The 54753-nt window shown below is 63.2% G+C and carries 48 protein-coding genes and 1 pseudogene; 39 read left to right on the top strand and 10 right to left on the bottom strand.

The annotated features are described in order from the left end of the window. From ftsY to hutH, 10 genes are all read left to right on the top strand, one after another. The coding region (ftsY, locus tag G4923_RS12830) for a signal recognition particle-docking protein FtsY (protein WP_163137295.1) at positions 1 to 1257 on the top strand (1257 nt) is incomplete at its 5' end. 345 nt (positions 1258 to 1602) lie between these two features. Then, a complete protein-coding gene (gene ftsE / locus G4923_RS12825) occupies positions 1603 to 2274 on the top strand; it encodes a cell division ATP-binding protein FtsE (protein ID WP_163137294.1) in 672 nt (223 codons plus the stop codon). A gap of 97 nt (positions 2275 to 2371) precedes the next feature. Continuing rightward, complete coding sequence (gene ftsX / locus G4923_RS12820) at positions 2372 to 3325, top strand: permease-like cell division protein FtsX (protein ID WP_005323432.1); 954 nt, start codon at positions 2372 to 2374, stop codon at positions 3323 to 3325. A gap of 464 nt (positions 3326 to 3789) precedes the next feature. Further along, positions 3790 to 4644 (top strand): RNA polymerase sigma factor RpoH, encoded by an 855-nt coding sequence (gene rpoH / locus G4923_RS12815; RefSeq protein WP_025325421.1) that lies wholly within the window; start codon positions 3790 to 3792, stop codon positions 4642 to 4644. 186 nt (positions 4645 to 4830) lie between these two features. After that, positions 4831 to 5490, top strand: coding sequence for a carbonate dehydratase (can, locus tag G4923_RS12810; RefSeq protein WP_025325422.1), 660 nt, complete (start codon positions 4831 to 4833; stop codon positions 5488 to 5490). An 11-nt stretch (positions 5491 to 5501) separates the two neighbouring features. Beyond that, positions 5502 to 6206 carry a histidine utilization repressor gene (hutC, locus tag G4923_RS12805; RefSeq protein WP_106887812.1) on the top strand — a complete coding sequence of 235 codons (705 nt, stop codon included), beginning with the start codon at positions 5502 to 5504 and terminating at the stop codon, positions 6204 to 6206. A 155-nt stretch (positions 6207 to 6361) separates the two neighbouring features. After that, the gene (gene hutI, locus G4923_RS12800) at positions 6362 to 7597 is read left to right on the top strand and encodes an imidazolonepropionase (protein ID WP_163137293.1); all 1236 of its coding nucleotides are present in this window, start codon (positions 6362 to 6364) and stop codon (positions 7595 to 7597) included. Then, entirely contained in the window at positions 7590 to 8528 is a 939-nt protein-coding gene (hutG, locus tag G4923_RS12795) for a formimidoylglutamase (RefSeq protein WP_163137292.1), read from the top strand. Before hutI ends, hutG begins: the two co-directional genes overlap by 8 nt. A gap of 65 nt (positions 8529 to 8593) precedes the next feature. Further along, the gene (hutU, locus tag G4923_RS12790; RefSeq protein ID WP_163137291.1) at positions 8594 to 10297 is read left to right on the top strand and encodes a urocanate hydratase; all 1704 of its coding nucleotides are present in this window, start codon (positions 8594 to 8596) and stop codon (positions 10295 to 10297) included. A gap of 1 nt (position 10298) precedes the next feature. After that, positions 10299 to 11831, top strand: a complete 1533-nt coding sequence (gene hutH, locus G4923_RS12785) for a histidine ammonia-lyase (protein ID WP_139744568.1) — start codon at positions 10299 to 10301, stop codon at positions 11829 to 11831. 135 nt (positions 11832 to 11966) lie between these two features. Here hutH and G4923_RS12780 read toward each other — a convergent pair whose 3' ends face one another. Both G4923_RS12780 and G4923_RS12775 read right to left on the bottom strand, forming a co-directional pair. After that, positions 11967 to 13064 (bottom strand): calcium:cation antiporter, encoded by a 1098-nt coding sequence (locus G4923_RS12780; protein WP_163137290.1) that lies wholly within the window; start codon positions 13062 to 13064, stop codon positions 11967 to 11969. A 169-nt stretch (positions 13065 to 13233) separates the two neighbouring features. Further along, on the bottom strand, positions 13234 to 14763 hold the full coding sequence (locus G4923_RS12775; protein ID WP_205597110.1) for an EAL domain-containing protein: 1530 nt from the start codon (positions 14761 to 14763) through the stop codon (positions 13234 to 13236). A gap of 509 nt (positions 14764 to 15272) precedes the next feature. Here G4923_RS12775 and G4923_RS12770 point away from each other — a divergent pair. Beyond that, complete coding sequence (locus G4923_RS12770) at positions 15273 to 17192, top strand: EAL domain-containing protein (RefSeq protein ID WP_163137288.1); 1920 nt, start codon at positions 15273 to 15275, stop codon at positions 17190 to 17192. An 80-nt stretch (positions 17193 to 17272) separates the two neighbouring features. Here G4923_RS12770 and G4923_RS12765 read toward each other — a convergent pair whose 3' ends face one another. Continuing rightward, positions 17273 to 18220 (bottom strand): 1-aminocyclopropane-1-carboxylate deaminase/D-cysteine desulfhydrase, encoded by a 948-nt coding sequence (locus G4923_RS12765; protein ID WP_163137287.1) that lies wholly within the window; start codon positions 18218 to 18220, stop codon positions 17273 to 17275. Positions 18221 to 18289: 69 nt separating this feature from the next. Here G4923_RS12765 and G4923_RS12760 point away from each other — a divergent pair, with 69 nt between their 5' ends. The 25 genes from G4923_RS12760 (at position 18290) to tldD (ending at position 47651) form a co-directional block, all read left to right on the top strand. Next, complete coding sequence (locus tag G4923_RS12760) at positions 18290 to 19156, top strand: type IV pilus biogenesis protein PilM (RefSeq protein WP_163137286.1); 867 nt, start codon at positions 18290 to 18292, stop codon at positions 19154 to 19156. Next, positions 19153 to 19746, top strand: a complete 594-nt coding sequence (locus tag G4923_RS12755; protein WP_163137285.1) for a PilN domain-containing protein — start codon at positions 19153 to 19155, stop codon at positions 19744 to 19746. The genes G4923_RS12760 and G4923_RS12755 overlap by 4 nt, the downstream gene beginning before the upstream one ends. Continuing rightward, positions 19746 to 20393 (top strand): type IV pilus inner membrane component PilO, encoded by a 648-nt coding sequence (locus tag G4923_RS12750; RefSeq protein ID WP_106887810.1) that lies wholly within the window; start codon positions 19746 to 19748, stop codon positions 20391 to 20393. The genes G4923_RS12755 and G4923_RS12750 overlap by 1 nt, the downstream gene beginning before the upstream one ends. Then, the gene (locus G4923_RS12745) at positions 20386 to 20700 is read left to right on the top strand and encodes a SctD/MshK family protein (RefSeq protein WP_043129479.1); all 315 of its coding nucleotides are present in this window, start codon (positions 20386 to 20388) and stop codon (positions 20698 to 20700) included. The genes G4923_RS12750 and G4923_RS12745 overlap by 8 nt, the downstream gene beginning before the upstream one ends. Positions 20701 to 20770: 70 nt before the next feature. Then, the gene (gene mshL, locus G4923_RS12740) at positions 20771 to 22450 is read left to right on the top strand and encodes a pilus (MSHA type) biogenesis protein MshL (RefSeq protein ID WP_106885199.1); all 1680 of its coding nucleotides are present in this window, start codon (positions 20771 to 20773) and stop codon (positions 22448 to 22450) included. 157 nt (positions 22451 to 22607) lie between these two features. Further along, positions 22608 to 23498, top strand: coding sequence for an ExeA family protein (locus G4923_RS12735; RefSeq protein WP_111910769.1), 891 nt, complete (start codon positions 22608 to 22610; stop codon positions 23496 to 23498). After that, entirely contained in the window at positions 23495 to 24661 is a 1167-nt protein-coding gene (locus tag G4923_RS12730; protein ID WP_163137284.1) for a tetratricopeptide repeat protein, read from the top strand. Before G4923_RS12735 ends, G4923_RS12730 begins: the two co-directional genes overlap by 4 nt. 197 nt (positions 24662 to 24858) lie before the next feature. Then, positions 24859 to 26568, top strand: coding sequence for an MSHA fimbrial ATPase MshE (gene mshE, locus G4923_RS12725; RefSeq protein WP_163137283.1), 1710 nt, complete (start codon positions 24859 to 24861; stop codon positions 26566 to 26568). A gap of 3 nt (positions 26569 to 26571) precedes the next feature. Next, positions 26572 to 27792 (top strand): type II secretion system F family protein, encoded by a 1221-nt coding sequence (locus G4923_RS12720; RefSeq protein ID WP_163137282.1) that lies wholly within the window; start codon positions 26572 to 26574, stop codon positions 27790 to 27792. Between the two features lie 86 nt (positions 27793 to 27878). After that, positions 27879 to 28340, top strand: coding sequence for a hypothetical protein (locus G4923_RS12715; protein WP_139744579.1), 462 nt, complete (start codon positions 27879 to 27881; stop codon positions 28338 to 28340). A gap of 76 nt (positions 28341 to 28416) precedes the next feature. Then, positions 28417 to 29076, top strand: coding sequence for a type II secretion system protein (locus G4923_RS12710; RefSeq protein WP_139744580.1), 660 nt, complete (start codon positions 28417 to 28419; stop codon positions 29074 to 29076). Positions 29077 to 29094: 18 nt separating this feature from the next. Further along, positions 29095 to 29538 (top strand): prepilin-type N-terminal cleavage/methylation domain-containing protein, encoded by a 444-nt coding sequence (locus G4923_RS21370; RefSeq protein WP_163137281.1) that lies wholly within the window; start codon positions 29095 to 29097, stop codon positions 29536 to 29538. 66 nt (positions 29539 to 29604) lie between these two features. Then, on the top strand, positions 29605 to 30087 hold the full coding sequence (locus G4923_RS12700) for a prepilin-type N-terminal cleavage/methylation domain-containing protein (RefSeq protein ID WP_163137280.1): 483 nt from the start codon (positions 29605 to 29607) through the stop codon (positions 30085 to 30087). Further along, entirely contained in the window at positions 30074 to 30649 is a 576-nt protein-coding gene (locus G4923_RS12695) for a prepilin-type N-terminal cleavage/methylation domain-containing protein (RefSeq protein WP_163137279.1), read from the top strand. Before G4923_RS12700 ends, G4923_RS12695 begins: the two co-directional genes overlap by 14 nt. Next, entirely contained in the window at positions 30649 to 31494 is an 846-nt protein-coding gene (locus G4923_RS12690; RefSeq protein ID WP_163137278.1) for a PilW family protein, read from the top strand. Before G4923_RS12695 ends, G4923_RS12690 begins: the two co-directional genes overlap by 1 nt. Next, positions 31484 to 31954 carry an MSHA biogenesis protein MshP gene (locus G4923_RS12685; RefSeq protein WP_163137277.1) on the top strand — a complete coding sequence of 157 codons (471 nt, stop codon included), beginning with the start codon at positions 31484 to 31486 and terminating at the stop codon, positions 31952 to 31954. Before G4923_RS12690 ends, G4923_RS12685 begins: the two co-directional genes overlap by 11 nt. Positions 31955 to 31979: 25 nt before the next feature. Further along, complete coding sequence (locus tag G4923_RS12680) at positions 31980 to 36314, top strand: DUF6701 domain-containing protein (protein WP_240455333.1); 4335 nt, start codon at positions 31980 to 31982, stop codon at positions 36312 to 36314. A 216-nt stretch (positions 36315 to 36530) separates the two neighbouring features. Continuing rightward, positions 36531 to 37571, top strand: a complete 1041-nt coding sequence (locus G4923_RS12675; protein WP_005308111.1) for a rod shape-determining protein — start codon at positions 36531 to 36533, stop codon at positions 37569 to 37571. A 41-nt stretch (positions 37572 to 37612) separates the two neighbouring features. Continuing rightward, a complete protein-coding gene (mreC, locus tag G4923_RS12670; protein WP_163137276.1) occupies positions 37613 to 38521 on the top strand; it encodes a rod shape-determining protein MreC in 909 nt (302 codons plus the stop codon). Next, positions 38521 to 39006 carry a rod shape-determining protein MreD gene (gene mreD, locus G4923_RS12665; RefSeq protein ID WP_163137275.1) on the top strand — a complete coding sequence of 162 codons (486 nt, stop codon included), beginning with the start codon at positions 38521 to 38523 and terminating at the stop codon, positions 39004 to 39006. Before mreC ends, mreD begins: the two co-directional genes overlap by 1 nt. 51 nt (positions 39007 to 39057) lie before the next feature. Then, on the top strand, positions 39058 to 39645 hold the full coding sequence (locus tag G4923_RS12660) for a Maf family protein (protein WP_106885186.1): 588 nt from the start codon (positions 39058 to 39060) through the stop codon (positions 39643 to 39645). Positions 39646 to 39724: 79 nt separating this feature from the next. Continuing rightward, positions 39725 to 41194 carry a ribonuclease G gene (gene rng / locus G4923_RS12655; RefSeq protein ID WP_025325452.1) on the top strand — a complete coding sequence of 490 codons (1470 nt, stop codon included), beginning with the start codon at positions 39725 to 39727 and terminating at the stop codon, positions 41192 to 41194. Then, positions 41195 to 45097 carry a YhdP family protein gene (locus tag G4923_RS12650; protein WP_163137274.1) on the top strand — a complete coding sequence of 1301 codons (3903 nt, stop codon included), beginning with the start codon at positions 41195 to 41197 and terminating at the stop codon, positions 45095 to 45097. It abuts the gene before it with no gap. Positions 45098 to 45217: 120 nt separating this feature from the next. Beyond that, a complete protein-coding gene (locus G4923_RS12645) occupies positions 45218 to 46024 on the top strand; it encodes a carbon-nitrogen hydrolase family protein (RefSeq protein WP_163137273.1) in 807 nt (268 codons plus the stop codon). Positions 46025 to 46202: 178 nt separating this feature from the next. Beyond that, positions 46203 to 47651 (top strand): metalloprotease TldD, encoded by a 1449-nt coding sequence (tldD, locus tag G4923_RS12640; protein ID WP_162627243.1) that lies wholly within the window; start codon positions 46203 to 46205, stop codon positions 47649 to 47651. A gap of 133 nt (positions 47652 to 47784) precedes the next feature. Here the strand turns inward: tldD and G4923_RS12635 are convergent, their stop codons facing one another. The 3 genes from G4923_RS12635 to G4923_RS12625 all read right to left on the bottom strand — a co-directional run bounded on the left by G4923_RS12635 (position 47785) and on the right by G4923_RS12625 (position 50313). Further along, positions 47785 to 47988, bottom strand: coding sequence for a hypothetical protein (locus G4923_RS12635; RefSeq protein WP_106885182.1), 204 nt, complete (start codon positions 47986 to 47988; stop codon positions 47785 to 47787). A 160-nt stretch (positions 47989 to 48148) separates the two neighbouring features. Further along, the gene (locus G4923_RS12630) at positions 48149 to 48865 is read right to left on the bottom strand and encodes a MarC family NAAT transporter (RefSeq protein ID WP_106885181.1); all 717 of its coding nucleotides are present in this window, start codon (positions 48863 to 48865) and stop codon (positions 48149 to 48151) included. Between the two features lie 131 nt (positions 48866 to 48996). Then, a complete protein-coding gene (locus G4923_RS12625) occupies positions 48997 to 50313 on the bottom strand; it encodes an MFS transporter (RefSeq protein ID WP_163137272.1) in 1317 nt (438 codons plus the stop codon). A 154-nt stretch (positions 50314 to 50467) separates the two neighbouring features. On the opposite strand from G4923_RS12625, the gene G4923_RS12620 reads away from it, so the two are divergent. Beyond that, entirely contained in the window at positions 50468 to 51151 is a 684-nt protein-coding gene (locus G4923_RS12620; RefSeq protein ID WP_163137271.1) for an adenine nucleotide alpha hydrolase, read from the top strand. Between the two features lie 89 nt (positions 51152 to 51240). Here G4923_RS12620 and ypfJ read toward each other — a convergent pair whose 3' ends face one another. Then, a complete protein-coding gene (gene ypfJ, locus G4923_RS12615) occupies positions 51241 to 52095 on the bottom strand; it encodes a KPN_02809 family neutral zinc metallopeptidase (protein ID WP_163137270.1) in 855 nt (284 codons plus the stop codon). Positions 52096 to 52168: 73 nt separating this feature from the next. Beyond that, entirely contained in the window at positions 52169 to 52432 is a 264-nt protein-coding gene (locus G4923_RS12610) for a hypothetical protein (protein WP_163137269.1), read from the bottom strand. Positions 52433 to 52637: 205 nt separating this feature from the next. On the opposite strand from G4923_RS12610, the gene G4923_RS12605 reads away from it, so the two are divergent. Further along, on the top strand, positions 52638 to 53159 hold the full coding sequence (locus G4923_RS12605) for a GNAT family N-acetyltransferase (protein WP_106885176.1): 522 nt from the start codon (positions 52638 to 52640) through the stop codon (positions 53157 to 53159). A 442-nt stretch (positions 53160 to 53601) separates the two neighbouring features. Here G4923_RS12605 and G4923_RS12600 read toward each other — a convergent pair whose 3' ends face one another. After that, positions 53602 to 54078 (bottom strand): hypothetical protein, encoded by a 477-nt coding sequence (locus G4923_RS12600; protein ID WP_163137268.1) that lies wholly within the window; start codon positions 54076 to 54078, stop codon positions 53602 to 53604. Positions 54079 to 54146: 68 nt separating this feature from the next. Here G4923_RS12600 and G4923_RS12595 point away from each other — a divergent pair. After that, positions 54147 to 54341, top strand: a pseudogene (locus tag G4923_RS12595) (transposase); the annotation flags it as partial. Positions 54342 to 54348: 7 nt separating this feature from the next. Here G4923_RS12595 and G4923_RS12590 read toward each other — a convergent pair. Further along, positions 54349 to 54753 (bottom strand): IS1595 family transposase (locus tag G4923_RS12590; RefSeq protein WP_163137267.1); only part of this gene is annotated, 405 nt, incomplete at its 5' end.

Here is a 54753-nt window from a genome sequence, read left to right as displayed (position 1 = left end):
GAGGCAGAGGCTGCCGAAGCCGCCCGTGTTGCCGCCGAGGCAGAGGCTGTGGAAGCTGCTCGTGTTGCCGCCGAGGCAGAAGCTGCCGAAGCCGCCCGTGTTGCCGCCGAGGCAGAAGCTGCCGAAGCCGCCCGCATTGCCGCCGAGGCACAAGCCGCGGAAGCCGCTCGTGTTGCCGCCGAGGCACAGGCTGCCGAGGAAGCCCGTATCGCCAAAGAGGCCCAGAGAGCGGAAGATTTACGCCTGGTCGCCGAGATGGAGGCAGATGCCGCCGCGCTGGCAGCCCTGCCCCTGGCCGCCAAGGTGGACGACGATACTCAGGACAAGCCGCAGCGGGAGGGCTTCTTTGCTCGCCTCAAGCGCAGCCTGGTGCGCACCAAGGAGAATATCGGCTCCGGTTTCTTCGGCCTGTTCCGCGGCAAGAAGATCGATGACGAGCTGTTCGAGGAGCTGGAGACTCAGTTGCTGACCGCCGATCTCGGCGTGGATACCACCAGCCGTATCATCGAAGGCTTGGTGCAGCACGCGGATCGCAAGCAGCTCAAGGATGCCGAGGCGCTCTACGGCCTGCTCAAGCAGGACATGGGGGCCATGCTGACTCAGGTCGAGCAGCCGCTGGTGATCGACACCAGCAAGAAGCCTTACGTGATCCTGATGGTCGGCGTGAACGGCGTCGGCAAGACCACCACCATCGGCAAGCTGGCCAAGCAGTTCCAGGCCGACGGCAAGAGCGTCATGCTGGCGGCGGGGGATACCTTCCGTGCCGCCGCGGTCGAGCAGCTGCAGGTGTGGGGTCAGCGCAACAACATTCCGGTGATCGCCCAGCACACAGGTGCCGATTCCGCCTCCGTCATCTATGACGCCATCGAGGCTGCCCGCTCCCGTGGGGCTGACGTACTGATTGCCGACACCGCCGGTCGCCTGCAAAACAAGAGCAACCTGATGGAAGAGCTCAAGAAGGTGGTGCGGGTGATGAAGAAGCTGGATGAAGAGGCGCCCCACGAGATCATGCTGACCCTGGATGCGGGCACAGGCCAGAACGCCCTGAGCCAGGCCAAGCTGTTCAGCGAGGCGGTGGGCCTGACCGGCATCACCCTCACCAAGCTGGATGGGACCGCCAAGGGCGGCGTCATCTTCGCGGTGGCCGACAAGTTCCAGATCCCGATCCGCTATATAGGGGTGGGCGAGGGGATCGACGATCTGCGTCCCTTCGTTGCCAACGACTTTATCGAGGCACTGTTCAGCCGCGAGGAATGAGTTCGGCCATGAAGAGTCAGCTCAGCCGTGATGAGCAAGTGTTCCATGCCCCGACTCAGGTCGGGGCTTGTCACTGTCAGGGTATGATTCGTTTCGACCAGGCCGCCAAGGTGCGTGGCTGCGGATCGGCCATTTCATCAAGGGCTTATGTCGCCGCGAAGAGTCAGTGTGCCATGCTTCGATCCCGGTCGTGGTATGTCACTCTCAGGGTATGATTTGTATCGACAAGACTGACAAGGTGTATTGCTGCGGATCAGCTATTTCATCAAGGCCTAGTGTCGCCGCGAGGAGTCAGCGTGCCATGCTTCGATCCCGGTCGGGGTTGGTCAATCTCAGGGAACCGTTATGATTCGTTTTGACAAGGTCAGCAAGGTATACAGCGGTGGCCATCAGGCGCTGCAGAAGGTCAGCTTCCACCTGCGCAAGGGGGAGATGGCCTTCCTGACCGGCCATTCGGGGGCGGGCAAGAGTACCCTCCTCAAGCTCATCAGCGTGATGGAGCGGCCGACCGATGGTCGCGTCTTCTTCCATGGCGATGACGTCAGCCAGATCCAGCGCAGCCAGATCCCCTATGTGCGCCGCCAGATCGGGATGATCTTTCAGGATCACCGGCTGCTGATGGACCGCACTGTGTTCGACAACGTGGCCCTGCCCCTGGTGATCGATGGCTACAGCCACGGCGACATCAACAAGCGGGTGGCGGCGGCGCTGGACAAGGTCGGCCTGCTCGGCAAGGAGCGTTACCAGCCGCGCATGCTCTCCGGTGGTGAGCAGCAGCGGGTCGGCATCGCCCGCGCCATCGTCAACAAGCCGCCCCTGCTGCTGGCGGATGAGCCGACCGGCAACCTGGATCCCCAGCTCTCCATGGACATCATGCGACTGTTCGAGGAGTTCAATCGCTTCGGGGTTTCGGTGCTGATTGCCACTCACGATCTGGGGCTGATCGCCCGCATGCGCTATCGCACCCTGACCCTGAAGGCCGGGCGCATGTATTCCCAAGAGCAGGAGGAGAGCTGATGGCCATAGTTCGTCATAAACAGCCCCCTCTGTGCCCTCTGATTATGGTCACTCGGATGGATCAGGTCGCCGATATTCGACAGGGGAGGGAGTTCTGATGGCTATTGTTCGTCATAAACAGCCGCCGCTGCGCCGTCTGATGATGTACGGCGTGGATCACGTGCGTCAGGCCTTTGCCAGTCTGGGAGAGCTGTGGCGCAACCCGCTCGCCTCCCTGATGACACTGGCGGTGCTCGGGGTCAGTCTGGCGCTGCCCTCCTGCTTCCACGTGCTGCTGAAAAACGCCGAAGTGGTGGAAGGGAGCTGGCAGACCAGCTCCCAGATCTCCCTCTACCTGCGCAAGGATCTGCCGGAGCAGAGCATCCTCGACATGAAGCAGCGGATCCTGCTCTATCCCGAGGTGGAGTCCGTCACCTACATGAACCGGGACGAGGCGCTCAAGGAGTTCCGCGAGATCTCCGGCTTCGGCGATGCTCTCGACTACCTCGACAGCAACCCGCTGCCGCCTGTGCTGAGCGTGATCCCGGATCCGCGCTGGCAGAATCCGGAAGGGGCCGCAGAGCTGCTCGCCAAGCTGGAGAATGAGCCCGGCATCGAACAGGGCAAGCTGGATCTGCAGTGGCTGACCCGGCTGCAGGGGATCATGAACCTGCTGCGCCACACCATCACCGGCATAGCGGTGCTGCTGCTCTCCGCCGTGCTGCTGATCGTCGGCAACACCCTGCGTCTGAACATACTCAACCAGAGATCCGAGATCGAAGTGCTCAAGCTGGTGGGGGCGACCGACGCCTTCATTCACCGTCCTTTCCTCTACACCGGCATCTGGTTCGGGGTGATCGGCGGCATGCTGGCCTGGTGGCTGACCGAGGTGATGGTGATCTGGAGCGAGGGGGTGGTGAAGGAGCTGGCGGGGCTTTACAACAGCAACTTCCGGCTGGTGGGGATGGGGGCGTTCGACGGCTTCAATCTCATACTGTTGGGGGCCTTGCTGGGGCTGATTGCGTCCTGGTTCTCGGTGCACAGACACATTCGCGACATAGAACCATCCTGATTAATTTATCAGCATTTTAAAGCGCTGGATTTTGCGAACTGGATCAAGTAAAAGAGTGGCCCGTTTCTGGCACGGGCCACTTTCTCAGAGTAATCTGAATGAGGCCTGCACCAAGGATCATATTTGGATCCTGTGAACCTTTTGATTTATAAACAGTCTATCTAGTGCAACAGAATTTATACGGGTGTGGCCCCTCTGCCTTGCTCGTCTGACTTGGCAAGCATGTGAAGGTTGCGAGCTCCGCAACAATGGACTTAGCATGCTACTTTTCAGGGGTCCTTCACTGTGACCCCTTTTTTTTGACCGTTCATTTATGATTCATCCCGTCAGCCTAAGATAGCCCGGGTTCATGCTGGGGCCGATGTTTGACTTATGTTTGATGTGGGCCGCAGAATGACCCCCGGTCGGTAGACAGGCCCTCTCAGGGTGTTAGACTGATTCGATTGAAAAGTAAGAGGTAGAACATGGGAACTTCATTGCAACGCACTATGGCTCTGATTCCGCAAGGTAGTCTGGAAGGCTATATCCAAGCCGTCAACTCGATCCCCGTGCTGAGCGCGGAGGAAGAGCGTGAACTGGCGATGCGTTTGCAGCAGGGTGGCGATCTCGAGGCTGCCCGTCAGCTGGTCATGTCGCATCTGCGTTTTGTCGTTCACGTGGCCAAGAGCTACTCCGGCTATGGCCTGCCTCAGGCCGATCTGGTGCAGGAAGGCAACATAGGCCTGATGAAGGCGGTCAAGCGCTTCGACCCGAGCGTCGGGGTGCGTCTGGTCTCCTTCGCCGTGCACTGGATCAAGGCCGAGATCCACGAATATGTGCTGCGCAACTGGCGCATGGTCAAGGTGGCCACCACCAAGGCCCAGCGCAAGCTGTTCTTCAACCTGCGCAAGTCCAAGAAGCGTCTGGGCTGGCTGAATCACGAAGAGGTGCAGGCCGTTGCCGCGGATCTCGGGGTTTCTGCCGCGGACGTCACCGAGATGGAAGCGCGCATGAGCAACTACGATCAGGCCTTCGATCTGGTCGGTGATGATGAGGATGAAGGTGGCTTCGCCCCCGTCCATTATCTGGAAGACAAGTCTTCCGATCTGGCCGCCACCATAGAGAACGACAACTGGGACAGCCACGCCACCCGTCGCCTGAGCGCGGCCATGGCCACCCTGGACGAGCGCAGCCAGCACATCATCCGCGCCCGCTGGCTGGATGAGGAGAGCAAGACCACCTTGCAGGAGCTGGCCGACAACTACGGTGTGTCCGCCGAGCGTGTGCGTCAGCTTGAGAAGAACGCGCTCAAGAAGCTGAAGGATGCGATGGCCGCCTGAGGGCATTCGCCGAGCCTGTGAACCGCTCAAGAAACTGAAAGACGCCATGGATGCCTGAGAGCATTCTCTTGTAGAAAACAGGGCCTGATGGCCCTGTTTTTGTTTCACCGGGATCTGGTCGGCCTTGCCTTGGTTACCCTTGTGTATGGTATGTTGCCGCCACTGCCACAGTTAGGGAGAGCAGAAGTGAAACTGTTGAACGACCTGTTTACCAATAACCGCGAGTGGGCGGAACGGATCAAGGCCGAAGATCCCGATTTCTTCGCTACCCTCTCCGCCCAGCAGGCGCCCGAGTACCTCTGGATCGGCTGCTCCGACAGCCGGGTTCCCGCCAACCAGCTGATGGGCCTGCTGCCGGGGGATGTCTTCGTCCACCGCAACGTCGCCAATCTGGTGGTACACACCGATTTCAACTGCCTCTCGGTGCTGCAATACGCGGTGGAGGTGCTCAAGGTGAAGCACATCATCGTCTGCGGCCACTACGGTTGCGGCGGCGTCAAGGCGGCGATGCAGAACCAGGAGCTGGGCCTCATCGACAACTGGCTGCGCAACATCAAGGATGTCTATTTCAAGTACGGCGAACAACTCGAAGCCATCGAGGATGAGCACGAGCGCTTCGACTATCTGTGCGAGCTGAACGTGGCCGAGCAGGTCGCCAACGTCTGCCACACCACCATCATCCAGAATGCCTGGCGCAAGGGGCAGGAGCTGGCGGTGCACGGCTGGATCTACGGCATCAAGGACGGTCTGCTGCACGATCTCGATCTCTGCATCAGCGGCCCGGATCAGATCCCGGACGTCTACCGTGCCTGGCCGGACATGCGTCCGCCTCACCGTCGTCGCTGAGGAACCCATTGGTGGCACCCGCCCTCTATCTGCAGATCAAACAGCATATCCTGGACGGGATCCGCGAACGCCACTATCAGGCAGGCGACAGGATCCCGACCGAGGCCGCCCTGTGCGAGCAGTTTGCCGTGAGCCGGATGACGGTCAACAAGGCGCTGCGTGAACTGGTGGCCGAGGGCTGGCTCAATCGCACCGCCGGCTCCGGCAGCTTCGTGGCGGACAGGCGTGCCGAGTCGCCGCTGCTGGCCATTCGCAACATAGCCGACGAGATCGCCGAGCGGGGCAGCCAGTACAGCGCCCGGGTGATCCGCCTGCAGCGCCAGGCTGCGGACGAGAAGGTGGCGGTACGACTGGGTTTGCGGGTCGGGGCGCCCACCTTCCACAGCCTCATCGTCCATCAGGCCGATGGGGAGCCGCTGCAACTGGAGGAGCGTTTCGTCGATGCCGAACGCCTGCCCGGCTATGGCGAGCAGGACTTCACGAAACAGACGCCGAACAGCTATCTGATGGAAGTCTGCCCCCTCTCCGAGATGGAGCACGTGGTGGAGGCTGTGCTGCCGAGCGCCGGCGAGGCGGGCCTGCTGCAGGTGAGGGTCGATACCCCCTGCCTGCTGCTGCATCGGCGCACCTGGTCGGATGGCTTCCTGGTCTCCTACGCCAGGCTGCTCTCGCCAGGCTCCCGCTACAAGCTGAGCTCCAAGACCCGATTGACTTGATTGTATATACATATCTTGTTTTAAGAGCCCACCCATTGGTGGGCTTTTTTGTGCTTAAACTCTAATGAAACCGCTGTTATCAAGATGTGAACTTGATCCTTTCTTTCTCGTCAGAGATCGGCTATAAATTATTGTATATACATTTAGAGGTCGGTATGAACAAGGAACTGTTGAACTGCGAGCGGGTCTGGCTCAACGTGACACCCGCCACCCTGCGCTCCGATCTGGCGGACTACGGTCTGCTGGAACCCCATGCCCTCGGCGTGCATGAAGGCAGGATCCACGCCCTGGTCCCCATGCAGGATCTCAAGGGACCCCATCCCGCCCACTGGCGTGACATGAAGGGCAGGCTGGTGACTCCTGGCCTCATCGATTGCCACACCCACCTTATCTTTGCCGGCAGCCGGGCCGAGGAGTTCGAGCTGCGCCAGCAGGGCGTGCCCTACAGCGACATCGCCCGCAAGGGGGGTGGCATACTCTCCACCGTACGGGCCACCCGCGCGGCCAGCGAGGATCAGCTCTATGAGCTGGCGGTGCCGAGGATCAAGTCCCTGATCCGGGAAGGGGTCACCACAGTGGAGATCAAGTCCGGCTATGGCCTCACCCTGGCGGACGAGCTCAAGATGCTGCGGGTCGCCCGTCGCCTGGGGGAGGCGCTGCCCATCCGGGTCAAGACCACCTTGCTGGCCGCCCATGCGGTGCCGCCGGAGTACCGCGACGATCCCGACTCCTGGGTCGAGACCATCTGCCAGGAGATCATCCCGGCGGCCGCCGAAGCGGGTCTGGCGGATGCGGTGGACGTCTTCTGCGAGCACATCGGCTTCTCCCTGGCCCAGACAGAGCAGGTCTATCTGGCGGCGGATCAATACAATCTCGCGGTGAAGGGGCACATGGAGCAACTCTCCAACCTGGGGGGCAGCACGCTCGCCGCCAACTTCGGTGCCCTCTCGGTGGATCACCTGGAGTATCTGGATCAGGACGGGATCCAGGCGCTGGCCCACCGTGGCGTGGTCGCCACCCTGCTGCCCACCGCTTTCTACTTCCTCAAAGAGACCAAGCTGCCGCCGGTCGCCGCCCTGCGCAAGGCGGGCGTGCCCATGGCAGTCTCCTCCGACATCAACCCGGGCACGGCCCCCATCGTCTCCCTGCGCATGGCCATGAACATGGCCTGCACCCTGTTCGGCCTGACCCCGGTCGAGGCCATGGCCGGGGTGACCCGCCACGCCGCCCGGGCGCTCGGCGAGCAGGAGCGTCTGGGGCAGCTGAGAGTGGGCATGCAGGCCGATTTTCTGGTCTGGAATTGCGCCCACCCCTCGGAGATCAGCTACCTGATCGGGGTCGATCAGCTGGTCAGCCGGGTTCTCAACGGGGAGGAGACGCTCCATGGATAAGTTAAACGTGGCCGACATGTCGGTCTGGCAGGGGCGCCAGGATCCGGAAGATGGTGAACTGGCCCTGCGCTGGCACAACAAGGTGCAACCCTGGCAAGTAGGCAGCGAGCCCGGCGTGGTGCTGCTCGGTTTTGCCTGTGACGAAGGGGTGCGCCGCAACAAGGGGCGAGTCGGTGCCGCCGCGGCCCCGCTGGCGGTGCGCAAGCTGCTCGCCAACACCGCCTGGCATCTGGGTCGGCCCGTCCATGACGGCGGCGACGTGCGCTGCGAGGACGGCGATCTCGATGCCGCCCACGACCGTCTGGCGGAGCGGGTCGCCCGTGCGCTGGATCTGGGCCACTTCCCGCTGGTGCTGGGAGGTGGTCACGAGGTGGCCTTCGGTAGCTGGAGCGGCCTCAATCGCCATCTGGGTGGCAAGGGCCGGGTCGGCATCATCAACTTCGATGCCCACTTCGATCTGCGCATGAAGCAGGAGCAGGCAAGCTCAGGCACCCCCTTCTTCCAGATCGCCGAGCAGTGCGCCGCACAGGGCACCCCCTTTACTTACGCCTGCCTCGGGGTGGCCGAGACCGCCAACACGGCGGCGCTCTTTGCCCGCGCCGAGACGCTGGGAGTCTGGCATGTGCTGGACGAGGAGATGACCCAGGTCGAGCTGCCGGTGTTGCTGGCGGGGCTGGACGCCTTTATCGCCCGCTGCGATCACCTCTATCTCACCATAGATTTGGATGTGTTACCCGGCGCCGTGATGCCGGGGGTGAGCGCCCCCGCCGCCCGCGGCGTCGAGCTGGCCGTCATCGAACCCCTGATCGCCCATATCCGGGCCAGCGGCAAGCTCAGGCTCGCCGATCTGGCCGAGTACAACCCGAGTCTGGATCTGGACAACCGCAGCGCCCGCGTGGCCGCCCGGCTGGTCCATCAACTAACCAAGTAGCCGGCCGACTCGCCAGGGGCACTGTGCCCCCGCATGGCGGCTGCATTGATAAACAAGGAGTGTCTATGTCTGTGCAACACCAGGATCCCCGTCACGACCCGAGCCGGGTAATCCGTGCCCCCCGCGGTACCGAGCTGACCGCCAAGAGCTGGCTGACCGAGGCGCCCCTGCGGATGCTGATGAACAACCTGGATCCGGAAGTGGCCGAGCATCCCCAGTCCCTGGTGGTCTATGGCGGTATAGGCCGCGCCGCCCGCAACTGGGCCTGCTACGACAAGATAGTCGAGGTGCTGACCCGTCTCGAGGAAGACCAGACCCTGCTGGTGCAATCCGGCAAGCCGGTCGGGGTGTTCCAGACCCACAAGGACGCGCCGCGGGTGCTGATCGCCAACTCCAACCTGGTGCCCCACTGGGCCAACTGGGAGCACTTCAACGAGCTCGATAGGAAGGGCCTGATGATGTACGGCCAGATGACCGCCGGCTCCTGGATCTACATAGGCACCCAGGGGATAGTGCAGGGCACCTACGAGACCTTCTTCGCGGTGGCGAACCAGCACTTCAACGGGGAACCGAAAGGACGCTGGATCCTCACTGGCGGTCTGGGTGGCATGGGCGGCGCCCAGCCCCTGGCCGCCACCATGGCTGGCTTCTCCATGATTGCCGTGGAGTGCGACGAGACCCGCATCGATTTCCGCTTGAAGACCCGCTACGTCGACAAGAAGGCCCACAGCCTGGATGAGGCGCTGGCCATGGTCGAGGAAGCCAAACGTAGCGGTACCGCCATCTCCGTCGGCCTGCTCGGCAACGCCGCCGACGTCTTCGCCGAGCTGGTGGCCCGTGGCATCACCCCGGACGTGGTGACCGACCAGACCTCGGCCCACGATCCCATCCACGGCTACCTGCCCCAGGGCTGGAGCGTCGCCCAGTGGCGTGAGCTGCAAAAATCCGCCCCCCAGGAGGTGAACCAGGCGGCTCGTCATTCCATGGCGCGCCAGGTGGAAGCCATGCTGACCCTGCAATCCCGCGGTGCAGCCACGCTCGATTACGGGAATAACATCCGCCAGATGGCGCTGGAAGAAGGGGTGAAGAATGCCTTCGACTTCCCGGGCTTCGTACCGGCCTATATTCGCCCGCTGTTCTGCGAGGGCATAGGCCCCTTCCGCTGGGTGGCCCTGTCCGGGGATCCGGAAGACATCTACAAGACGGATCAGAAGGTCAAGGAGCTGATCCCGGACGATCCCCATCTGCACAACTGGCTCGACATGGCCCGCGAGCGCATCGCCTTCCAGGGCCTGCCGGCCCGGATCTGCTGGGTCGGGGTCAAGGATCGGGTACGCCTGGGCCTGGCCTTCAACGAGATGGTGAAGAATGGCGAGCTGAAAGCGCCCGTGGTCATAGGTCGGGATCACCTGGACTCCGGCTCTGTGGCGAGCCCGAACCGGGAGACCGAATCCATGATGGATGGCTCCGATGCCGTCTCCGACTGGCCGCTGCTCAACGCCCTGCTGAACACCGCAGGTGGCGCGACCTGGGTCTCCCTGCACCACGGTGGTGGGGTCGGCATGGGCTTCTCCCAGCACTCCGGCGTGGTGATCGTCTGTGACGGCAGCGACGACGCCGCCAAGCGGGTCGGCCGCGTGCTGCGCAACGACCCGGCCACCGGCGTGATGCGCCACGCGGACGCGGGCTACGAGATTGCCATCAACTGTGCCCAAGAGGCGAAACTGGATCTGCCGATGCTGAACACAGCTGGCAAAGGGGTGAAATAAGATGTTTGAACTCAATCTGCAACCGGGCAAGCTCTGCCTCGCCACCCTGCGCCGCGTCAGCCGCGAGCCTGTCCATGTCAGCCTGGACTCGTCCGCCCTGCCGGGGATCCACGCCTCCGCAGCCGTGGTCACCAAGGTGATCGAGCAAAACCGCGTGGTGTACGGCATCAACACCGGCTTTGGTCTGCTGGCCAACACCCGCATCCCGGTGGAACAGCTGGATGAACTGCAGCGCTCCATAGTGCTCTCCCATGCAGCAGGGATTGGCGAGTACATGGATGACGCCACTGTGCGGCTGATGATGGTGCTCAAGGTCAACTCGCTGGCGCGGGGCTTCTCCGGCATCCGCCTGACGGTGCTCGAGGCCCTGATGACCCTCATCAACGCCGAAGTCTATCCTGTGGTGCCGAAGAAGGGCTCCGTCGGCGCCTCCGGCGATCTGGCGCCCTTGGCCCATATGAGCTGCCTGCTGATCGGGGAGGGCAAGGCCCGCCACAAGGGCGAGCTGATCGACGCCGCCACTGCACTCAAGATTGCGGGCTTGGAGCCCATAGCTCTGGCACCCAAAGAGGGGCTGGCGCTGCTCAACGGCACCCAGGCCAGCACGGCATTTGCGCTGGAAGGGCTGTTCCACGCCGAGGATCTGTTCGCCGGCGCCATCACCATAGGTGCCATGAGTGTGGAGGCCGCCCTGGGCAGTCGCCGTCCGTTCGATGCCCGCATCCATGAGGTGCGCGGTCAGCGCGGCCAGATCGATGCCGCCGCCTGCTATCGCCACCTGCTGGTGGATGGCAGCGAGATCGGCATGTCCCACCACAACTGCGAGAAGGTGCAGGATCCCTACTCACTGCGCTGTCAGCCCCAGGTGATGGGGGCCTGTCTGGCCCAGATCCGCCACGCCGCCGAGGTGCTGGTGTGCGAGGCCAATGCGGTCTCCGACAACCCCCTGGTGTTTGCCGAGGATGAGGAGATCCTCTCCGGCGGCAACTTCCACGCCGAGCCGGTGGCCTTCGCCGCCGACAACCTGGCCCTGGCCATCGCGGAAATCGGGTCGCTGTCCGAACGTCGCATGGCGCTGCTGATCGATTCCCGGATGTCAGGCCTGCCCGCCTTCCTGGTCAACAACGGCGGTGTGAATTCCGGCTTCATGATCGCCCAGGTCACCTCGGCGGCGCTGGCCTCCGAGAACAAGACGCTGGCCCACCCGGCCTCGGTGGACAGCCTGCCCACCTCCGCCAACCAGGAGGATCACGTCTCCATGGCCACCTTCGCCGGTCGCCGTCTGGCCGACATGGCGGAGAACACCCGCGGCATACTGGCGGTGGAACTGCTCGCCGCCGCCCAGGGGCTGGACTTCCGCGCCCCCCTGCGCAGCACAGAGCTCATCGAGCTGGCCAAGGGACGACTGCGTGAAGAGGTCAGCTTCTACGACAAGGACAGGTACTTCTCGCCGGACATCGAGGCCGCCGCCGCCCTGCTGGGGCGAGCCAGCTACAACGATCTGATCCCGGCCGGGGTGCTGCCGAGCCTCTAAGCGGCTATCCGCCCATAACAAAAGACCGCCCGATGGGCGGTCTTTGCGTTTCCGGCGCTGGCTGGATGCGGTTATTCGTGTTCGAACATCAGTAACAGCTAGACCACGAACAGCATCGCTGAGCGCTGGCGCCGGCTATTCGTGTTCGAACATCAGGAACAGGTAGACCACGAACAACACCAGGTGGGTGGCGCCATGGAGCACATTGGTGCGGCCACTGCTGAAGGTCACTTTACAGACCATGAGAGTGGTGATGAGCAGCACCATGTCGGCGGCGGAGAGGCCGAGGCGCACCTCCTGCCCGAGCAGGGAGCCGATGAACAGCACAGAGGGGACCGTCAGGGCTATGGTGGCCAGCACGGAACCGAAGTAGAGGTTCATGGCGCGCTGCAACTGGTTGTTGAAGGCGGCCTTAATGGCGCCGACCGCCTCAGGCGCGAGCACTATACAGGCCACGATGAAGCCGCCCAGCGCCGCCGGGGCTTCCAGCACATGGACCCCGTAGTTGATGGGGATGGCCAGTGTCTTGGCCAGCAGTATCACCACCACCAGGTAGGCGAGCAGCAGCAGGGTGTGATAGACGTTGCTGCGTAGTATGCCGTGGTGTTCCTCGTGGTCCTCGTGGTCGCTGTCGACGAAGAAGTGGCTGTGGCTGCGGGTCTGGATCAGCAGGAAGACACCGTAGAGCAGCACCGAGATGATGATCAGCATCCAGGACATGGCGCTGGACATGCTGCCCAGGGTACCGCCCCGGGTGAAGTTCGGCAGCACCAGGCAGAGCAGGGCCAGGGGAATGATGGCGACCAGGTAGGATTTGACCCCGTCCAGATTGAAGTTCTGGGTGTGATAGCGCCAGCCGCCAAACAGCAGGGTGAAGCCCACCAGGCCGTTGGTCACCAGCATCACCACGGCGAACATGGTGTCGCGGGCCATGGTGGGGTTGGGGTCGCCGGTCAGCATCACGGAGGAGATCATCACCACCTCGAGGGAGATGACCGACAGGGTCAGGATCAGGGTGCCGAAAGGTTCACCCAGCTTGATGGCCAGGGCGTCGGAGTGACGCACGACGGAGAAGATGGCCCAGGTGACGATGGCGAGCAGGGCCAGTGACACCGGCAGGTAAACCGCAAGGGGGGTTGCTTCTGTCAGCAGGTCGCTGCCCAGGGTCTTGAAGAAGAGCAGGGTCAGCAGGCCAACGGGCAGGGCAATCTCTTGCCGGATAAAGGACTTCATAGGCAGTGGTTCTCATCTCGGGGCGGCCGTGGCCGACGGGTAGGGAGACAACAGGTCGCGCCACAGGGGTGGCGCGCCAGTCCATGATAAAGGGAGTTGTCCCGTCAGAGGAGAATCATTTTGTTGCAAGAGATGAGGATCCCCGGGCGGGGACCCTGATGTTGCTCTCTCACTGCCCGCCGGGCTGGCTCTGCCGCCATGCCAGCAGCCAGATCTTCAACTTGGTCAGGGCCATGGGTTTGGCATAGACATAGCCCTGGATCAGGTGGACTCCATGGCGGTGCAGGTAGTCGACCTGCTCCAGAGTCTCGACCCCCTCGGCTATCATCTCCATGTCGGATTCATGGCCGAAGGCGATGATGGAATCCAGCAGGGTGCGCTTGAGATCGTCCGTGCCTATGGTGTCGACGAACATCTTGTCGATCTTGATCTGGCGGATGCCGAGGCGCTGCAGGTAGGCGAAACCGCCATAACCTGTGCCGAAGTCATCCAGCTTGAAGTGATATCCCTTCTCCTGGAGCTGCGCTATCTCCCCCATGGCCGCCTTGATATCGGTGATCGGCTTGCGCTCGGTCAGCTCGAAGGTGAGTCTGGCCGGGGAGGGCCAGTCGTGGCGCTGCAACAGGGGCCGCAGATTGGGTTGCTCCAGGTGGGCGGCCACTATGTTGACGCTGACCCACTGGGTCGGCTCCAGCCAGGGCAGGTCCGCGATGACCCTCTCTAGCAGTTGCTCCGTCATGGGCAGGATCAGCCCCTGCTCCTCCGCATAGTCGATGAAGGTGCCTGGGGGCACCAGCTCCCGACCCCGCTGCCAGCGCAGCAGCGCCTCGAAACCGACCACCTTTTTGCTGCGACTGTCCACTATGGGTTGATAGAAGGGGACGAACTCGCGCCGCACCAGGGCTGCCTGCAGCAGCCCCTTGAGGGAGCGGCGGTAGTTGCGCAGCACCCAGTAGGCGGCGACCAGCAGGAGTCCCAGCGCGCCGCCATACAAGAGACCATAGTGGCGGGCCTGCCGCTTGGCATACTCCTCCAGCGCCTTGCCCGCCCACAGGGTCTGCCTGATCTGGGGATCCGGATCGAAGAAGCTCAGGCTCTGGTTGCCAGGCTCCTGCTTGATGGACTTGTCGCCACGGGGGAAGAAGGTGGTGACCTTGCCCGGACTCTGCTGGCCAAACTCGAGATAGAAGCAGCCCGGGCAGGGGGATTGCAGCTGATCGTGGCTCCAGCTGTTGTTCAGCACCCAATAGGCGACATTGCCACCCTTCCTGTAATAGGCGACGACCTCCTGCTCGGTGTTGAAGCGGGGCTGGGTGGCCGCGAGACCAAACTGCTCCTGTTCGGGATAGGGGGGCAGCTCGACAGTGGCAAGGGGGAAATCCTCTCCCAGACTGGAACAACCGCCGCCGGAGGCGAGTTTGAGCCCCTGCAGCCGGATGTGGCGGCTGTAGAAACGGGGATCCCGCAGCAGGGCCATGTCTGCGGGGCCGCAATCGAAGGCGAACCTGGAGAGCTGGGAGCGAATGCTCTGATCCAGCGCCTCGTGGCGCTCCGCCAGCGCGGCCTCTATCTGCGCCTTCTTCTGTTGCAGCAGCTGGTGGGCCAGAGGATTGCCCAGCAGCTGGCTGAGGGGCAGGCTCGCCAGCACGGGCAGGCAGAGCAGCAGCAGACTGATCCAGAAGGGAGAGGCTCGTCGCAAGGGGTACCTGCCTGATGGGTGCATGGGATACAAATGGATGGCAACATCATAGCATTAGCTACATCAATTTGAGTTGTATCGGTCACACTTGGAACAACATTCATAATTCATTGATAAACAACAATATGACAAAACGAGTGGTGAAGATTCAATCGCTGACCTGTCATAAATGACAATTGTCCAGCTTATCTGAAATGGCTAGAGTAGCGGTGCGGTTTGACTCACCGTGTGTTCAATACTCCTGTATCTATTTTTGTCAGTAGCACAGAGTGTTAGTTTTGATATGAGTGTTTCTTTTGGTCCCCGCAGTGGGACCATTTTTCTGTCCGCTGCCCAGCCGGCGGCCCGATTTTCCCCTCCCCCGAGTCTCTTCCCTCACAAGCGGCCCGCCCCCGGGCATGAAGGGCCCTGACGCTTATTTGCAGAAGCGGGATCTTCAACCGTAGGCGGGGTTTGGCCAAGGCTGATACCATGAGGCCTTATGGATGCTGTCGGCTACGGAAAGGCACATGAAACTGACCACTCAACTCGTCTCTTTTATTACGCTGTGCGTGATCTCGGCCATGGCCGTGGTGATGCTCGGCGGGGTATTCAGTTTCCGCCAGATGGGGATGGAGCTGCAGCAAAACCGGGTCGACTCCCTGGTGGAGATCATCGACAAGCAGCTGGGGGTGACCGACGATCAGCAGGCCCTTGCCCGCTGGCTGCCCTCATTGCTGCGGGCCTCCCACGTGGTCGAGCTGGAGATCCGCCAGGACAGTCAGCGGGTCTACTGGTTTCGCGATGTGCAACAGCAGACGGACGAGAGTCTGCTGATCCCCTACAGCAAAGCCATTCCCAATCAGGCAAGCATGCAGGCCGAGTTCAAGCTGGACAGGCCCTTCAAGGAGTTTGAGTACTCCATGCAGGCCATGTTCGGCATCTCCCTCGGGGTCTTCATAGTGGTGTTCGGCCTCTGGTACTCCATCCGCTGGCTGCGCCAGCAGCTGCGCGGTGCCGAGCTGCTGGCGGAGCGGGCCCAGCTGATCCTGGATGGCAAGCTGACCAAGCTGGCCCATGATCCCGCCGACGAATGGCCCCTCTCCGCCAGCCAGGCCCTCACCCATCTGCTGGCCGAACTGGCCGATGCCCGCAAGGAGCGCAGCCGGTTCGACAACTTCATCCGCAGCAACGCCTTCGTCGACAAGACGACCGGCATAGGCAACCGCCTCTTCTTCGACAACCGGCTGGAAAACGCCATCATGGAGGCGAGCGTGATCAGCGGCGGCGTCCTGCTGATCGAGCTGGCCGGCCTGGAGGAGCTGGATCCCGAGCTGAACGGACGCCCGAGCCAGGATCTGCTGATGGAGGCGAGCGCCTCCATCGGCGCCTTCGTGCGCAAGCACAGCGGCGCCCTGCAGGCCCGCTACGCCGGTCAGGTCTTTGCCGTGCTGCTGCCCAACATGTCCGAGAGCGAGATGGTGGACGGCGCCAGCCAGCTGCTCAAGAGTCTGCAGCGGCTGCACTGGCCCGAGTCGGTCAATCTGGAGACGGCCGTCTACCTCGGCGCCGTCTGTTATCAGGCGGAGGACTCCCTGCTCAAGGTGCAGGAAGAGGCGGAGCTGGCCCTCAAGAGCGCGCGGCTGCAGGGCCACAGCGGCTGGTTCCTCTATGAGAAGTCCCTGGACGAGGAGGCGAGCAACAAGGGGACTGTGCGCTGGCGCACCCTGATCAACCGCCGCATCGAGGAGCAGGGGATCTCCTTCTATCTGCAATCTGTGCAGCAGGAGCGGGATCAGGTGGTGCTGCAACAGGAGCTGCTGATCCGCCTCCATGACGAGCAGGGGCGGGAGTTGCAGGCGGGGGTCTTTATGCCCATGGCGGAGAAGGCCGGCCTGCTGTTGCCGCTGGACCGGCTGGTGGTCACCCAGACCCTTCGCCTGCTGCGCCAGCGACCTGAGTCGAGCTGCCCCGTCAGTCTGTCCCTCAGCGCCCAGAACCTGCTCAACAGGGAGTTCCAGCGGGAGCTCTTCTTCGAGCTGTTCCAGCTGCCGCGCAGCATCAATGAGGGGCTGATCCTGCAACTGTCCGAGTCCCAGGTGACCCGTCACTACGAGGCGCTCAAGCGGCCACTGCGGGCGCTGCGCATGCTGGGGTGCCGATTGGCCATAGATCATGCCGGCCAGGATGTGGTGAGCACCCAGTACATCAAGGAGTTCGAGATCCACTTCCTCAAGCTGCACCCCAGCCTGGTGCGGGAGATCCACCTTCGTCAGGTGAACCAGATGGCGGTGCGCAGCCTGGTGGGGGGCTGTGCCAATACCCAGGCCCGGGTGATTGCGGTGGGGGTGGAGAGCGGCGACGAGTGGAAGATGCTGCGCCACCTCGGCGTGCACGCGGGCCAGGGGCCCTGGTTCGCCGAACCAGAGCGGCTGGTGATGCCCACATGACGGAGCCTGTCCGCCGCTAGGGGCCTGACTTCCTGCCTGCGGGGCAGCCCCAGCCCCAAGGGCGACCGAATGGCCCTGGCTTACAGCCTGCCCTGCTCCCTGAGACCCGCCAGCCCCTGCAGGCCGCCGGTGTGGATGAAGACCACCTGGCTGCCGCGGGGGATCCGGCCCGCGGCCAGCTCCCGAAACAGTCCCCACATCGCCTTGCCACTGTAGATGGGCTCCAGCGGCAGGCCTGTGTGGGCGCTGAAGGCCTGCACCCATTGCCACAGGGCCGGGCTGAACCTGGCGTAACCGCCGTCGTGGTGATCCTGGGCTATCCGCCAGCCGCCGGTGGTGGCCGCCGCCGGGTTGAGCCGGCACACCTCATCGTGGAGGAAGGTGCCCCCCTTGAGCACGGCGATGGCGAGGATCCGCTCTCTTTCCCGCTTGCCCGCGATGAGCCCTGCCAGGGTACCGCCGCTGGCGCAGGGCAGCACCCAGAGATCCGGCGAGAAGGGCACCTCGGCCACCAGCTCGGCCACCCCGGGGATGGCGAGCGGGCTGCTGCCCCCTTCCGGCACTATCAGGGTGTCCGGCGCCTCGAACTGGGCCAGCCAGTCCGGATCCTGGCGCCGCCGATAGCTCTGGCGGTCCACAAAAACGAGATCCATTCCCCAGCCTTTGGCCGCACTCAGGGTTGCGTTGCTGACGGTGTCGGCTTCACCGCGTATGATGCCCGTGGTACGCAGCCCGGACCTGAGTCCGGCCGCCGCCAGGGCGTGGATGTGATTGGAGTAGGCCCCCCCAAACGACAGCAGGTGGGTCTTGCCCTGCGTCTGCGCCTGTTGCAGGTGGTACTTGAGCTTGCGCCACTTGTTGCCGGAGAGGGTCGGGTGGATCAGATCATCCCGCTTGCACCAGAGCCGCACGCCCTGGGCATCCAGCAGAGGATGGTGGACGAGGTGCAGGGGCGAGGGGAGCTGAGCGGGGGCCAGGATAGCATCCTCTAAGGACGCCCTCTTGGCGGTCAATGCATCGTTTGTCATAAATATGGAGGCTAATGGCCTGTTTATGTTAAGGTTTAGTCCGTTTCATGCGGTCAGGTCCAGGTCTCGATGAAGTCACTTTTCCGACGTTCGCCCCCCAGCCATCAGGTGGGACTCCTGCTGGCCAGCGATCGCATCCTGCTGGCTTGTGTGGAACCCGTCCCCATCTTTACCAGTCGCGCCATCAATGGTCCCCACGACTGGCCCAAGGCCATGGGGGAGCTGTTTGCCCAGCATGGCCTGGCCAAGTCTAAGGTGCGGGTGGCCCTGGCCGCCAGCCTTTATCAGCAGATCCAGATCGACAAGCCCGCCGTGCCCGATGCCGAGATGGCGGGGGCCCTGCCCTGGGCCATCAAGGATTTCGTCAACGAACCCGTGTTGCAACTCGCCATGGACTATGTGGATCTGCCGACTCCCCCTGCGGGCCGGCCCAGGATCAACGTGATCTGCGTTCCCAAGAGCCGGGTGCAGCAGCTGGCGGACGCGGTCAACGGCGTGGCGACCCTGGAGGCCATCGTCAGCGACGAGCTGGCCATGACGGCCCTCTACGAGGCGGACCAGACGGTGCGCATGCTGCTCTGGCAGCCCAGGGGGCAGGAGTTGCAACTGCTGGTCTTTTATCGGGGAGGTCTCTGCTTCTCGCGCCCGCTGCGCGGCTTTGTCAGCCTCACCGGTGCCCATGAGCCCGATCAGGGGATGCTTGACGGGCTGACGCTGGAGATCCAGCGCTCCCTCGACTACCTGGCGGGCCAGCTCAAGCTGCCTGAGCCGGGCCAGATGCAGCTCGCCATCGGCTCCCCCTTCATCGGCACCCTGGTGCGCCACCTGGAGCAGGCGTTCGGCTTCCCTGTGTCCGCCATGGCTAACAAAGCGGTGCTGGCCGGCGTCGAGTATCTCTCCGCTTACGGCGCCGCCCTTGGCAGGAGCGAAGGATGAAACACCATATCAACCTCTATGGCGCCGAATTCAGGCCAAGGCGCCTGTGGGCCAGCCTCAATCAGATGGCCCTGGTCTGGGGCGGCTGCCTGCTGCTGCTGATTGCGGCCACCTGTTTCTATGGCTGGCAACAGAAGGGCGTCGACCGTGAGCTGGCCCAGGTACGTGCGCTGCTCGATGTGCAGCGCGGCGAGGCAGCACGGCTCGATGCCGCGTTGGCGCGCCATCAGGCGGACGGTCAGCTGCAACAGCAGCTGGTCAACAAGCGTGAGGAGCTGGCCGCCAAGCAGGCGCTGATACGCCAGCTCGGCAGCCTCTCCCTGCAAAAATCCCAGGGCTACGCCAGCGTGATGGCGGATCTGGCCCGTCTGCGGGATGCCCGCCTCTCCCTGCAGCGGATCGAGATAAGTGACGGGCACATCAACCTCTCCGGGGTGGCCGAGCGCAGTCAGGATGTGCCTGCCTGGGTGAACCGCTTCAAGCAGACCCCGTCCCTGGCGGGCAAGCAGTTTGGCGAGCTGACCCTGAGCCGGGACAAGGCAGGCCAGCTGGCCTTCCAGCTCAGCGGCATAGCACGGGAGACCCCATGATGGAGATGACGGCACAGTGGCGGGCCTGGGCACAGCGCGTGGCCGCCCTCAGCCTGCGGGAGCGGGTCTTGATCCTGCTGACGGGCACCATATTGCTGGGGGCGGCCGGGATCTACGGCTGGCTGGATGCCGCCGACACCCGGCTGAGCCAGGAGCGGCAGGCGCTGACGGCGGCGCAGCGGGATCTGGAGATCCTGACCCTGGAGAATCAGGGCAAGCAGGCCCGGCTGGGGCGGGATCCCAACGCCCAGGTGCGCCAGCAGCTGGCCGGCGTGGAGGCGTCCCTCGGCCGGCTGGACGCAGAGCTCAAGGCCCAGACGGTGGATCTGATCCCGGCCCACGAGATGCCAGCCGTGCTGGAAGCCTTGTTGTCTCGCTCCGCCAACCTGCATATGCTGGCGCTCACTTCCCTCAAGCCCGAGCCGCTGATGGCCGGCGAGCAGAAGGCCAACCTGTTCAAGCACGGGATCCGGCTCCAGCTGGAGGGGGGCTATTTCGATGTTTACCAGTACCTGAAGGCGCTGGAAGCACTGCCCCGCCACTTCTACTGGAAAGGGTTCGACTACAGGGTGGTCGAGCACCCCAAGGCGGCGGTGGAGATGGAGATCTACACCCTGAGCACCAGCAAGGAGTTCATTCGTGGCTAAGTGGCTGACATTGTTGTGCTGCCTGCTGGGCCCGCTGGCCCAGGCGGAGGTGTTGCAGGATCCGACCGCCCCTCTGGCCGGCAGTGGCGCGGCGGCGAGCCCCAGCAAGGGGGCCGGTCTGCCCAGGTTGCAGAGCGTCATCCTGGGCAACGGACCGGCGCTGGCGGTCCTCAACGGTCAGAGCTATCGGGTGGGCCAGCGGATCGACGGTTTCCTGCTGGTGGGCATCAGCGCCGATGCCGTGGTACTGGAGAAGGCGGGCAAGCGTCAGACACTGACCCTGTTTGGCAGCAAGATCCGGATGTGAAGTCGGTTCCGCGCGGGATGCTGCGGGCCAGGTTTGTCGAGTTTCATTGCGAGTCAGGTGCACCAATAACATGAAAAAACACCATTTCTGTCTGCTTCCCCTCGCATTGGCGGTGGCGGCTTGTACCAGCTATCAGCACCCCGAACCGGTGCAGGCCAAAGACGCCCTCAAGCAGGCCATGAAGGAGCAGACCCCGACCGCGCCGCTGACCACTTTGCCTCCCTCGGTGCAGAGCGAACTGCTGCAGCTCAATCGTCCCCAGCAGCCCCTGGCTGTTCCGGAGAAACGGCTGCGCATCGCGGCCCATGATGTCGATGCGGTGGAGTTCTTCGGCTCCCTGTTCAAGGGCTCCCGCTACAGCGTCGCCGTCCATCCCGGGGTGGCCGGTGCCATCTCGGTGGAATTGAAAGACGTGACCCTGCAGGAGGCGCTGGCCACGGTCGGCGACATGTACGGCTTCGACGTGCAACGCAAGGGCAATGTGTTTCACGTCTATCCGGCGGGCCTTCGCACCGAGACAATCCCGGTCAACTACCTGATGATGGCCCGCCGCGGCCTCTCCCGTACCTCGGTCAGTACCGGCGGGGTGACGGCCAACGACAACAACAATAACGGCAACAACAACTTCGACAGCAGCGGCAACAATAACAACGGCAACAACAACCTCGGCTCCTCCAACGGGGACAACGGCAACAGCAACAACAGCAACGGCACCCGGATCGAGACGGACAGCAACAACGACTACTGGAGCGATCTGCGGGACGCCCTGCAGACCCTGATCGGCACAGGCGAGGGCCGGGCCGTCATCACCAGCCCCCAGGCGGGTCTGGTCACTGTGCGTGCCTATCCGAAGGAGCTGAAAGCGGTGCGCGAGTTCCTGGATCAGTCCGGTGAACACCTCAAGCGCCAGGTGGTGCTGGAGGCGCGGATCCTGGAAGTGGCCCTCAACGAGGGGTACGAACAGGGGGTGGACTGGAGCGGTCTCTCCGCCAGCTGGGACGGCAACAAGGGCATCACGGGGGGCGGTTCCCTGCTCGACAGCCCCATCGCCTCGACCCCCAACCAGATCTTCAGGGCCCTGGGGGGCGGTGCCGGCTTCACCATCTCCGATGGCAACTTCAACGTGGCGGTCAGCCTGCTCAAGACCCAGGGGGACGTGAACACCCTCTCGAGCCCGCGCGTCACCGCCACCAACAACCAGAAGGCGGTGATCAAGGTGGGGACGGACGAATACTTCGTCACCAACGCCTCGACCACCACCACCACCTCGGGCAACTCGGCGCCCATAGTGACGCCGAACGTGGAGCTGACCCCCTTCTTCTCCGGCATCGCCCTGGACGTGACCCCGCAGATCGACGAGGCCGGCCGGGTGCTGCTGCACATCCACCCCTCCGTCATCGACACCGAGGAGCAGAGCAAGACCATCAACGTCGGCACTGCGGATCCCCTGGTGCTGCCGCTGGCCAAGAGCTCCATTCGTGAATCGGATACCGTGGTGCAGGCCAACAATGGCGACATCATCGTCATCGGCGGCCTGATGAAGACCGACAAGCAGGAGATCGTCAGCAAGGTGCCGCTGCTGGGGGACATTCCCTGGGTCGGCGAGGCCTTTACCAACCGCCGGGAGAGCACCAAGAAGGTGGAGCTGGTGATACTGCTCAAGCCGACAGTGGTGGAGAAAGACACCTGGCAGAAGGAGCTGCAACGCTCCTCCGAGCTGCTCGACAAATGGTATCCGCCCAAGGGCTAAGCCATGATGCTGAATCGGTCTATTCCCGGTGTTTCCCTGCCGCGAGCCTCTGAGCTCTGCCTGGGGGGGGCGTCCTCATGCACCTGAACCATGTTGTTTTGCAGGTGTTCTCCTTCGGCCTGATCGGCGTTGGCCGTGACGGGGACTGGGAGGGGACATGTACCTGAACCATTTCGGTTTGCAGGAGGCCCCCTTTGGCCTGACCCCGAATACCGGCTTCTACTACGGCCTGCCTCCCCACGAGGAGGCCATGCAGGTGCTGAACTGGGCGCTGGCACAGGGGGAGGGTTTCATCAAGGTGACAGGCGAGGTGGGCACCGGCAAGACATTGCTCTGCCGCAAGCTGCTGAGCGAGCTCGGCTCCGAGGCGTGCCCGGTGCGCCTGGCCTGGCTGCCCAATCCCCACCTCACCCCGGGTGAGCTGCGCACCGCCCTGGCCCTGGAGCTGGGGCTGGCGGTGCAGGGGGATAGCGAGCTGGATCTCACGGATCGCATCCATCGCCACCTCATCGCCCTGCACCAGCAGGGGAGCCGGGTGGTGGTGCTGATCGACGAGGCGCAGGCGCTGCCGGACGAGACCCTGGAGGCTATCCGGCTGTTCGGCAACCTGGAGACCGAGTCCAGCAAGCTGCTGCAAATAGTGCTGTTCGGCCAACCCGAGCTGGATGTCCGGCTGGCCAGACCCCACCTGCGCCAGTTGCGCCAGCGCATCGGCTTCTCCTACTGCCTGCGCCCCTTGCGGTGCGACGAAACCCGGGCCTATCTGGAGCACAGGCTGCACGTCTCGGGTTATCGCGGGGCGACGCTGTTTGGCGGCCTGGCCCTGCGCCTGCTGTGGCGGGCGTCCCGCGGCATTCCGCGGCTCATCAACGTGCTGGCCCAGAAGTGCCTGATGCTGGCCTACGGCCGCGGGACGCGGCGGATCGACAGCGCCCTGGTGCGCCTCGCCATTCGCGATACCGATGACGCCCGCGGTGGCTCATTCGTACGCTGGTGGCCCCTGTTGTTGTTGCTGGGCACTGCCCTGGCCTATGGAGTCTGGTCATGAGCGTGATCAATCAGATGCTCAAAGATCTGGAGCAGCGCCAGCCAGGATCCGATGGCGCCGCCGTCTATGTGGCGCCTGCGCGTCAGCAGGGGTGGTGGATGCTGGTGCTGACCCTGCTGTGCACCCTGGCGCTGGCCATCCTCGGCTGGCGCACCTGGATCTACTGGCAGCAGAGCCAGCGCACGGCGCAGCCGACGGTTCAATTGACGACCGAGCTCGCCCCGGCGAGCCAGGCGCAGACGCAGCCTGCCTCCTCTGCCACCGAGGTGGTCGCCGTGCCCCCCGAGCCCCAGGGGGCCGCCTCCGGGGCGGTCGCTCTGGATGCCGCCCCTGTGGCCGCAATGGCAAGGACCAGCGCGCCCGCCGGGGTGGCAGAGGGTGCTTCCGCGACCGAGGCGCTCGCCGACGAGGCCCCGGCGTCCGAGGCCCTGGCCGAGACGCCGTCGGAGGATGAGGTCACGCCGAGCGATGAAGAGTTGCAGCCGGATCTCTATGCCGAGCTGGCCGCAGAGCAGGAGGCGGCACCCCAGGAGGTGGCCGCCCCGCCCCGCAAACCCGGCGTACTGAAGATAGAGACGGTGGATCTCTCCGAGCCCGAGCTGGCGGCCCTGGCCGAGCGCAAGGCGACCACCGCCATGGCCAAGGGCCAGATGCGGGAGGCCCAGGACAACTATTACCAGGTGCTGGTCCATGATCCGCACAATCAGGGGGCGCGCGAGCAGCTCGCGGGCCTGCTCTACGGCGAGGGTCGGCTGACCGAGGCCAGCCAGGTGCTGGAAGAGGGGCTGAGGCTGGATCCGGCGCAGGCCGATCTGCGGCTGCTGCTGGCCCGGGTGGCCATCAGTGGCGGCGATCGCCAGAAGGCGCTGGACTGGCTCACCGGCTATCAGCCGGATCTTGCCGCCAACCTGGACTATTACGCCACCTGGGCGGGGCTAGCCCAGGAGCTGGGTCAGCCGGCCCAGGCGTCCGAGCTCTACGTCAAGCTGCTGCGCCAGCAGCCGGATCAGGGGCGCTGGTGGCTGGGGCTGGGGGTGGCCGAGGATGGTCAGGGCCACCGCCAGCGGGCGCTGGATGCCTATGGCAATGCCCAGCTGCACGGGGAGCTGGGCGAGGCATCGACCCGCTGGCTGGAACAGCGGATTGCCGAGCTGACGCCCTGACCCTCTCCCAAGGGGAGAGGGGACAGATCGAGGTCGAGTCAGGCTCCTGGGTTCGATTAGGGTCGCGTAATCGGACACGCCAGTGGGAATGGAATAACGAAATCAGCCCGTAGGTTCGATTAGGGGCGCGTAATCGGACGCGGCGGCGGTGTTATCACTGTCATCGGCGTAATCAGAATCAGGAATTTGGAGCAACAATGGCACAACCCAGACTGAAAATGCGCCTCGGCGACCTGCTGGTACAGGAGCAGATCATCTCGGATGATCAGTTGCAGCTCGCCCTGCAGCAGCAGCGTCAGACCGGGCGCAAGCTGGGGACCACCCTCATCGATCTCGGCTTCATCAGCGAGGTGCAGCTGTTGCAGTTCCTCGCCCGCCAGCTGGACGTGCCCTTCTTCGATCTCAACAACCTCACCATAGACGCCTCGGCCGTGACCCTGTTGCCCGAGGTGCAGGCCCGCCGTTATCGTGCGCTGGCGGTCAACCTCAGCGACGACAAGGTGACTGTGGCCATGTCGGATCCCGCCGACTTGAGCGCCCTGGATGCCATAGCCGCCCTGCTCAGCCCCCGCGAAATGGTGCTGGCGGTGGCGCGGGAAGGCCAGCTGCTGGAGTATTTCGACCGCCTCTATCGCCGCACCCGGGAGATAGAGAGCTTCGCCGAGCAGCTGCACGAAGAGTATCAGGACGCCAGCTTCGAGCTGGGCTCCAGCAATCTCGGGGCCGGTGACGAGGGGGAGGCGACCGTGGCCAAGCTGCTGCGCTCCCTGTTCGAGGACGCGGTGCAGGTGGGGGCCTCCGACATCCACATAGAGCCGGACGAGAAGGTGCTGCGCATTCGCCAGCGCATCGACGGCGTGCTGCACGAAAACGTACTGAACGAGGTACGCATCGCCCAGGCGCTGGTGCTGCGCCTCAAGCTGGTGGCCGGGCTCGACATCTCCGAGAAGCGGCTGCCCCAGGATGGCCGTTTCGCCATGAAGGTGCGCGGCCGGGACGTGGATGTGCGTATGTCCACCATGCCGGTGCAGTACGGGGAATCCGTGGTGATGCGACTGCTGGATCAATCCTCCGGCATCTTGTCGCTGGCGGAAACTGGCATGCCACCGGCCATCCTGGGCCGCTTCCGGCGCCAGCTCAAACGCCCCCACGGCATGATTTTGGTGACGGGCCCCACCGGCAGCGGCAAGACCACGACGCTCTACGGCGCCCTCTCCGAGCTCAACCAGGCCAGCCACAAGATCATCACGGTGGAAGATCCTGTGGAATACCGGCTGCCGCGGGTCAACCAGGTGCAGGTCAACCCCAAGATAGGGCTCACCTTCTCCCAGGTGCTGCGCTCCACCCTGCGTCAGGATCCCGATATCCTGCTGGTGGGGGAGATGCGGGACAACGAGACGGTGGAGATAGGCCTGCGTGGCGCCATCACCGGCCACCTGGTGCTGACCACATTGCACACCAATGACGCCGTCACCAGCGCCCTGCGCCTCATCGACATGGGGGCCCCCGGCTATCTGGTGGCGAGCGCCCTGCGGGCCGTGGTGGCCCAGCGTCTGGTGCGACGGGTGTGTGAGCACTGCGCCTGCGAGACGGCGCCGGACCAGGGGCAGGCCACTTGGCTCACCATGCTCTCCGGCGAGGCACCCGGCCAGCACCTCTATCGCAAGGGGCGTGGCTGCCAGAGCTGCAACTTCACCGGTTATGCGGGCCGGATCGGGGTCTACGAGCTGCTGGAGCTGGATCAACCCATGATGGATGCCCTGCGCCGCAACGATGCGGAGGGCTTTGCCCGGGCGGCGCGCGAGCACGAGCACTACAGGCCTCTGGCCCTGACGGCGCTCGATTATGCCCGTGAGGGGATCACCTCGGTGGATGAGGTGCTCAGGCTGGCCGAGGATCTGGGATAAGCCATGGGCAGCTTCAACTACAAGGGGCGCGACAGTCAGGGCCAGGCCGTCAGCGGCATGGTGGAGGCCGCCAGCGAGCTGGCCGCCGCCGAGCAGCTGATGCGCCGCGGCGTGATGCCCACCGAGCTCAAAGCGGGCAAGGCCAGGGCGGCCGGCATCGACTGGTCGCTGCTGCTGGAGGGGAGCGTCAAGCTGGAGGAGCTGGTGGTGTTCAGCCGCCAGATGTATGCCCTGACACGGGCGGGCATTCCCATACTGCGCGCCATCGCCGGGCTGGAGGAGAGCGCCCACAGCAAGCCGCTCAAGCGGGCACTCCATACCCTGGGGGAGGATCTCGGCAACGGGCGGCCGCTGTCGAGCTCGATGCAGGCTCACCCCAAGGTGTTCAACAGCCTGTTCGTCGCCATCATCCACGTCGGCGAGAACACAGGCCAGCTGGAGGAGGCCTTCCTGCAGCTCGCCAACTATTTCGATCTGGAGCTGGAGACCCGCAAGCGGATCAAGACCGCCATGCGCTACCCCAGCTTCGTGATGATTGCCATCGGCATCGCCATGGTGATCCTCAACATCATGGTGATCCCTGTGTTCGCCGGCATGTTTGCCAAGTTCGGGGTCGAGCTGCCGCTGGCGACCCGGATCCTGCTCGCCACCTCCCACTTCTTCGTCCACTACTGGTGGCTGCTGCTGGCCATCCTGGCGGGCATGGTGTTTGGCTGGCGCCGCTGGGTCGCCAGCCCCCAGGGCAAGCTGACCTGGCATCGCTGGCAGCTCAGGCTGCCCATAGTCGGCACCATCATAGAGCGCTCCCTGCTGGCCCGTTTTGCCCGCAGCTTCTCCATGATGCTCAAGGCCGGGGTGCCGCTCAACACGGCGCTGACCCTGGTGGCCGATGCGGTGGACAACGCCTATATGGCGGGGCAGATCCGCGACATGCGGGCGGGTATAGAGCGGGGCGAGAGCCTGCTGCGCACCGCCGGTGCCAGCGGCCTGTTCACCCCCCTGGTGATGCAGATGATCGCTGTGGGGGAAGAGACGGGCCAGGTGGACGAGCTGCTGCACGAGGCGGCCGAGTATTACGAGCGGGAGGTGGATTATGACCTCAAGAGCCTCACCGCCCGCATCGAGCCCATCCTCATCGGCATAGTGGCCGTCATGGTGCTGGTGCTGGCGCTCGGTATCTTTACGCCCATGTGGGACATGATGCGTGCCGTTCGCGGTCAGTGATGGGGGTGATGTGGTTCAGCATCTTCACTTCTCCTGGTGGGGGGTATGATGCGTGCGGTTCGCGGTAGACAAGATGCGGGAGAGGCATGAGCAGACAGTCCGAGCAGGATGAGCGTTGGCTGGGAGGCTACAGGCGGCTGATCGCCTGTCTCCTGCTGCTGGTCATCCTTGCCACCCTGGCCCTGAGCTATCGCAGCCACAGGGAAGAGGCGCTGGCGGTCAGCCTGAGCCTGCTGGGGGAGCAATTTGCCGAGCGGGCCCAGCGACTGCACGGGCGCTGGCTCGATGAGCGGCGCCCCGAGGTGCTGCATGCAGAAGGGGTGGCCTGGCAGTTCGATGGGCGGGGCTGGCCGCTGGCGGTGCTGCCGCTGCAGTCCCCCTCCGCCAACTGCCGTCAGCTTTGGCTGACGCTGATCGGCCCCGAGGATCCGGGGTTGCCGTCCTGGCAGGCACTCGCCAGCCAGCATGGGGACGGCTGCGAGTTTGGTTGGGAAGGGCACTGGCTGTTCTACCGTTTCAGCGATGGCCGGGTACTGGCGAAGCCTTGAGTCGATCTCTCAAGTGCTTCAGCGACATGATTTTTTTCTATCTGCATGAAATAATGCGGAACATTACGGAGGCAGCATGGCAGCAAAGAGAGTGAGCGCCGGCCAGGGACCAGGTCAGATGGCCGGTTTTTCCCTGATAGAGCTGGTGATCGTCATCGTGATTCTGGGGATCCTGGCCGTCACCGCCTTGCCCCGTTTTCTCGACGTGACCGACGAGGCGAAGAAGGCCAGCGTGGAAGGGGTATCGGGCGGCTTCGCCACAGCGGTCTCTCTGGTGCGGGCCCAGTGGGAAGCCGAGGGGCGTGCCAAGCAGGACAGCCTCAACACTGTGCTGTACGACGGTTCCCGTTTCTATCTGACCACGCCGACCGACAGCCAGGTCAGCAATGGCGAGCTCTCCCCCGGTTATCCCATGGACACGGCGGCGAGCGGCGCTCCCGATGTGGATCCGGCCAATCTGACGGCGGCCCGCTGTCTCAATATTTGGGAGGGCTTGTTGCAGAATCCTCCCAAGGCTACTGCCAACTTTGACGAGGTGCGCGGTAGCGGCAATGACCTGAAGTTCTATGCCACGGTGAGCAACAATGGACTGGATTCGGTCTGCCGTTACTATCTGGTCAACAGCCTGAGCAAGGGAAGTGATGGGCGCTATCAGGACCCGCAAGGGAGCACCGATGCCTACATGAGTTTCAGTTACCGCCCGGCCTCCGGCCAGGTGACTACCAATATCAATTGATAAACAGAGGAAAATGTAATGAAAAAGCAGGCGGGTTTTACCCTGATCGAACTGGTGATCGTGATCATCATCCTGGGCATTCTGGCGGTCACCGCTGCGCCCAAGTTCCTGAATCTGCAGGATGATGCGCGTCTGGCTGCTGCCAATGGCGTGAAGGCATCACTGCAAAGCTCGTCTCAGTTGGTATACAGCAAGGCTGCCATTCTGGGTGTTGAGGGCTCCTCTTCTGGTGCAGTCTCTGTGGCTGGCGCAACCGTTAAGACCAACTATGGCTATCCGGTGAATACTGACGCAGGCAAGACTGTTGCACTGGACGGTTGGAGTGGTGCGATGTCTGGTTCTATCGCCACCTTCAAGCCAAGCAACGAGCCCAACAGCAAATGTGCCGTGACTTACGATAATGCCATCACTGCTGCTGGTGGTGTTCCCTCCATCGCCGTCAGCACTGATTGCGGCAAGTAATGATTAAAAGGGCGGGGCTTCGGCCTCGCTTTTTCTTTATCCACGATATCCCCGATGAGAGCGTGAATGACGACAGCCAAGGGCTTCACCCTGATTGAACTGGTGATCGTGATCCTGTTGCTCGGGATTCTGGCCGCCTTTGCCGTGCCCAAGTGGCTGGGCAAAGGCGGCTTTGAAACCCATACCCTGCGTGACGAGCTGGTGACCCGGTTGCGGCTGGTGCAGACCATGAACATGCATGAAGGGGAGGCGCGCTGCACCCAGCTGGTGCTGGAGCAGAGTCGCTTCGCTCACCTGACCCAGACGGGCAGCTGTGCGTCCGGGTCCATCATAGATAACTGGAGTGCTAACGAGCGGATCCGGGGGCGCGTTGTCACGGCCTCCGGCGACATCTCCCTGCCGCAAGGCAGCTTCTTTTTCGACAAGCGCAGCGGCCGTCCGCTCTCACCGTCCACCTGCGTCACTGGCTGCAACCTGTTGGTGAGCAGCGGGCAGGAGAGCGCCCGACTGCGTATCGAGCCGGAAGGTTATATCCATGCCCTCCCTTAAGGCCCGTCGCGGCTTCACCCTGATCGAATTCGTGGTCGGCATTGTGCTGCTGGCCATCGCCCTGACCGGGATCCTGGGGCTTCTCATCAATCAGGCCCCCCAGGGGGTGGATCCGGTGCAGCAGGTGCGGGGCGCCCAGCTGGCCCAGCGGATCCTCGGCGAGGTGCTGCAAAAATCCTTCGATGAACACTCGGATCACAATGGCGGCCGTTTTCGCTGCGGCGAGACGGTCGGCACCCCTGCGGTGACCTATCCCGCCTGCACCCCGGTCGCCGATTACGGTCCGGATGGCGGCGAGACGCGCCCCTACGAGTTCAACGACGTGGATGACTTCGATACCGCTGGCAACTGGGTGGACGCCAACCAGTTTACCCAGATGGATGCCGAGGGCGTCAGCGACGAGGAGTATCGCCACTATCAGGTCAGGATCGCCGTCACCCCGGATACCCTGTTCGGGAGCTCAGGCCTGGGGGCCGAGTCCATCGGCAAGCGCGTCGCTCTGACAGTGCGCCTGCCGGACGAGAGCGAGCTGGCTTTCACCCTCTATCGGGGGAATTACTGATGGACAAGCCGCGTTCCCGTTATGCCGCGTCCGATGACGCATATGTTACCGCAACCCGTTACCGCGTCCGACCTGGGCGGGCACGGGGCTTCACCCTGGTGGAACTGGTGATGGTGATCTTGCTGCTCGGGGTGATGGCCACCTTTGCCAGCCAGTTTATCGGCATCGGCACCCAGATTTACGGGGATGCCAGCCGCCGGGAGCAGCTGATGAGCGATGCCCGCTTCGCCCTGGAGCGGCTCAACCGCGAGCTGCGGGATGCGGTGCCGGGCTCGGTGCGGATCGAGGATGTCGACGGTAAGCTGGTGGCGCGGGGCGCTTGTCTGCGCTTCTGGCCGATCGCCACCGCCAGCCGTTATCTGGGCTCTGCGGCCAGCGGTGGGCTCACCATAGTGGTGCCTGAGGTGCTGCCCAAGAAAGATGAGGACCTTGCCATCATCTACCCCCTTGCCGATCCAGTTCTCAACCTGGAGCAGGGGTGCCTCCATGGCAACTGCGTGGCCAGGGTTATTTCGGTGGGGAGCCCGGTCTCGGGAGCCTTGCCGCTGACGGTGGATGACACCTTCGCCAAGGAGTCGCCGGGGCAGCGCATCTATTTTGCCCGTCAGCAGGTGCGTTACTGCGTGATGAATGCCGCCCTGACCCGGGCCAGCGCCGCCATAGGCACTGACTTTCACGGGAGCTCGCCGGCCCTGATGGCCGAGCATATTCGCCCTGCGTCCTATTACTTCTACCGTGAACCTGCCGCCTTCAGCCAGAGCGAGGTGGGACTGCGGATGGAGCTTGAGCAGCGCGGCGAGCGCGTCCTCTTCAACCACAAGCTGGAGACGCTCAATGTTCCCTAGGCCTCCCCGCAGGTTGGCGCCCCAGCGCGGCAGCGCCATCGTGGTCGCCCTCTTCGTCATCGTCATCATGGCCCTGCTGGCAGCGGCCATGGGCCGCTTCCTGGTGGACAGCGGCGAGAAGAATACGGTGGAGGTGCGCGGGGTGCGTGCCCTGATGGCGGCCCAGAGCGGGCTGGAAATCGCCCTCTACCAGCTGTTTCCCAATCGCAGTGGCGCCGAGTTGCCCGCCGCCTGCACCAGGGTGGCGGCGTCCCGGGTATTCGACAAGGATCCCGGCCTGAGCGGGTGCCGGGTCTCGGTGAGCTGCAATGAGATCCAGGCCAGTCAGGGGGGAGAGACCAGCACCACCTACCGGCTCACCAGCCTGGGCACCTGTGGCACAGAGGCAGCGGGCGCCAACCCGGGCTTTGTCGTCAGCCGCACCCTGGTGGCGGAAGCCTTTGATGGAGTGACACAGTGAGATCCCCAATGAGGAGTGAGCACCCATGATGCCCCGCTTGAGTTCAGGCCTGTGGCTGGCGCTGCTCTGGTGCTCTGCCTCGGTGCAGGCCGCCAGCCAGTGCACTGCGGCCTTCGCCTACCCGGTTCAGAGCCATGCTTCTCCCGGTCGGCTAGCCATGAGTGGCGAGAGCCGGATCACCAGCGCCACTATGGATACCAATTACCCCTTCCTTGGCAAAACCATCCAGCCGAACGCCAACTGCAACAACGGTGGCTTCTGGAACAACGGCACCTGGGTTTCCAGTTGCAACGTCAGCGGCGTCCTGGCCAGCCCGCTCAAGGATGTGGCATTTATCAGCGACCCCAACGAGTTTCCTGCCAACCCGGGAGGCTTTCCGTCCTATAGCGGGAAAAAGGATCTCGCTTGCGACGGCGCCATCTCGCCTGCAGCCGGTGACTACAAGAGTGCCTCATGGGGGGGCAACAGTTGCGTGGCGACCCTGAAATCGGGCCAGACCTATCGTTTCGATACCCTGTCGATCAGCGAGGGTGCCGTGCTCAACCTCAATGGCGCGACCGTCTATGCCAAGAGGCTGACCATCAGGAATGATTACAACAGTGGCGTCACCGGGTCGGGAAACCTTCATGTGAACGATCTGATGGTCACGGGCCAGGGCAAGCTCAACGACGCCAGGGTCACCGTCTACAGCTCTCTGGATGTCTCGGGCAATGGAAATACCGGGACGGCCGTCTTCCAGCCGCGCTACATAGATAACGTCACTATGGATGTTTCGGCCGGTGGCCAGAGCGTGCTGATGGGAGCCGGAGACTGGGTCATCAAGAACCTTGGGATGAAGCGCAACAGTGCCATGACCTTCCAGGGTCAGAGCTCTCTCGCTGTCTATGGGCTCAAGATGGAGGGGCAGGGCAAGATCACGGCCGCGGGCAGTCGCGGCGATCTGACCCTCAAACTGCATCAGACCCTGGAGGTGAGCGACAACGGCGTCATCAATGGTTATCTGCAGGCCAGCTACGTCAAGACCTTCAAGCATCAAAGCACGTCCGACATCCGGCTCTACTTCCGTGGCGGCAGCCATTGGATCGACAAGCTGGAGCTTGGCAGCAACGACAAGCTGATCTTCGATACCGGCTTCGCGGCCCAGCTTTACCTCAAGAGTGACCTGACCCTGAGCAACCAGATGGAGGTCAATGCTGGGGGCAAAGCCAACGACCTGAGGCTCTACCACTTTGGCAAGGTCACCATGAGCGACAATGCCAAACTCAACGCCATTCTCTATGTGAATGCGGGCGATCTGGCCATGAGCTGGCAGGCCCAGCTGACGGGGGCTGTGTCGGCGGTGAATGTCACCATGACGGATAACAGCAAGGTCATCCATGAGCCCTTTACCGGTGACTGGCCCGGTATCTGTGAAGAGGAACTCACCTGTTTCAGCGACGACTTCTCCGCCAGCACCCTCAGCAACAACTGGGTGGTGGCTCGCAGCAGCGGCGACTTTACCCCCGCCATCGTCAATGGCCGGCTCGGCATGACCCAGGCCAGCCCCAAGCAATCCACCTCGGCGACTTACCAGCGGCTCTTCCCCGCCGCCAACAACCTGGTGACCATAGAGTTCGACCAGTATGCCCACGGTGGCAACGGGGCGGACGGCATGGCGGTGGTGCTCTCGGATGCCAGGGATACCCCCCAACCGGGCGCCTTCGGCGGGCCCCTCGGGTATGGTTTCAAGACGGGGGTCAACAACGGCTTTGCCGGTGGCTGGCTCGGGGTGGGCATAGACGAATATGGCAACTTCTCCGGCGAAGGCGGGGCGACCAACAAGGGGCGACGCAAGCAGTCCGTGGTGGTGCGTGGCTCGGGCTCAGGCACCAGCGGCTACAACTACCTCAAGGGGACTTGCAAAGACGGCGCCGACAACGCCAACGGCAACTGCCTGTCGCCGACCGTGGACAGCGGCTCGGACAGCAATCGCCCTCACCGTTATCGACTGACCATAGATTCGCGTACCAAGGACCAGTCCATGGTCAAGGTGGAGCGCAACACGGGGAGCGGTTACAGCACCCTTATCGACAGCTTCAATGCCGCCGCCCAGAGTGGCCAGGCGGCCATTCCCGAGAATCTGCTGTTGTCTCTGACCGGCTCGACGGGGGATGCGACCAACGCCCACCAGATCGACAACGTCCGGATCTGCGCCCTCAAGTCCAGTCCGGTGGGGACCCAGATCAATCACTTCGAGTTCGATCACTCAGGCCAGGCCCTGACCTGCAACCCGGAGACTCTCATCATCCGGGCCTGCGCCAATGACAGTTGCAGCCAGCTGTTCACGGACCCGGTAAGCGCCACCCTGACGCCGCTTAAAAACGGCAGCAACGGCTGGATAGCCGGCAGCCAGGTGAGCTACAACGGCAACACCGCTACCGTGAATTTCAGCGACGGCACCACCAAATTGCAGCTGCGCAACAACCTAGCGACGGCCATGAGGGTGGGGGTGAGTGGCTCGACGCCGTCCACCAAGCCGCTTAGCACGACGCTTTGCCGGGCGGGCAGCGGTGCCCTGAGCGACGCCGCCTGTACCCTCAGCTTTGCCGACAGCGGCTTCCTGTTCAACGTGCCGGATACCTATTCCAACCAGCCTCAGGATGTGACTATTAGTGCGGTCAAGAAAGACGATCTTACCCAGCAGTGTGTGCCAGGATTTACCGGGGTGAGGTCTGTCGGCTTTTGGGGAACGTACAACAATCCAAATACCAATAGCTTTGGTAGCAAGATTTCCATCGATGGCAATGTCATTGCTACTTATGCCGCCAGTGTTCCTTTACCAACACCAACCACCCTCAACCTGACTTTTGATAATCAGGGTAAGGCGACCTTGAAAAAAGTGACCTACCCCGATGCTGGTCAGATGCAGCTCTATGCCCGCCATAATGGCAGTGGTGAGACGGCGGGTCTGGTGATGCTAGGCGCGGATCAGTTTGTGGCGCGTCCGGTCGGTCTGTGTATTACGCCCCCGCAAGGGGTCTGCGCGGCAGGTGATAGCAGCTGCCCTGTATTCAGAAAAGCGGGGGAGACGTTCCAGATAGATATCAAGGCGATGGCCTGGGAGTCGGCCAATGATGGGGATATCTGCGCAGGGAATCAGACTACGCCCAACTTTGTGCTGAGTGGCATTGGCTTGGGTAGCACCTTGGTGGCACCAAGCCCGGGCACCAATGCCGCGCTGGGTACTACCACCTATAACCATGTGGCAGCGACCAACAGTGCCAATACCATTAGCCAGACAGTGAGTGAGGTGGGAGTGTTCCGGATGACGGCGACCCCACCGGCGGCAGGTTATTTCAACTACACCATACCGCCCGCTGCCAGCATGCCGGTGGGGCGCTTCGTGCCCTGGGACTTCAATCTGGTGAGCAGTGATGTTGTGCCAGCCTGTGTGGATACGACGGCACCAGAGCGAGACTTTACCTATATGAGTCAGCCATTTGGCATCAAGCTGGAGGTGGTGGCCCGTAACATGGCGGGGAGCCAGACCCAGAACTATACGGGTCTCTTTGCCAAGGGGGGAGCCTATATCACGACAGCCAACAACAAGGATGGCAACTCGCTGTCGAGCCGCTTGCGTAGCCTACAGCCCCTGCCATGGTTCAACGGGCGAGCGGCGTTCACCGGTAGCAGCGAGTTCGTGCGCCTGTCCGACACCCAGCCAGACGGCCCCTACAAGTCGCTGTTATTTGGTCTCTATATGAGGGACAACGATGGTGATAACTCCCAGATTGCCAGCCCGAACTTCAATGAGACGGTGGCGGGGGATTGCAGCGGTAGCGGATGCAATGCCCGGCTGCTCGACAGTGTGCCGATGCAAGCCTATTTCGGTCGATTACAGGCCAGTACCCGGCAGGGGGTTGCCAGCGCCCCGCTTACGTTGCCTCTGCAGGTGCAATATTTCGAAGGGGGTGGTTGGAAAATCAATCAAGCGGATGTTTGTACACAACTATCTCTGGCTAATAATGGTTTTGATCCGGCAACCATCCTAGATTCGACGCGCAAGATCAGTTTCAACAACGGCTCTTATGAGGTCACGGGTCTGGTACCAGGAAATACGCCGCCACAATCTTTCAACAGCACCCTGACCCTCAGTGGTCTGGCTGCGCCAGCCAGTGTAGCGACAGTAAATAAAGGTGAGATCCTGTTTCATTTCTCTGCACCAAATGTCGCGGTGCGCATTCCCTACAAGGTGGAGTTGTCGAAACAGCCGTCACGGCCACTCTGGCTGTCGGATCCACTCACTCAGGCGGGGGAGGCCATTTTCGGCTCCACTCGAGGCAACGATCGCATTATTTATCGCCGCGAAGTGATGCCCTGAAAATGATATGGGGACAAGGAGAGGGGCGCTTTGGGATGGGCCTGCGTCTTATCTCCTTGTTTCGTAGTGTTTGTCGGCCTGAGCGGGTGAGTGATGACTCGCATTTTTGTCGCGCTTGATTGACTGGCGACAGTTTGAGCGCTTGCCCATTGGGGTGGGCATTGGTAAAGTTAGCCGGTTTTCTGCACCTCCAAATTCTTAGGATTTCCCGTAGCCATGTTCAAAAAGCTCAGAGGCGTCTTTTCCAACGATCTGTCGATCGATTTGGGAACTGCCAACACCCTGATCTACGTAAAAGATCAAGGGATCGTCCTTAACGAACCCTCAGTTGTCGCCATTCGCCAAGAGCGCGGGAACGCCAAATCGGTCGCTGCCGTCGGTCATGCCGCCAAGCAGATGCTGGGTCGTACCCCTGGTAACATCTCCGCCATTCGTCCGATGAAGGACGGCGTCATCGCCGACTTCTACGTGACCGAGAAGATGCTGCAGCACTTCATCAAACAGGTTCACGACAACAACTATTTCCGCCCCAGCCCCCGTGTGCTGGTGTGTGTGCCGTGTGGATCTACCCAGGTCGAGCGCCGTGCCATCAAGGAATCCGCGCTGGGCGCCGGTGCCCGCGAGGTTTACCTGATCGACGAACCCATGGCCGCCGCCATCGGTGCCGGCCTGCCGGTTTCCGAAGCAACAGGCTCCATGGTGGTGGACATCGGTGGTGGTACCACTGAAGTGGCCATCATCTCCCTGAACGGTGTGGTCTACTCCCAGTCGGTGCGGATCGGTGGCGACAAGTTTGACGAAGCCATCATCAGCTACGTGCGCCGCAACTACGGCAGCCTGATCGGGGAAGCCACCGCCGAGCGCATCAAGCACGAGATCGGCTCCGCCTACCCGGGCGAAGAGGTGCGCGAGATCGAAGTTCGTGGTCGTAACCTGGCCGAGGGTGTGCCCCGCAGCTTCACCCTGAACTCCAACGAGATCCTGGAAGCGCTGCAAGAGCCGCTGTCCGGCATCGTCTCCGCCGTCATGGTCGCCCTGGAGCAGTCCCCGCCCGAGCTGGCGTCCGACATCTCCGAGCGCGGCATGGTGCTGACCGGTGGTGGCGCCCTGCTCAAAGACATCGACCGTCTGCTGATGGAAGAGACCGGCATCCCGGTCGTCGTGGCTGAAGATCCCCTCACCTGTGTCGCCCGTGGCGGTGGCAAGGCGCTGGAGCTGATCGATATGCACGGTGGCGATCTGTTCCACTACGAATAAGACCCAAAGCCGGCCGAGCGCCGGCTCTTTTTTGACGACTCATGAAACCCATCTTTGGTAGAGGCCCTTCGCTTCAGTTACGGTTGTTTCTCGCCGTCATCATCTCTGTCGCTGCCATCGTCGCGGATTCCCGCTTCGGTGTGTTTACGCACGTCCGCGTCTATCTGAGTTCCCTCGTCAGCCCGCTGCAATACATCGCCAATGCTCCCGGTATCCTGCTCGACACCATGTCGACCCAGGTGCAGACCCGATCCAGCCTGATCGAGCAGACCAAGCAGCAGGAGCAGCAACTGTTCACCCTGCGCTCCCGCCTGCTCAAGCTGGATCAGCTGGAACACGAGAACCAGCGCCTGCGCGAGCTGCTCGGGTCGCCGGTGCACAAGGAGTCCCGCAAGATGGTGGCCGAGCTGCTGTCGGTGGATTCCGACCCCTTCAGCCATCAGGTGCTGATCAACAAGGGGGCGCTGGACGGCGTCTATAACGGCCAGCCGGTGATCAACGATCAGGGGGTGGTCGGTCAGGTGCTCCACGTGGGCTCCACCACCAGCCGCGTCCTGCTCATCACCGACTCCAGCCACGGCATTCCGGTGCGGGTGCTGCGCAACGATCTGCGCGCCATCGCCTCCGGCAGCGGCGAGCTGGACAAGCTGGAGCTGCGCAACCTGCCGCGCAACACCGACGTCCAGGTCGGCGATCTGCTGGTCACCTCGGGCCTCGGCGGCCGCTTCCCGGAAGGCTATCCGGTGGCGACCGTGACCCGATCCGATTATGTGGAGGGCAAGCCCTTCGCCCAGATCGAGGCCAGGCCCCTGGTGGCACTGGACAGGTTGCGTTACCTGCTGCTGCTGTGGACCGACAAGAAGCCGGAAGTGCATGACGACGAGGCCATGACGCCTGCGGCTGCGCCCTCTGCGGCGACGGCCACTTCGGCGGCGGAGGCGACGCGCTGATGCTGCAACCCGCCAGCGGCAGGATCTGGATCTGGTGTTCGATCCTGCTGGCCCTGTGCCTCTCGATCCTGCCGCTTCCCTTTCAATTCGAACCCTTCCGGCCGGACTGGCTCGCCATGGTGCTCATCTACTGGGCGCTGGCGTTGCCGCACCGCACCAACGTCGGCACCGCCTGGGTGGCGGGCCTGCTGCTGGATGTGCTGCTCGGCAGCACCCTCGGCGTGCGGGCCATGGCCATGGCCATCACCACCTATCTGGCGGCCTTCCAGTTCCAGAAGATCCGCAATTTCTCCCTCTGGCAGCAGGCGCTGATCATCGGTCTGCTCTCCCTGGTGGGCAAGATCACCGTGTTCTGGGCCGAGCATCTGTTCAGCCGTGCCAGCCTCAACCTGGCCTATTTTTGGTCGACGTTGACAACGATGTTAATATGGCCCTGGATTTTTATGGTCTTGCGCAAGGTACGCCGTCGCTTCAATATCAAGTGAACATGAGCAAAAACAACGGATTGTAACTGCGTCTCATCTCATTGAGTGAATATGAACAAGCACAACGAACTGCAACTCTATCTCGCCTCGGGCTCGCCCCGCCGGCACGAACTGCTGACCCAGCTGGGCTACCGTTTCGAGGTGCTCAGGCTGGATGTGCCCGAGCAGCGGGAAGCGGGCGAAAAGCCCCAGGATTACGTCTGCCGGCTCGCCCGTGACAAGGCGATGGCCGGTGTGGCCGCGGCCCCGACCGCATTGCCTGTGCTGGGCGCCGACACCATAGTGGTGCTGGGGGACAGGGTGCTGGAGAAACCCTCCGACCTGCTCGATGCCAAGGACATGCTGGAGGCACTCTCCGGCAAGGTCCATCAGGTGATGACGGCGGTGGCACTGGCCACCCCGGAGCGCTGCGACGTGCGGCTGGTGACCACCAATGTGGCCTTCCGCAAGCTGGACGAGGCCGAAATAGAGGCCTACTGGCGCACGGGTGAACCCTGCGACAAGGCCGGTGCCTATGCCATCCAGGGAATAGCCGGCAAGTTCGTCAGCCGCATCGAGGGGAGCTACAGCGCCGTGGTCGGCCTGCCCCTGCTGGAGACGGATCTGTTGATCAAGCAGCACCTCGAGCAGACTCGGTAATCCCCTCGTCAGCAGTTCGCTGCTGAGTTACCCATTGTTCGTCGTGCCAGAATTCAAAACTAGAAAGGCAAGGTAACTTATGTCAGTAGAACTGCTGGTGAACGTCACCCCCTCAGAGACCCGGGTCGCCCTGGTCGAGAACGGGCTGCTGCAGGAAGTGCATGTAGAACGTCAGGCCAAGCGCGGCATAGTGGGCAACATCTACAAGGGCAAGATCAGCCGTGTGCTGCCCGGCATGCAGGCCGCCTTCGTCGACATCGGCATGGACAAGGCCGCCTTCCTGCACGCCTCCGACATTGTGCCCCACACCGAGTGCGTGGCGATCAAGGAGAAGGAGCAGTTCCAGGCGGGCAACATCGCCGAGCTGGTGCGTCAGGGCCAGGACATCATGGTGCAGGTGGTGAAAGACCCGCTGGGCACCAAGGGTGCCCGCCTCACCACCGACATCACACTGCCGTCCCGCTACCTGGTCTTCATGCCGGGCAGTGCCCACGTCGGCGTCTCCCAGCGTATCGAGTCCGAAGCTGAGCGGGAACGCCTCAAGCGCACCGTGGCGGGCTATGTGGACGAGCTGGGTGGCTACATCATCCGCACCGCCGCCGAAGGGGTGGGGGAGCAGGAGCTGGAGCAGGACGCCGCCTTCTTGAAGCGGTTGTGGCGCAAGATCCTGGAGCGCAAGCAGAAGTACCCGCCCTGCAAGATCCTCTACGAGGATCCCAGCCTGGCCTTCCGGGTGGTGCGCGACTTCGTCGGCGCCGAGCTCGACAAGATCCGGGTCGACTCGCGCCAGAGCTTCGAGCTGCTCTCGCATTTCACCGGGGAGTATGTGCCCGAGCTCGCCAACAAGCTGGAGTACTACTCCGGCGAGTCGCCCATCTTCGATCTCTACGACGTGGAGAACGAGATCCAGCGCGCCCTGGAGCGCAAGGTGGAGCTGAAATCCGGCGGCTACCTCATCATCGACCAGACCGAAGCCATGACCACGGTGGACATCAACACAGGTGCCTTCGTGGGCCATCGCAACCTGGAAGAGACCATCTTCAACACCAACGTCGAGGCCACCGCCGCCATCGCCCGCCACCTGCGGTTGCGCAACCTCGGCGGCATCATCATCATCGACTTCATCGACATGCAGTCCGAGGATCACCGCCGCCGGGTGCTGCACAGCCTGGAGCTGGCGCTGGCGAAAGACAGGGCCAAGACCAACGTCAACGGCTTCTCCCAGCTCGGGCTGGTGGAGATGACCCGCAAGCGCACCCGGGAGAGCCTGGAACACGTGCTCTGCTCCGAGTGCCCCGAGTGCAAGGGGCGCGGCCGGGTCAAGACGGTGGAGTCGGTCTGCTTCGAGATCCTGCGGGAGATCATCCGGGTCAACCGTGCCTACGATGCGGATCAGTTCACCGTCTATGCGGCCCCCTCGGTGGCCGATTACCTGCGGGGGGAGGAGTCCCACAGTCTGGCCGAGCTGGAAGTCTTCATCGGCAAGCAGGTCAGGGTGGTGACGGAGCCGCTCTGTGGGCAGGAACAATTCGATGTGGTGATGATGTAATTGATCTACCGCTGGCTGAGTCGGGGCTGGTTAGCCCTCGGGGTCTTCTTCGTGCTGCTGGCCATCCTGGTCAGCGTGGTACGCCTTGGCGGCCCCCTGCTCAACCAGCACAGGCAGGCGCTGATCGCCACCCTGCTTGGCGACAGCCAGCTGGAGGTGAGCGTCGAGCACGTCGGGTTGAGCTGGACCCAGCGCGGCCCGGCCCTCGAGCTGCAAGGGCTGGTCATCGCCCCCGATTCGGGGCGCTTCTCCCTGCGCCTCGGCAAGGTGTGGGCCCACCTCGACTTCTGGCGCTCCCTCAACGACTGGAAACCGGTGTTCGGCCAGCTGCTGCTGAGCGACGGCGACATAGCGCTGGATCTGGCGCAGCCGGCCGCCCCGACCGGCGAGAAGAGCCCGGATCAGCAGCGGGCCCTGCTGCGCTTCCTGCTGACCCAGCTCTCCACCTTCGATATTCATGACAGCCGCCTGAGCGTGACCACGGCGCTGGGGGAGGTGCGTGCCCTCAACATCGCCCAGCTGCGCTGGCAGAATCGCGGCAAGCGCCATCAGGGGGTGGGCAAGGCCTACCTCATCAACGGGGTGGGTGAGAGCGCCATCGATCTCATCATCGACGTGGATGCCCCGCAAGTGCGCCTCGACAGGCTCAAGGGCCAGCTCTACCTGGGGGCCAGCGAGCTGGACATCAGCCCCATGCTGGCGCGGATCCACGCCGGCGAACCCAAGGTGACCGGCCAGCTCGACTTCCAGCTGTGGAGCGAGTTCGAGGGGGGCAGGCTCGGCAACTCCCTGCTGGCCTTTGGCAACAACCACCTGATCTGGAAAGACGAGGTCAAGGGCGAGCCGCACCGGCTCGATCTGCAGGGGGGCAAGATCCAGCTGCGGCGCGACGGTGAGGAGTGGCAGCTCGCCAGCCATGACGTGACCTTCAAGCTCGATGGGGCGACCTGGCTGCAGAGCCGGTTGCAGCTCGAGCGGGTCGGCTCCCGCATCCAGGGCTATGTGCCCGCCATCGATCTCAACCAGATGGCCAACCTGAGCCAGCTGGTCTCGGGCCTCTATCCCAGCCTGACCAACACCCTCAAGCACACCCAACCCAAGGGCAAGGTGCAGGAGCTGGTGCTGCAGGCCGATGGCGACTGGCAGGGGCTCTCCCTGAGCGGACAGCTCAGGGGCTTCGAGACCAAGGCCTGGCACGACGTGCCAGGGCTGCAGAAACTGGACGGCGACTTCTGGCTGACCCCGGCCGGGGGCAGCGCCCGCCTGACCCTGGGCAAGGGCAAGGTGGATCCCGCCCGTCACTTCAAGGTGCCTATCCCGGTCGACAGCCTCTTTGCGCGCCTCGACTGGTGGCGCGAGACGCAAGGCTGGGTGCTCTACGGCCAGGATATAGCGCTGGATAACGAGGACTTGACCCTCGCCAGCCGCTTCCGCCTCGAGCTGTTCGAGCACCCCTTCCTCGCCCTGACCGGCCGCATCGACGTGAAGAATGCGGCCCATGCGGATCGCTACTATCCGCTGGCCGTGATGAGCGACGGCCTGGTGGACTACCTGAGCGGCGCCATCAAGGGGGGCAAGGCCAAGGGGGCAGACCTGCTCTGGTACGGCGAGTTCCGCGATTTCCCCTATGACAACGGCAAGGGGGTCTTCCAGGTCGCCGTGCCGCTGGAGCAGGCCACCTACGAGTTCTTCCCCGGTTGGCTGCCGCTCACCGAGCTGCAGATAGACCTCCTGTTCCAGAACGCGGGTCTGGACATGCGCAGCAGCGCCACCCGGCTCGGCAAGGCCAGATCCGACGCTGTGCATGCCTGGATCCCGGATCTCTCCCCCGGGGCGCACCTCTACGTGGATGCCAAGGTCCAGGGAGAGGGGCAGGCCATCAGCGGTTACCTGCAGGAGTCTCCCCTCGCGGGCTCCGTGGGTCAGGCACTGCGGGAGATCGAGATCCGCGGCCCCATGGATGGCACGGTCAAGCTGGACATACCGCTGGGTGGCAAGGGCGAGGTCAAGGCCAGCGGAGAGGCGAACTTCCATGACAACAGCGTCAGGATCGCCACCCTGGATCTGCCCCTGGAGAAGGTGCAGGGACGACTCGAATATGACAACGAACACACGCACTTCAGCAATCTCAAGGCCAGCCTGTGGAACCAGCCGCTGACCCTGGATTATCGGGGCAAGCAGCTGCCCCACGGCTATCAGGCGGATCTCAAGTTCAAGGGACTCTGGGACAGCAGTCGCCAGCGCCAGGACATTCCCGCCCTCGAGATGCTCAAGGGGCGCAGCAACTGGACGGGGACCCTGGGGTTGACCCTGCCCGAGAACAAGGCCTTCAGCTTCCAGCTGGCGCTGGACTCCAACCTGCAGGGGATGGGGCTGGATCTGCCGGTGCCGCTGACCAAGGCGGCCGGGAGCCAGCTCCCCCTCAAGGTAACGGCACGGGGCCGCGACGGCAGCGCCGACATTCGCGCCGTGCTGGGGGCCGATGTGGATATGCAGAGCCGGCTGGTGTACGGCGAGGGGGCTCCCTACCTCAGCCGGGTGCGGGTCAACGTCGGTCAGCCCGGGGCCCGGGTGCTGCAAGACAAGCCCATGCTGCTCGCCATCAATCAGCCCCAGGCCGACGTGGCCGGCTGGCTGGCACGGCTCACGCGCTGGTGGCCGGGCAAGGGGGCGGGGAGCAGCGGCAATGCGGTGGTCGGCCCCGCCTTCCTGCCTCAGGAGTGGTGGGTCGATGGCCTGCTCGCCCGGGCCGATATCGGCAGCGCCAATCTCAAGGCGGTGCACTTCACCGTGGGGCCGGTGAACCTGGCCACCGAGGTGATGATCGACAGCCCCGAGGTGATGGGGGTGGTGCGCATTCCCGTGACGGACAGGCAGCCCATGGATGCCAAGTTCGCCCGTATTCATTGGTCGGGCAAGGGATCCGACCTCAGCCCCGAGCCCGATGCGAGGCAGGACAAGGCCATCATGGATGCCATTCCCTGGCTCACCTTCAGCTGCGTGGATTGCCGCTTCGGCGCCCTGCCCCTCGGGGAGCTCAAAGGGGAACTGGTGCCAGGCGCCAACCGGCTCGCTCTCAAGGGGCTGGAGATGCGGCTCGCCGGCAGCACCCTGAGCGGCAGCGCCGAGTGGCTGGCGCAGCCCGGCCAGATGCAGACCCGGGCCCGCGCCCACCTCAGCACCCAGAACAGCGAGCTGCTGCTCAAGCGACTCGGCTTCACCTCGCCCATAGGCGACGCGCCGGGCAAGCTGGCACTGGATCTCAGCTGGCGTGACGTGCCCTACCGGCTGGACTTGCCGACCCTGGCAGGCAGTGCAGATTACCAGCTGGAGGGGGGCACACTGCGGGAGGTCAACGACAAGGGGGCGCGCCTGCTCTCCCTGCTGAGCCTCGACTCCCTGATGCGCAAGCTGCGCCTCGATTTTCGGGATGTGTTCGACAAGGGCTTCTACTTCGAGTCCATGTCGGCCTCCGCCAGGATCAAGCAGGGGGTGGTGGAGAACAACGACTTCTACATGAAGGGAGCCGCGGGCAACCTGCGTGGCGAGGGCATCGCCGATCTGGTGCGCTGGCGTCTCGATTACGATCTGAGCTTCTCCCCGAACCTGGGGGGTACCCTGCCGGTGGTGGCTGCGTTCTCGCTGACCCCGATCACCGGGCTCTATGTGCTGGCGCTCTCCAAGCTGCTGGAGCCTGTGGTGGATGTGGTGACCCGCATCGACTTCCGGGTCTCGGGCCCGCTGGACTCCCCCAAGCTGATCGAGGCCGGCCGGGATCGCGCCCGCATCAAGCTCAACCAGCAGCAGAAGCAGGCGGTGGATGCGGTGGCGCCCAACTTGCCCGCCGAGGAGGTCAGCCCCTTCCTGCTGACCCCCAAGCACGGCGGACCAGCCCAGCGCTGAGGAGCGGCGTCCGGTGCCAAAATCCTTTCGTCCCGGGCCCGAACCCCTCATAGTGCTGGGAGTCCCCCGCGAGCCGAGGATGCAGAGTCCGGCGGCTTGCCCCATCACAAGGAGCGCGTCATGTGGCTAGCCGCCATACAGTTGATCTCGGGTCGTCACTGGCAGGATAACCGGGCACAGATTGCCGCCGAGCTGGCGGCGCTGCCCAAGGAGCGCCCCCTGCTGGTGCTGCTGCCGGAAAACTTCGCCCTGTTCGGCGAGCGCCAGGGTTATCTGGATGGGGCCGAACCCCTGGGAGATGGCCCAATCCAGCAGCAACTGGCCGATTGGGCCAAAACCCACGGCATCTGGCTGGTGGCCGGGGCCATGCCCACCACCATCGCCGGTTCCGATCATATCCACACCAGCTCCCTGGTGTTCGATCCCGACGGCGAGCTCAAGGGCCACTACCACAAGATCCACCTGTTCGACGTGGACGTGGCGGACAACCACGGCCGCTACCGGGAGTCGGAGACCTTCAGCCCCGGTCAGGAGTGCGTGGTGGTGGACTCTCCCTTTGGTCCCCTCGGCCTCTCTATCTGTTATGATCTGCGCTTCCCCGAGCTCTATCGCCAGCTGGCTCGTGCCGGTGCCCGGGTGCTGCTGGTGCCTGCCGCCTTCACCGCCGTGACCGGGGAGGCGCACTGGGAGCCGCTGCTGCGGGCCCGCGCCATCGAGAACCAGTGCTATGTGGTGGCCGCCAATCAGGGGGGCAGCCACGAGACGGGGCGTCAGACCTGGGGCCACAGCATGGTGATCGATCCCTGGGGTCGGGTGCTGGCCTGCCAGGATTCGGGCACCGCCACTGTGCTGGTGAAGATGGAGCCCGGCCTTGTCGACGAATTGAAACGCACCATGCCCGTGCTGCAACACGCCCGTTTGCTCTGATGGTGTGGTGTTGATTGACCTAGGGTGCAACACGCGAAGCGCATTGCCCCTGTGTCTATCTTTGGGTTGGCGATGCAATTCACTTCGTTCATTGCACCCGACGAATACGAACTTGTCACCGGGCCACACCGGATGAATTCACCGTTACGACGTCTCGCATCGAGAGTGGAGAGAAAGATTGAGTCTATTGAGCCAGGTTAGTGCCTCCTTGTTGGCCCCGAACGATCTCGACGAAGGGCGCCTGCAGCAGTTGCTCGGCAGCCTGATGAGCCATCAGGTGGAGTTCGGCGACCTCTATTTCCAGCGCAGCTGGCACGAGTCCTGGATGCTGGAAGACGGCATCGTCAAGGACGGCAGCTACAACATCGACCAAGGGGTCGGGGTGCGCGCCGTCAGCGGCGAGAAGACCGGCTTCGCCTACTCGGACGAGCTGAGCCTGCTGGCCCTGCAACAGTCGGTGACCGCCGCCCGCGGCATAGCCGCCGCCGGCGCCCAGGGCAAGGTGAAGGCCTGGGCCAGAACCTCCGCCAACCTGCTCTATCCCGCCATGGACCCGCTGCAGACCCTCGACAAGCAGCAGAAGATTGCCCTGCTGGAGCAGATGGACAAGTTCGCCAGAAGCCTGGATCCCGCCATCAATCAGGTGATGGCCTCCATCAGCGGCGTCTATGAAGAGATACTGGTGGCCGCCACCGATGGCACCCTGGCCGCCGATGTGCGCCCCCTGGTGCGCCTGTCGGTGACCGTCATCGCCGAGAAGGGGGAGCGCCGGGAGCGCGGCAGCGCCGGCGGCGGTGGCCGCTTCGGTTACGACTATTTCCTGGAGCTGGACGGGCTTGAGAGCCGGGCGTTTGGCTATGTGCGCGAAGCGGTACGCCAGGCCCTGGTCAACCTCGAGGCCATAGACGCGCCGGCCGGCACCATGCCGGTGGTGCTGGGGGCTGGCTGGCCCGGCGTGCTGCTGCACGAGGCGGTGGGGCACGGCCTGGAGGGGGACTTCAACCGCAAGGGCTCGTCCGCCTTCGCCGGTCGCATCGGCGAGCAGGTCGCCTCCAGGCACTGCACCATAGTCGATGACGGTACCCTGGTGGGCCGACGCGGCTCCGTCTCCATCGACGACGAGGGCACCCCGGGGGGCTACAACGTGCTGATCGAGAACGGCATCCTCAAGGGCTACCTGCAGGACAAGCAGAACGCCCGGCTGATGGGGGTGCCACTCACCGGCAACGGTCGCCGCGAGTCCTACGCCGCCCTGCCGATGCCGCGCATGACCAACACCTACATGCTGGCGGGTCAGCACGATCCGGCGGAGATCATCGCCTCGGTGAAGAAGGGCATCTATGCCCCCAACTTCGGTGGCGGTCAGGTGGACATCACCTCCGGCAAGTTCGTCTTCTCCGCCTCCGAGGCCTACCTCATCGAGGATGGCAAGATCACCGCCCCCATCAAGGGCGCCACCCTGATCGGCAACGGCCCAGAGGCCATGAGCCAGGTCTCCATGGTGGGCAGCGATCTTGCGCTGGATCGCGGGGTCGGGGTCTGTGGCAAGGAGGGGCAGAGCGTGCCGGTCGGCGTCGGTCAGCCCACGCTCAAGCTGGATCAGCTCACCGTGGGCGGCACTTCCTAGGTTGGCTTGGCCGCGCAGCGGCATGACCCGACACCACCAAACCCCGGCCGCAGCCGGGGTTTTGTTTTCTCTGGGGCGCACAAATAAAAACCCCGGTCAGTGGACCGGGGTGGGTGAAGGGGGTTGATGGGGCTCAGTTGGCCGATATGGCACGGGCGTCGATATAGAATCGCGCGTTGCCCTGGGGATCTATCCTGATCTGGGCGACCAGCCGATCGCTTCGCTTGTATTCCCACCTGCTCTTGATCCGGGTCAGGGCGGGGCTGACGGCCCCGACCACGTTCAGATATTCGTGGAACAGGCTGGAGCTTCCAATCTCGGTCAGCATCTTTTCCATTTGCATGTCTCCTCAAGTGATTGGGTCTGCGCGGGTCACGTTAGCAGCGACCCTCTGAACCTTGCCTGTACAAAAAACACACTACTCCGTCCGTGGGCAGGCAACATGATCAGGCGCAAGTTCGGCGACGATCCCCGATCCGAGATGACAACGCTTTCGGTCAGGGCTGGCGCGCGGCGGGCAGATGATCGAGGGCGGCGGATGCGTGTGACTGCGCCGGGGCCGTCTGCACAGCGGGCGCACCGTGGAACACGGGATCCTGCGCCACCTCCTTGATGCCGTTGATGCAGAACTGCATGCCCATGCACACCAGCAGGAAGCCCATGATGCGGGTCATGGCGTCTATGCCGGTGGCGCCGAGGATCTTGCAGACCGGATCCGCCAGCTTGAGCACTCCCCAGCTGAGCAGGCTCATCAGGGCGAAGGCGGTCACCATGGCGGCATAGATGACGAAACGGTTGTACTCGTCGGGCAGCTCGGCAATCTGGGCGGCGCCACTGATCACCAGGGCCATGGTGCCCGGCCCGCACATGCTGGGCATGGTGAGCGGCACGAAGGCGATGCTCTGGTTGATGTCGACCCCGGCGGACTGGCTGGGGGCTGGGAACAGCATGCGAAAACCGATGAAGGCGATGATGAGGCCACCGGCCAGCCGCAGGCCGGGAATGGAGATCCCGAACAGATCCAGGATGGAGGAGCCGATGAAGAAGCTGACGCAAAGGGTGGCGAACAGATAGATGGCGGCCAGGTTGATCTGGCGGCGTACGTGCTCACGGGACATGCCCTTGCTCAATCCCAGCAGCAGGGTAGCCGTGGTGGGGGGATTGACCATGGGCAGCAGCGCGAGCAAGGCGATGAATACGACCTGGAAAAACATCTTGCACCTCGGGGTGGTTGGAAAACAACAGGGCCAGACGCGGGTCTGGCCTTAAGGGGGGGCTACTCTACGGCAGCCAGGCTGAATATAGCCGGAACGAAGGGGCCCCGACAGTCCGGGGCCCGCATCTGTCAGGCGGTTTGTGGCGTGGCCTGACGCTGAGTGCGCTGGCGCAGCCAGAGCCAGAGACCCAGCACGAAGCCGAGACCGGCCAGACTGACCACGTAGTGGGAGGGCGCTAGCACGTCGTTCTTCATCCACAGCGTCACCAGCATGGGAGTGAGCCCGCCGAAGATGGCGTAGGCCACGTTGTAGGAGAACGACAGCCCGGAGAAGCGCACCACGGGCGGGAAGGCGTTGACCATGACATAGGGCACGGCGCCGACTATCCCCACCGCAAAGCCTGCCAGCATGTAGAGCGGCACCAGCTGATCCATGCCCGCCGCCAGGCCGTGGTAGAAGGCATAGGTGGCACCGGCCAGCAGCAATGAGCCCAGGACGAAGGTGGGGCCGCTGCCGAGGCTGTCTATCAGGCGGCCGTAGAAGATGCAGCCCAGGGTGAGGGCCACTATGGCCAGGGAGTTGGCGGTCAGGGCATCGGCCGGGCTGATGCCATGGACCTTCTGCAGATAGGTCGGGGTCATCAGGATCACCACCACTATGCCGGCGGAGAGCAGCCAGGTCAGCAGCATGGAGACGATGACGCTGCCCTTGTGCTCGCGGAGCACCGTCTTGAGGGGCAGCTCCTCGGCCAGGGCCTTGTTGGCCTGCATCTCGGCGAAGACAGGGGTCTCGTGCAGCCAGCGGCGCAGGTACATGGCGACTATGCCGAACACACCGCCGAGCACGAAGGCCAGACGCCAGCCCCACTCGCTCACCTCCACCGGGCTCATGCCGCGGTTGATGGCGGTGGCCACCAGGGAGCCGAGCAGTATGCCGGCGGTCAGCCCTGCGGTGAGGGTGCCGCAGGCGACGCCGACCCGGCGGGCGGGCACGTGTTCGGCCACGAAGACCCAGGCCCCCGGGACCTCACCCCCGATGGCGGCCCCTTGCAGGATCCGCAACAGCAGCAGCAGCAGCGGGGCGGCGATGCCTAGGGTGGCATAGGTGGGCAGCAGGCCGATCAGCAGGGTCGGCAGCGCCATCAGGATGATGCTGAGGGTGAACATGCGCTTGCGGCCGATGAGATCGCCGAAGTGGGCCATGATGATGCCCCCCAGCGGGCGGGCCAGGTAACCGGCGGCGAAGATGCCGAAGGTCTGGAACTGGCGCAGCCACTCGGGAATGTCGGCCGGGAAGAAGAGCTCGCCTATCACCACGGCGAAGAAGACGAAGATGATGAAGTCGTAGAATTCGAGGGCACCGCCCAGCGCCGCCAGGCTTAAGGTCTTGTAATCCTGTCGGTTGAGGGGGCGATTGTGGTCATGATGTGTGCTGACTTTAGTCATATCCTTATGTTTCCCATCGTTTTTTTAGTTATTCTCCCCCATGCTCTGCGGGGATACGCTCACCCACGAGGGTATGCTTTTGTATCCCAGGAAGTAAATCGCACAATTCGCAACACTGTCTTGCAGCACCTTGCGGCAAGGGATTGGAGAGGTCATGACGAAGAAAAAGGTACTGCTCTCCTGGAGCAGCGGAAAAGACAGCGCCTGGGCCCTGCATCGCTTGCGCCAGGATCCGGCGATCGAGGTGGTGGGGCTCTTCACCACCCTGAATCAGGCGTTCGAGCGGGTGGCCATGCACGGGGTGCGCAAGCAGTTGCTGACGGAGCAGGCCGCGTGCGTGGGGCTGCCACTGCACTGCATCGATCTGCCCTGGCCCTGCAGCAACGAGGACTATGGCCGGGTCATGGCCGGCTTCATCGAGGATGTGCTGGCCATGGGGATCCGCCACATGGCATTCGGGGATCTCTTCCTCGAGGATGTGCGCGCCTATAGGGAGAAACAGCTGGCGGGCACGGGCATAGCGCCGCTGTTCCCGCTCTGGGGCAGCGACACGAGCGAGCTGGCGCAGGAGATGATGGCCGCCGGCCTCAAGGCCAGGATCTGCACCCTGGATCCCGGCAAGCTGGATGCCAACCTGGGTGGGCACGAGTTCGATGAGACCCTGCTGGCGGCCCTGCCCGCCGGGGTGGATCCCTGCGGCGAGAACGGCGAGTTCCACACCCTGGCCTTTGATGGCCCCATGTTCCAGCGGCCCCTGGCCATCCGGGTGGGGGAGACAGTGGTGCGGGACGGCTTCGTCTTTACCGATCTGCTGCCGGATGAGACCCCTGAGGGCTAGTTGCCCGGGAGAGCGGCAGGCCCATCTCCCGTCTGCTGAATGCAACAAGGCCGGATCCCTGGGGATCCGGCCTTGTCGTCTGGCCCGGCTCAGCGGGCGGCGAAGGTGTCGCAGCTGGCGGGCTTGCCGCTGTCAAAGCCCTTCTTGAACCAGGCGAGGCGCTGGGCCGAGCTGCCGTGGGTGAAGCTGTCCGGCACCACCCGGCCCTGACCCCGCTGCTGCAGGCGGTCGTCGCCTATGGCCTGGGCGGCGTTGAGGGCCTCCTCCAGATCGCCGTGCTCCAGCACCTGCTCCCGCTCCATATGGTAGCCCCAGACCCCGGCGAAGCAGTCGGCCTGCAATTCGAGTTTGACCGACAGCTTGTTCTGCGCGGCCTGGCTCAGCCCTTGCTGTTGCTGGCGCACCTTGGTCGAGATGCCGAGCAGGTGCTGCACGTGGTGGCCCACCTCGTGGGCGACCACATAGCCCTGGGCGAAGTCGCCATCGGCCCCCAGCTTGTCGCGCATGTCCTGATAGAAGGAGAGATCTATGTAGACTGTGCTGTCCGCCGGGCAGTAGAAGGGGCCCATGACAGACTGGCCCTGGCCGCAGCCGGTCTGGGTGGCGCCGCGATAGAGCACCAGCCTGGGAGGCTGATACTGGCTGCCGCTCTGGGAGAAGATCGCGCCCCAGGTATCTTCGGTGGAGGCGAGCATCACTGAGGTGAATCTGGCCAGGGGATCGCTGGCCGGCTCTGACACATTCTGGCGCGGCGCCTGGCTCTGCCGGGACGGTTCGTCGAGCAGGGGGCTGAGATCCACGCCGTAGTAACCCGCCACCATGACCACCACGATCAGGATGAGGCGCCCCTTGCCACCTATGGGCAGGCCACCGCCCCCGCTGCCACCGCCTTCCTGGCGCCTGTCTTCCACATTGCTGCTCTCACGGCGATTTTGCCAGCGCATATCTGCCTACTCCCGTCATTGATGGTGGCAGTAATGATAATGGCTGCTGGCGCGACCCGCCTGATGAGGAGCGTTATTCAGCCCAGGGCATCTCGGGCAGGCTGTCGAGAAACTCGGCGTAGCGGATCAGGTTGAAGGGGCCCTGATCCGCCTCCATGGCCATCAGCTCGGCACCCAGGGCGCAGGCGATGTATTGCAGCGCCTCGTCCCGCGGGGTGCCCTTCATCACCAACCGCATCAGGGTGGCTTTCACCTGCAGGGGATGGCCGTCGGCGAGCTGGTTTTCAACCATTTCCAGCAGTGTCTGTTCGTCAAAGAATTCGGTGGTGTCCGTCATGGGGAATGTCCTGCTTGTTGTTCTGTGGGATAGGGCGGGCAGTATAGCCGGAACCGCCGCGCGACTCATGTGGCAGGGACTAAATGTCGGCTGCGGTCGGCCGGCTTGCGGTCCATGACGGCCTCCTTTTGGCCGGGGATCTTGCCAAGCGCCCCTCATGGGGGCAGTCTTGATGGCTGTTGTTCCCATCACACGAGCCTTTGCCATGATCCTCTCCGAGCGCCTCGCCCTGCGCGAATTAACCACTGCTGATGCCCCCTTCATTCTCGAACTGCTCAACGACGGCGACTTCCACCGCTACATAGGCGATCGCGGGGTGCGCACCCTGAGTGACGCCGAAGAGTACATACAACAGGGGCCGGCGGTCAGCTATGCCCGTCATGGGCATGGTCTCTATCTGGTGATGCGACGGGAAGACGAGGCCAGGATCGGCATCTGCGGGCTCATCAAGCGCGATACCCTGCCGTGCGAAGACATAGGCTACGCCTTCCTGCCTGCCTATCGCGGTCAGGGTTACGGCATAGAAGCGGCACGGGCGGCGTTGCAGGATGGGCGGGAGCGGCTCGGCATCGAGCGGGTCATCGCCATCGTCACCCCGGGCAACGAGCGATCTGTGGCGCTGCTGGGCAAGCTGGGTCTGGTGCGCAGCCGTCTGGTCAGGTTGAGCGAGGATGCCGACGAGTGTCTGTTGCTGGAAGCGGCCGATACCCAGGCCTGCACTGTCTGAGGGATGGCAGGGCCGTCAATCAGAAGAGGGGATCACAAGGCTGGAGGCGAGGGAGGCAAGGGGGCCGCCGTGAGTTGCGGCCTGTCTGCATCTGAGGCTGCCGGTGGGCAGGATCAGTTGAGCTCTTCGATGGAGAACTCGGTTTATTTAATTATGTATTTGTTATTTATGTATATTTTTTGCTTGAAGCATATTTTTGTTTTGTTTAACCCCCACAAAAAACCCCGCATACAAAAAACTCAACCAGATTACCTAGGTTCTTCCGAACATCGCCCAGCTGTCCGGTGAATCGCTCAGGCGTGCTATCTGGATGCCCAGGATGCGAGCACAACGGAGTGTCGGGTGAGCCGATAGCGACCACCAGCTCACCCAGTGACTCCGCTTGGCTTGTAGCGAAATCAGCCAGGCTCACATCAGGGTATCCATGTCACAGGCTGCAATGTCAGTAGACTATGTCCAAGAATTTTTCGGCACAACTCTGACAAGCAAAGTCACCATGCATAAGACCAACAGGCTTCAATTTGCGGCAGCGGCCGCAAATGTCGAAATAGCGGCGGTTGTTGAGTAATTGATTGATGGCCTTCTCTATTTCCTGTGGTGTGGCTACCCAACGGGGCTCAAGCTCGTGCTTTGTGGCTATCCAGTGAGCATCAAGCTCCTTCTGTGTGGCGGCATCAAGTTTGAGCGAAATGGGCTTAATATCAATAAAGTGAAGCAGTTTTTTGGGCCGTTCATCCCTTGTAGGGGCAGGCGGCTGTCCCAGCCTCTTTATGGGAGTCCAGACCTCGACTGGGTTATGAGGCCCTATCCAATCAACATCACACACCTCGAGCCAGAGGCCCTGCTCGCTAGCACACAGGCGGATATAGTCCCGTTTTATCTCTTCTAGGTTCTTAATCGGCGTTGTTTCCCAAATCATGATGGTTCATGCGGAACTTATGGTGCTCTCGGTGATCTGATCACCAAATCCCCTTTCAAGTCAGTATCATGGGCAAAGCGCGTCACCCCATTTCCAACTGGTCACAGTACAACAAGTCCCTGATAAAGCGGGGTTCACTGACGTTCTGGGTGGACGAGGATGCAGTGAGCAACTGGTTCCATAACGAGCATCATGGTCGACGGGGTCGAAGCCCGCCCTATACCGACCAGGCCATTTGTACCGCGCTCATCCTCAAGGGCATTTTAAAGGCTATGTCCCAATTGCGTGTTGCATGGGGCGCCCCAGCGCCTCCTGCAAGCAATGTGGGATAGTCACTTCCCGTCCATAGCGCTCCAACATCCTTCGCCAACTCAGATAATTCCTCAGATAGTGGGTCGCTACCCCATGGAACCGCTCCATCCACTCTTTTAAACGCCTGTGGTACCCGTTCACATGCTGGATGTGGTACGCGCCAACCACGGGCTCGCCTTGACGATTGCGCACGACCTGATGGGTCACTCCCTGCGCTTTGCTGAAACTGGCATACACCCCGGCGCCATCGCTACACAACACCGCATCTGACGAGACAAGGGGTGTCAAAACCGCTATCACCGTCTCGGCATTCATTTTCTCCAACTGAAAATCCGCATGGTGGCCAGCCCGGTCCTGAACCAC

It is taken from the genome of Aeromonas rivipollensis (assembly GCF_010974825.1).
Taxonomy (GTDB): Bacteria; Pseudomonadota; Gammaproteobacteria; order Enterobacterales; family Aeromonadaceae; genus Aeromonas; species Aeromonas rivipollensis.
This window is presented reverse-complemented; position numbering and strand designations above follow the sequence as displayed.

Excerpts from the sequence above, each read along its gene's own strand:
- G4923_RS12690 (WP_163137278.1), top strand. The coding sequence starts at position 30,649 with ATGGACAAGCCGCGTTCCCGTTATGCCGCGTCCGATGACGCATATGTT.
- G4923_RS12635 (WP_106885182.1), bottom strand. The coding sequence starts at position 47,988 with ATGGAAAAGATGCTGACCGAGATTGGAAGCTCCAGCCTGTTCCACGAA.
- G4923_RS12605 (WP_106885176.1), top strand. The coding sequence starts at position 52,638 with ATGATCCTCTCCGAGCGCCTCGCCCTGCGCGAATTAACCACTGCTGAT.
- G4923_RS12695 (WP_163137279.1), top strand. The coding sequence starts at position 30,074 with ATGCCCTCCCTTAAGGCCCGTCGCGGCTTCACCCTGATCGAATTCGTG.
- G4923_RS12660 (WP_106885186.1), top strand. The coding sequence starts at position 39,058 with ATGAACAAGCACAACGAACTGCAACTCTATCTCGCCTCGGGCTCGCCC.
- mshE (WP_163137283.1), top strand. The coding sequence starts at position 24,859 with ATGGCACAACCCAGACTGAAAATGCGCCTCGGCGACCTGCTGGTACAG.
- G4923_RS12765 (WP_163137287.1), bottom strand. The coding sequence starts at position 18,220 with ATGACAAACGATGCATTGACCGCCAAGAGGGCGTCCTTAGAGGATGCT.
- G4923_RS12645 (WP_163137273.1), top strand. The coding sequence starts at position 45,218 with ATGTGGCTAGCCGCCATACAGTTGATCTCGGGTCGTCACTGGCAGGAT.
- G4923_RS12620 (WP_163137271.1), top strand. The coding sequence starts at position 50,468 with ATGACGAAGAAAAAGGTACTGCTCTCCTGGAGCAGCGGAAAAGACAGC.
- G4923_RS12700 (WP_163137280.1), top strand. The coding sequence starts at position 29,605 with ATGACGACAGCCAAGGGCTTCACCCTGATTGAACTGGTGATCGTGATC.
- G4923_RS12600 (WP_163137268.1), bottom strand. The coding sequence starts at position 54,078 with ATGATTTGGGAAACAACGCCGATTAAGAACCTAGAAGAGATAAAACGG.
- G4923_RS12770 (WP_163137288.1), top strand. The coding sequence starts at position 15,273 with ATGAAACTGACCACTCAACTCGTCTCTTTTATTACGCTGTGCGTGATC.
- mreD (WP_163137275.1), top strand. The coding sequence starts at position 38,521 with ATGCTGCAACCCGCCAGCGGCAGGATCTGGATCTGGTGTTCGATCCTG.
- rng (WP_025325452.1), top strand. The coding sequence starts at position 39,725 with ATGTCAGTAGAACTGCTGGTGAACGTCACCCCCTCAGAGACCCGGGTC.
- G4923_RS12675 (WP_005308111.1), top strand. The coding sequence starts at position 36,531 with ATGTTCAAAAAGCTCAGAGGCGTCTTTTCCAACGATCTGTCGATCGAT.
- G4923_RS12780 (WP_163137290.1), bottom strand. The coding sequence starts at position 13,064 with ATGAAGTCCTTTATCCGGCAAGAGATTGCCCTGCCCGTTGGCCTGCTG.
- G4923_RS12685 (WP_163137277.1), top strand. The coding sequence starts at position 31,484 with ATGTTCCCTAGGCCTCCCCGCAGGTTGGCGCCCCAGCGCGGCAGCGCC.
- G4923_RS12735 (WP_111910769.1), top strand. The coding sequence starts at position 22,608 with ATGTACCTGAACCATTTCGGTTTGCAGGAGGCCCCCTTTGGCCTGACC.
- G4923_RS12680 (WP_240455333.1), top strand. The coding sequence starts at position 31,980 with ATGATGCCCCGCTTGAGTTCAGGCCTGTGGCTGGCGCTGCTCTGGTGC.
- G4923_RS12630 (WP_106885181.1), bottom strand. The coding sequence starts at position 48,865 with ATGTTTTTCCAGGTCGTATTCATCGCCTTGCTCGCGCTGCTGCCCATG.
- hutI (WP_163137293.1), top strand. The coding sequence starts at position 6,362 with ATGAACAAGGAACTGTTGAACTGCGAGCGGGTCTGGCTCAACGTGACA.
- hutH (WP_139744568.1), top strand. The coding sequence starts at position 10,299 with ATGTTTGAACTCAATCTGCAACCGGGCAAGCTCTGCCTCGCCACCCTG.
- G4923_RS12715 (WP_139744579.1), top strand. The coding sequence starts at position 27,879 with ATGAGCAGACAGTCCGAGCAGGATGAGCGTTGGCTGGGAGGCTACAGG.
- G4923_RS12755 (WP_163137285.1), top strand. The coding sequence starts at position 19,153 with ATGAAACACCATATCAACCTCTATGGCGCCGAATTCAGGCCAAGGCGC.
- hutG (WP_163137292.1), top strand. The coding sequence starts at position 7,590 with ATGGATAAGTTAAACGTGGCCGACATGTCGGTCTGGCAGGGGCGCCAG.
- G4923_RS12720 (WP_163137282.1), top strand. The coding sequence starts at position 26,572 with ATGGGCAGCTTCAACTACAAGGGGCGCGACAGTCAGGGCCAGGCCGTC.
- G4923_RS12710 (WP_139744580.1), top strand. The coding sequence starts at position 28,417 with ATGGCAGCAAAGAGAGTGAGCGCCGGCCAGGGACCAGGTCAGATGGCC.
- G4923_RS21370 (WP_163137281.1), top strand. The coding sequence starts at position 29,095 with ATGAAAAAGCAGGCGGGTTTTACCCTGATCGAACTGGTGATCGTGATC.
- G4923_RS12625 (WP_163137272.1), bottom strand. The coding sequence starts at position 50,313 with ATGACTAAAGTCAGCACACATCATGACCACAATCGCCCCCTCAACCGA.
- rpoH (WP_025325421.1), top strand. The coding sequence starts at position 3,790 with ATGGGAACTTCATTGCAACGCACTATGGCTCTGATTCCGCAAGGTAGT.
- mreC (WP_163137276.1), top strand. The coding sequence starts at position 37,613 with ATGAAACCCATCTTTGGTAGAGGCCCTTCGCTTCAGTTACGGTTGTTT.
- G4923_RS12760 (WP_163137286.1), top strand. The coding sequence starts at position 18,290 with ATGAAGTCACTTTTCCGACGTTCGCCCCCCAGCCATCAGGTGGGACTC.
- mshL (WP_106885199.1), top strand. The coding sequence starts at position 20,771 with ATGAAAAAACACCATTTCTGTCTGCTTCCCCTCGCATTGGCGGTGGCG.
- ftsE (WP_163137294.1), top strand. The coding sequence starts at position 1,603 with ATGATTCGTTTTGACAAGGTCAGCAAGGTATACAGCGGTGGCCATCAG.
- G4923_RS12730 (WP_163137284.1), top strand. The coding sequence starts at position 23,495 with ATGAGCGTGATCAATCAGATGCTCAAAGATCTGGAGCAGCGCCAGCCA.
- ypfJ (WP_163137270.1), bottom strand. The coding sequence starts at position 52,095 with ATGCGCTGGCAAAATCGCCGTGAGAGCAGCAATGTGGAAGACAGGCGC.
- ftsX (WP_005323432.1), top strand. The coding sequence starts at position 2,372 with ATGGCTATTGTTCGTCATAAACAGCCGCCGCTGCGCCGTCTGATGATG.
- G4923_RS12610 (WP_163137269.1), bottom strand. The coding sequence starts at position 52,432 with ATGACGGACACCACCGAATTCTTTGACGAACAGACACTGCTGGAAATG.
- hutU (WP_163137291.1), top strand. The coding sequence starts at position 8,594 with ATGTCTGTGCAACACCAGGATCCCCGTCACGACCCGAGCCGGGTAATC.
- G4923_RS12750 (WP_106887810.1), top strand. The coding sequence starts at position 19,746 with ATGGAGATGACGGCACAGTGGCGGGCCTGGGCACAGCGCGTGGCCGCC.